The organism is Streptomyces sp. NPDC057697 (genome assembly GCF_042799335.1).
GTDB lineage: Bacteria > Actinomycetota > Actinomycetes > Streptomycetales > Streptomycetaceae > Streptomyces.
In genome coordinates this window covers 10,160-64,571 of record NZ_JBHVJA010000023.1, presented here as the reverse complement: position 1 = coordinate 64,571, position 54,412 = coordinate 10,160, and the positions used below count along the sequence as shown (strand labels likewise).

54 protein-coding genes and 1 pseudogene (1 of these 55 only partly in view) are annotated in these 54,412 nt (G+C 71.5%); 28 read left to right on the top strand and 27 right to left on the bottom strand.

Annotated features, from left to right (window positions below):
* The 6 genes from ACFVFH_RS34920 to ACFVFH_RS34895 all read right to left on the bottom strand — a co-directional run.
* A protein-coding gene (locus tag ACFVFH_RS34920; protein ID WP_383776748.1) for a MerR family transcriptional regulator crosses the window boundary here: on the bottom strand, positions 1-16 show its 5' end (the start). The gene continues 356 nt to the left of window position 1, outside the view; 16 of the gene's 372 nt are visible here — the first part of the coding sequence; its start codon is at positions 14-16; the stop codon falls past the left edge of the window.
* A 26-nt stretch (positions 17-42) separates the two neighbouring features.
* Positions 43-801 carry an SDR family NAD(P)-dependent oxidoreductase gene (locus tag ACFVFH_RS34915; RefSeq protein ID WP_383776745.1) on the bottom strand — a complete coding sequence of 253 codons (759 nt, stop codon included), beginning with the start codon at positions 799-801 and terminating at the stop codon, positions 43-45.
* A 147-nt stretch (positions 802-948) separates the two neighbouring features.
* Positions 949-1,917 (bottom strand): alpha/beta hydrolase, encoded by a 969-nt coding sequence (locus tag ACFVFH_RS34910; RefSeq protein ID WP_383776742.1) that lies wholly within the window; start codon positions 1,915-1,917, stop codon positions 949-951.
* A gap of 27 nt (positions 1,918-1,944) precedes the next feature.
* Entirely contained in the window at positions 1,945-2,535 is a 591-nt protein-coding gene (locus tag ACFVFH_RS34905) for a TetR/AcrR family transcriptional regulator (RefSeq protein ID WP_383776739.1), read from the bottom strand.
* Between the two features lie 149 nt (positions 2,536-2,684).
* Entirely contained in the window at positions 2,685-3,068 is a 384-nt protein-coding gene (locus tag ACFVFH_RS34900; protein ID WP_383776736.1) for a VOC family protein, read from the bottom strand.
* Positions 3,069-3,175: 107 nt separating this feature from the next.
* Positions 3,176-3,775, bottom strand: a complete 600-nt coding sequence (locus ACFVFH_RS34895) for an ArsR/SmtB family transcription factor (RefSeq protein WP_383776733.1) — start codon at positions 3,773-3,775, stop codon at positions 3,176-3,178.
* Positions 3,776-3,893: 118 nt separating this feature from the next.
* Here ACFVFH_RS34895 and ACFVFH_RS34890 point away from each other — a divergent pair, with 118 nt between their 5' ends.
* From ACFVFH_RS34890 to ACFVFH_RS34880, 3 genes are all read left to right on the top strand, one after another.
* Positions 3,894-4,166 (top strand): hypothetical protein, encoded by a 273-nt coding sequence (locus tag ACFVFH_RS34890; protein ID WP_383776730.1) that lies wholly within the window; start codon positions 3,894-3,896, stop codon positions 4,164-4,166.
* Between the two features lie 155 nt (positions 4,167-4,321).
* The gene (locus ACFVFH_RS34885; RefSeq protein WP_383776727.1) at positions 4,322-4,558 is read left to right on the top strand and encodes a hypothetical protein; all 237 of its coding nucleotides are present in this window, start codon (positions 4,322-4,324) and stop codon (positions 4,556-4,558) included.
* The gene (locus ACFVFH_RS34880; protein ID WP_093539287.1) at positions 4,548-4,805 is read left to right on the top strand and encodes a hypothetical protein; all 258 of its coding nucleotides are present in this window, start codon (positions 4,548-4,550) and stop codon (positions 4,803-4,805) included. The genes ACFVFH_RS34885 and ACFVFH_RS34880 overlap by 11 nt, the downstream gene beginning before the upstream one ends.
* Positions 4,806-4,877: 72 nt before the next feature.
* Here ACFVFH_RS34880 and ACFVFH_RS34875 read toward each other — a convergent pair whose 3' ends face one another.
* A complete protein-coding gene (locus ACFVFH_RS34875) occupies positions 4,878-5,252 on the bottom strand; it encodes a winged helix-turn-helix transcriptional regulator (RefSeq protein ID WP_383776724.1) in 375 nt (124 codons plus the stop codon).
* Positions 5,253-5,327: 75 nt separating this feature from the next.
* On the opposite strand from ACFVFH_RS34875, the gene ACFVFH_RS34870 reads away from it, so the two are divergent.
* The gene (locus ACFVFH_RS34870; RefSeq protein ID WP_383776721.1) at positions 5,328-5,738 is read left to right on the top strand and encodes a RidA family protein; all 411 of its coding nucleotides are present in this window, start codon (positions 5,328-5,330) and stop codon (positions 5,736-5,738) included.
* Between the two features lie 118 nt (positions 5,739-5,856).
* Here the strand turns inward: ACFVFH_RS34870 and ACFVFH_RS34865 are convergent, their stop codons facing one another.
* Positions 5,857-7,401, bottom strand: coding sequence for a hypothetical protein (locus ACFVFH_RS34865; RefSeq protein ID WP_383776718.1), 1,545 nt, complete (start codon positions 7,399-7,401; stop codon positions 5,857-5,859).
* Between the two features lie 229 nt (positions 7,402-7,630).
* On the opposite strand from ACFVFH_RS34865, the gene ACFVFH_RS34860 reads away from it, so the two are divergent.
* Positions 7,631-8,335 (top strand): 2-phosphosulfolactate phosphatase, encoded by a 705-nt coding sequence (locus ACFVFH_RS34860; protein ID WP_383776715.1) that lies wholly within the window; start codon positions 7,631-7,633, stop codon positions 8,333-8,335.
* Between the two features lie 141 nt (positions 8,336-8,476).
* Here ACFVFH_RS34860 and ACFVFH_RS34855 read toward each other — a convergent pair whose 3' ends face one another.
* On the bottom strand, positions 8,477-9,184 hold the full coding sequence (locus ACFVFH_RS34855; protein ID WP_383776712.1) for a hypothetical protein: 708 nt from the start codon (positions 9,182-9,184) through the stop codon (positions 8,477-8,479).
* 1,175 nt (positions 9,185-10,359) lie between these two features.
* On the opposite strand from ACFVFH_RS34855, the gene ACFVFH_RS34850 reads away from it, so the two are divergent.
* Together ACFVFH_RS34850 and ACFVFH_RS34845 are read left to right on the top strand one after the other, a co-directional pair.
* Complete coding sequence (locus ACFVFH_RS34850) at positions 10,360-11,178, top strand: GH25 family lysozyme (protein WP_383776709.1); 819 nt, start codon at positions 10,360-10,362, stop codon at positions 11,176-11,178.
* Positions 11,179-11,334: 156 nt separating this feature from the next.
* Positions 11,335-12,480 (top strand): glycoside hydrolase family 3 N-terminal domain-containing protein, encoded by a 1,146-nt coding sequence (locus ACFVFH_RS34845; protein ID WP_383776706.1) that lies wholly within the window; start codon positions 11,335-11,337, stop codon positions 12,478-12,480.
* A 155-nt stretch (positions 12,481-12,635) separates the two neighbouring features.
* Here ACFVFH_RS34845 and ACFVFH_RS34840 read toward each other — a convergent pair whose 3' ends face one another.
* Positions 12,636-13,511: an endo alpha-1,4 polygalactosaminidase gene (locus ACFVFH_RS34840; RefSeq protein ID WP_383776703.1), complete on the bottom strand. Its 876-nt coding sequence runs from the start codon at positions 13,509-13,511 to the stop codon at positions 12,636-12,638.
* Positions 13,512-13,846: 335 nt separating this feature from the next.
* Between ACFVFH_RS34840 and ACFVFH_RS34835 the strand changes: the two genes are divergently transcribed.
* Positions 13,847-14,698 (top strand): hypothetical protein, encoded by an 852-nt coding sequence (locus ACFVFH_RS34835; RefSeq protein ID WP_383776699.1) that lies wholly within the window; start codon positions 13,847-13,849, stop codon positions 14,696-14,698.
* Positions 14,699-14,821: 123 nt separating this feature from the next.
* Here the strand turns inward: ACFVFH_RS34835 and ACFVFH_RS34830 are convergent, their stop codons facing one another.
* Together ACFVFH_RS34830 and ACFVFH_RS34825 are read right to left on the bottom strand one after the other, a co-directional pair.
* Positions 14,822-16,189, bottom strand: a complete 1,368-nt coding sequence (locus ACFVFH_RS34830; RefSeq protein ID WP_383776696.1) for a zeta toxin family protein — start codon at positions 16,187-16,189, stop codon at positions 14,822-14,824.
* A gap of 595 nt (positions 16,190-16,784) precedes the next feature.
* Positions 16,785-17,291 carry a MarR family winged helix-turn-helix transcriptional regulator gene (locus tag ACFVFH_RS34825; RefSeq protein WP_383776693.1) on the bottom strand — a complete coding sequence of 169 codons (507 nt, stop codon included), beginning with the start codon at positions 17,289-17,291 and terminating at the stop codon, positions 16,785-16,787.
* 77 nt (positions 17,292-17,368) lie between these two features.
* Here ACFVFH_RS34825 and ACFVFH_RS34820 point away from each other — a divergent pair, with 77 nt between their 5' ends.
* On the top strand, positions 17,369-19,486 hold the full coding sequence (locus ACFVFH_RS34820; protein WP_383776690.1) for an MMPL family transporter: 2,118 nt from the start codon (positions 17,369-17,371) through the stop codon (positions 19,484-19,486).
* A 42-nt stretch (positions 19,487-19,528) separates the two neighbouring features.
* Here the strand turns inward: ACFVFH_RS34820 and ACFVFH_RS34815 are convergent, their stop codons facing one another.
* From ACFVFH_RS34815 to ACFVFH_RS34800, 4 genes are all read right to left on the bottom strand, one after another.
* Entirely contained in the window at positions 19,529-20,056 is a 528-nt protein-coding gene (locus ACFVFH_RS34815) for a hypothetical protein (RefSeq protein WP_383776687.1), read from the bottom strand.
* Positions 20,057-20,374: 318 nt separating this feature from the next.
* The gene (locus ACFVFH_RS34810) at positions 20,375-22,183 is read right to left on the bottom strand and encodes a glycoside hydrolase family 3 protein (protein ID WP_383776684.1); all 1,809 of its coding nucleotides are present in this window, start codon (positions 22,181-22,183) and stop codon (positions 20,375-20,377) included.
* The gene (locus ACFVFH_RS34805) at positions 22,183-22,974 is read right to left on the bottom strand and encodes a tyrosine-protein phosphatase (RefSeq protein ID WP_383776680.1); all 792 of its coding nucleotides are present in this window, start codon (positions 22,972-22,974) and stop codon (positions 22,183-22,185) included. The genes ACFVFH_RS34810 and ACFVFH_RS34805 overlap by 1 nt, the downstream gene beginning before the upstream one ends.
* 587 nt (positions 22,975-23,561) lie before the next feature.
* Entirely contained in the window at positions 23,562-24,209 is a 648-nt protein-coding gene (locus tag ACFVFH_RS34800; protein WP_383776677.1) for a TetR family transcriptional regulator, read from the bottom strand.
* Positions 24,210-24,466: 257 nt separating this feature from the next.
* On the opposite strand from ACFVFH_RS34800, the gene ACFVFH_RS34795 reads away from it, so the two are divergent.
* The 6 genes and pseudogenes from ACFVFH_RS34795 to ACFVFH_RS34770 all read left to right on the top strand — a co-directional run.
* Positions 24,467-26,023: an ABC transporter substrate-binding protein gene (locus ACFVFH_RS34795; protein WP_383776674.1), complete on the top strand. Its 1,557-nt coding sequence runs from the start codon at positions 24,467-24,469 to the stop codon at positions 26,021-26,023.
* The gene (locus ACFVFH_RS34790; RefSeq protein ID WP_383776671.1) at positions 26,023-26,979 is read left to right on the top strand and encodes an ABC transporter permease; all 957 of its coding nucleotides are present in this window, start codon (positions 26,023-26,025) and stop codon (positions 26,977-26,979) included. The genes ACFVFH_RS34795 and ACFVFH_RS34790 overlap by 1 nt, the downstream gene beginning before the upstream one ends.
* Positions 26,966-27,865, top strand: coding sequence for an ABC transporter permease (locus ACFVFH_RS34785; RefSeq protein WP_383776668.1), 900 nt, complete (start codon positions 26,966-26,968; stop codon positions 27,863-27,865). Before ACFVFH_RS34790 ends, ACFVFH_RS34785 begins: the two co-directional genes overlap by 14 nt.
* Positions 27,862-28,857 (top strand): ABC transporter ATP-binding protein, encoded by a 996-nt coding sequence (locus ACFVFH_RS34780; RefSeq protein WP_383776664.1) that lies wholly within the window; start codon positions 27,862-27,864, stop codon positions 28,855-28,857. The genes ACFVFH_RS34785 and ACFVFH_RS34780 overlap by 4 nt, the downstream gene beginning before the upstream one ends.
* Positions 28,854-29,903 (top strand): ABC transporter ATP-binding protein, encoded by a 1,050-nt coding sequence (locus ACFVFH_RS34775; RefSeq protein ID WP_383776661.1) that lies wholly within the window; start codon positions 28,854-28,856, stop codon positions 29,901-29,903. The genes ACFVFH_RS34780 and ACFVFH_RS34775 overlap by 4 nt, the downstream gene beginning before the upstream one ends.
* Before the next feature lie 203 nt (positions 29,904-30,106).
* Positions 30,107-30,347 (top strand): annotated as a pseudogene (locus ACFVFH_RS34770) (SAM-dependent methyltransferase); the annotation flags it as partial.
* A gap of 383 nt (positions 30,348-30,730) precedes the next feature.
* On the opposite strand, the gene ACFVFH_RS34765 reads toward ACFVFH_RS34770, so the two are convergent.
* Positions 30,731-32,080 (bottom strand): HEAT repeat domain-containing protein, encoded by a 1,350-nt coding sequence (locus ACFVFH_RS34765; protein WP_383776659.1) that lies wholly within the window; start codon positions 32,078-32,080, stop codon positions 30,731-30,733.
* 366 nt (positions 32,081-32,446) lie between these two features.
* The gene (locus ACFVFH_RS34760) at positions 32,447-32,950 is read right to left on the bottom strand and encodes a MarR family winged helix-turn-helix transcriptional regulator (protein ID WP_383776656.1); all 504 of its coding nucleotides are present in this window, start codon (positions 32,948-32,950) and stop codon (positions 32,447-32,449) included.
* 275 nt (positions 32,951-33,225) lie between these two features.
* On the opposite strand from ACFVFH_RS34760, the gene ACFVFH_RS34755 reads away from it, so the two are divergent.
* The 7 genes from ACFVFH_RS34755 to ACFVFH_RS34725 all read left to right on the top strand — a co-directional run bounded on the left by ACFVFH_RS34755 (position 33,226) and on the right by ACFVFH_RS34725 (position 41,115).
* Positions 33,226-34,665 carry an MFS transporter gene (locus ACFVFH_RS34755; RefSeq protein WP_383776653.1) on the top strand — a complete coding sequence of 480 codons (1,440 nt, stop codon included), beginning with the start codon at positions 33,226-33,228 and terminating at the stop codon, positions 34,663-34,665.
* Between the two features lie 106 nt (positions 34,666-34,771).
* Positions 34,772-35,569: an SDR family NAD(P)-dependent oxidoreductase gene (locus ACFVFH_RS34750; protein WP_383776650.1), complete on the top strand. Its 798-nt coding sequence runs from the start codon at positions 34,772-34,774 to the stop codon at positions 35,567-35,569.
* Between the two features lie 127 nt (positions 35,570-35,696).
* Positions 35,697-36,452, top strand: a complete 756-nt coding sequence (locus ACFVFH_RS34745; protein WP_383776647.1) for an SDR family NAD(P)-dependent oxidoreductase — start codon at positions 35,697-35,699, stop codon at positions 36,450-36,452.
* Between the two features lie 128 nt (positions 36,453-36,580).
* The gene (locus tag ACFVFH_RS34740; protein ID WP_383776645.1) at positions 36,581-37,387 is read left to right on the top strand and encodes an SDR family oxidoreductase; all 807 of its coding nucleotides are present in this window, start codon (positions 36,581-36,583) and stop codon (positions 37,385-37,387) included.
* Between the two features lie 359 nt (positions 37,388-37,746).
* A complete protein-coding gene (locus ACFVFH_RS34735; protein WP_383776642.1) occupies positions 37,747-38,289 on the top strand; it encodes a DUF4232 domain-containing protein in 543 nt (180 codons plus the stop codon).
* Positions 38,290-39,008: 719 nt separating this feature from the next.
* Entirely contained in the window at positions 39,009-39,923 is a 915-nt protein-coding gene (locus ACFVFH_RS34730; RefSeq protein WP_383776640.1) for a serine protease, read from the top strand.
* A 403-nt stretch (positions 39,924-40,326) separates the two neighbouring features.
* Entirely contained in the window at positions 40,327-41,115 is a 789-nt protein-coding gene (locus ACFVFH_RS34725) for an SAM-dependent methyltransferase (protein WP_383776637.1), read from the top strand.
* 64 nt (positions 41,116-41,179) lie between these two features.
* Here the strand turns inward: ACFVFH_RS34725 and ACFVFH_RS34720 are convergent, their stop codons facing one another.
* Both ACFVFH_RS34720 and ACFVFH_RS34715 read right to left on the bottom strand, forming a co-directional pair.
* A complete protein-coding gene (locus ACFVFH_RS34720; protein ID WP_383776634.1) occupies positions 41,180-41,689 on the bottom strand; it encodes an NUDIX domain-containing protein in 510 nt (169 codons plus the stop codon).
* Between the two features lie 289 nt (positions 41,690-41,978).
* Positions 41,979-43,430 carry an MFS transporter gene (locus tag ACFVFH_RS34715; RefSeq protein ID WP_383776631.1) on the bottom strand — a complete coding sequence of 484 codons (1,452 nt, stop codon included), beginning with the start codon at positions 43,428-43,430 and terminating at the stop codon, positions 41,979-41,981.
* 404 nt (positions 43,431-43,834) lie between these two features.
* Here ACFVFH_RS34715 and ACFVFH_RS34710 point away from each other — a divergent pair, with 404 nt between their 5' ends.
* Positions 43,835-44,611, top strand: coding sequence for a class I SAM-dependent methyltransferase (locus tag ACFVFH_RS34710; protein ID WP_383776628.1), 777 nt, complete (start codon positions 43,835-43,837; stop codon positions 44,609-44,611).
* 58 nt (positions 44,612-44,669) lie between these two features.
* Here the strand turns inward: ACFVFH_RS34710 and ACFVFH_RS34705 are convergent, their stop codons facing one another.
* Entirely contained in the window at positions 44,670-44,891 is a 222-nt protein-coding gene (locus ACFVFH_RS34705; RefSeq protein WP_383776625.1) for a hypothetical protein, read from the bottom strand.
* Between the two features lie 103 nt (positions 44,892-44,994).
* Positions 44,995-46,293, bottom strand: coding sequence for an amidohydrolase family protein (locus tag ACFVFH_RS34700; protein WP_383776622.1), 1,299 nt, complete (start codon positions 46,291-46,293; stop codon positions 44,995-44,997).
* Positions 46,294-46,431: 138 nt separating this feature from the next.
* On the opposite strand from ACFVFH_RS34700, the gene ACFVFH_RS34695 reads away from it, so the two are divergent.
* The gene (locus ACFVFH_RS34695) at positions 46,432-46,944 is read left to right on the top strand and encodes a MarR family winged helix-turn-helix transcriptional regulator (RefSeq protein WP_383776619.1); all 513 of its coding nucleotides are present in this window, start codon (positions 46,432-46,434) and stop codon (positions 46,942-46,944) included.
* 232 nt (positions 46,945-47,176) lie between these two features.
* On the opposite strand, the gene ACFVFH_RS34690 is transcribed toward ACFVFH_RS34695, so the two are convergent.
* Positions 47,177-47,506 (bottom strand): hypothetical protein, encoded by a 330-nt coding sequence (locus ACFVFH_RS34690; protein WP_383776616.1) that lies wholly within the window; start codon positions 47,504-47,506, stop codon positions 47,177-47,179.
* 731 nt (positions 47,507-48,237) lie between these two features.
* Between ACFVFH_RS34690 and ACFVFH_RS34685 the strand changes: the two genes are divergently transcribed.
* Both ACFVFH_RS34685 and ACFVFH_RS34680 read left to right on the top strand, forming a co-directional pair.
* Positions 48,238-48,714, top strand: coding sequence for a nuclear transport factor 2 family protein (locus tag ACFVFH_RS34685; RefSeq protein WP_383776614.1), 477 nt, complete (start codon positions 48,238-48,240; stop codon positions 48,712-48,714).
* A 166-nt stretch (positions 48,715-48,880) separates the two neighbouring features.
* On the top strand, positions 48,881-49,336 hold the full coding sequence (locus tag ACFVFH_RS34680; protein ID WP_383776611.1) for a MarR family transcriptional regulator: 456 nt from the start codon (positions 48,881-48,883) through the stop codon (positions 49,334-49,336).
* Positions 49,337-49,455: 119 nt separating this feature from the next.
* On the opposite strand, the gene ACFVFH_RS34675 is transcribed toward ACFVFH_RS34680, so the two are convergent.
* The gene (locus tag ACFVFH_RS34675) at positions 49,456-50,052 is read right to left on the bottom strand and encodes an NADPH-dependent F420 reductase (protein WP_383776608.1); all 597 of its coding nucleotides are present in this window, start codon (positions 50,050-50,052) and stop codon (positions 49,456-49,458) included.
* 41 nt (positions 50,053-50,093) lie between these two features.
* Positions 50,094-50,912: a 3'(2'),5'-bisphosphate nucleotidase CysQ gene (locus ACFVFH_RS34670; RefSeq protein WP_383776605.1), complete on the bottom strand. Its 819-nt coding sequence runs from the start codon at positions 50,910-50,912 to the stop codon at positions 50,094-50,096.
* A gap of 136 nt (positions 50,913-51,048) precedes the next feature.
* On the opposite strand from ACFVFH_RS34670, the gene ACFVFH_RS34665 reads away from it, so the two are divergent.
* Both ACFVFH_RS34665 and ACFVFH_RS34660 read left to right on the top strand, forming a co-directional pair.
* The gene (locus ACFVFH_RS34665; protein WP_383776602.1) at positions 51,049-51,960 is read left to right on the top strand and encodes a LysR family transcriptional regulator; all 912 of its coding nucleotides are present in this window, start codon (positions 51,049-51,051) and stop codon (positions 51,958-51,960) included.
* A gap of 347 nt (positions 51,961-52,307) precedes the next feature.
* Positions 52,308-52,676 (top strand): hypothetical protein, encoded by a 369-nt coding sequence (locus tag ACFVFH_RS34660; RefSeq protein WP_383776599.1) that lies wholly within the window; start codon positions 52,308-52,310, stop codon positions 52,674-52,676.
* Between the two features lie 41 nt (positions 52,677-52,717).
* Here ACFVFH_RS34660 and ACFVFH_RS34655 read toward each other — a convergent pair whose 3' ends face one another.
* Positions 52,718-52,930: a hypothetical protein gene (locus ACFVFH_RS34655; RefSeq protein WP_383776597.1), complete on the bottom strand. Its 213-nt coding sequence runs from the start codon at positions 52,928-52,930 to the stop codon at positions 52,718-52,720.
* A 97-nt stretch (positions 52,931-53,027) separates the two neighbouring features.
* Positions 53,028-54,122 (bottom strand): MFS transporter, encoded by a 1,095-nt coding sequence (locus ACFVFH_RS34650; protein WP_383776594.1) that lies wholly within the window; start codon positions 54,120-54,122, stop codon positions 53,028-53,030.
* Positions 54,123-54,412 lie beyond the last annotated feature (290 nt).

Sequence of the window (54,412 nt, the reverse complement as noted above, 5' to 3'; positions counted from 1 at the left end):
GTTCCCCGATACGCACCAAGCCCACCTCCGGCGCCACTTCTATCACGCCACGACCGCCCCTCCGTCGACCGGGAGCACCACCCCGGTGACGAACGACGCGTTCGGCGCGGCGAGTTGGGTGATGGCCCAGGCCACCTCCTCGGGGCGGCCGATCCGGCCCAGCGGGGTGTGCGCGAGCTGCCATGCCCGTACCGAGGCCATCCGTTCCGGCGTCAGGCCCTGGTGCTCGCCGATGGGAGTGTCGATCGCGCCGGGGGCGACCGCCACCACCCGGATCCCGCGGGGAGCAAGCTCGACCGCCCAGCTGCGGGTCAGCAGCTCCAGCGCGGACTTGGTCGCCGCGTAGACCGAGCTGCCGGGCCAGGCCCGCTGGCCCACCGACGTACTGACATTGACGATCACCCCGCCCGATGCCTCCAACAGGGGCAGCGCGGCCTGGGCCAGCAGGACGGGGGCGACGAGGTTGGTGGAGAGCTGATCGGCGATCATTTCCGGTGTCAGGGTGCCGAGGGCGCCGCTGCGCACGATGCCGGCGTTGTTGACCAGTACGTCCAGGCGGCCGTGCGTCGCCCGTACCTCCCGGACGATCCGGTCGGGCTCGCCCTCGGCGGTGATGTCGGCGGCCAGCGGTGTGATCCGGCCGTGTCCCGCGGCGGTCTCCCGGAGCGGCTCGGCCCGCCGCCCGATCGCGACGACATGGGCGCCTTCGGCGGCGAAGGCGCGGGCGGTGGCCCGGCCGATCCCGGTGCCGGCTCCGGTGACGACGACGATTCTGCTGGGCTGCGATGCGGTGGTGTTCATGCCGGTGACCGTCCCACCCTGCCGCCAGTGGCAAGGTCAAGCGGCTGGGGCCGGCGTTTTCTCCGGCTCCGGGCCCGCCACTGCTTCGGCGCGGTGCGTCGCCGAGCGCTTCGAAGCCGGGAGGCGCGTACTCGGCGCGACCGCCGGTCAGGCGGTGTATCGGGTCACGAAGTCCGCGATGGCATCCTGCATCTGTTGCAGGCCGGGTTCTTCGAGCGGGTAGTGACCGGCGTTGTCGAGCATGACGGTCTCGACGGGGACCTCGGTGATGCGTGACAGGAACGGCAGGCTCAGGTGGAGCGGGGTCCAGCGGTCCTCGGCGGGCTGGGTCAGCAGGACCGGGCACGCGTCGAAGTCGGCGGGTTCGACGGCCGGGGCGTAGTTCATGTAGCGGTCCAGGAAGCGGATGGCGACCCAGTTCGCGGCGGAGGTGCGGTCCTTCATGAGGACCTTCAGCGCGGCCGGGTCGTTGACCAGCGCCGACATCTTGGAGGCCAGACTCATCGGGTACTTCATGGACGCGGCCGGGGTCCTGGCGAGCAGGCCCATGAGGGGGCCGCCCATGCGGGCGGTGAGCCGGTCGTGGGCGGTCTCGTCGCGCACCTGTTGGTCGCGCTGGTCGAGGAAGGTCATGCCGACGATGCCGCGCAGTGTGCCGCGCGGGGCCTTGGCGGCGACGTGGTAGGTGAGCATTCCGCCGGCGCTGAGCCCGTAGAGCACGATCGGCCGGTCGTCGCGGGACTGCTCGAAGGCGAGGAAGTCGACGACGAGATCGACCCAGTCGTCGTAGGAGGGCGTCGTGCCCGCCTCGACCTGCGTGAGGCCGTACCCGAGGTTGTCCAGCGCGACGGTCTCGAAGCCGCGCCGAGCCAGTGGGGCGCCCAGGACGAGGGACATCTGGCGGCCGTTGGTGCCCACGCCGTGGTGCAGGACGACCTTGGCCTTCGCCGCGGGGTCGCGGTAGCGGTCGAGGTGGACGCGGTGTCCGCGCCACTCCCAGAACTCCTCCTCGGGCGCGGTGTCCTCGTCCAGGCGGAGCCGGGCGGGCAGGAACTCCTGCAGATCGCGCCATGCCGACTGATCCCGGTAGTACGTGGGGGCGGTGGTGGTACTCATGGTGGGGCCTTCCGGCAGAGGGACCCGCTAGTGAGGTCGAGCGGGTGTGGGGGAGGGGGAGGGGGCGCCGAGTGCCCCGCGGGTGATCATCCGGACGCCGGTCCCGAGGTCCCGGCGGGCGGCTTCGACATCGTGCAGGTCGTCCTCCAGCCCGCGGGTGAAGGTGAGCAGCACTCCGGCGGCCGATTCCGCGACGGTGCCGGGGACGGCCTCGGCCAGGGCGGACTCCAGGAGCCGTGCCAGACGGTCGGTGTAGGCGGTCACCAGGTCGGGGGTGTGGGCGGAGGCGGCGGACAGCAGCTCGTAGGCGTGTACGGGACTGTCGCGCCAGAGCCGGATGGCCACCTCCAGCTTCACCGTGAGCACGCCGAGCACCTTCTCCTCGGGACCGCCCGCGGCCGCCGCGGCTCCATCCGCCGCGGCCGACGCCCGTTCGAGCCTCTCGTGGATGACCTTGGCGAACGCCTCGTCCTTGGTGCCCGCGTACTTGTAGACGGTCGGGCGGGACAGCCGCGACTCCTCGACGATGTCGGAGATCGTCGTACGGCGGAAGCCGTTGCGGCAGAAGCAGCGGTAGGCGCTGTCGAGCACGACCTGGGAAGAGGGAACCTTCGGCATGCTACGAATTTAACACTGGAAGTAAGAAGTGTAAATTCCTCACCCTGGACTTCAGCTTGTGTCTCGACCTGTGCTTGAACCTCAGGGGCTTGTGGGGCATGTCTTGTGGGGCATGTGAGGGCTTGCGCGGCCAGGGGGGTGCATAGCCTTCAGGAGCTCGTGGAGGCCCGGTCGGACTCGCTGCGGAGAACGCAGAATTCATTGCCCTCGGGATCGGCGAGGACGGCCCAGCCGGAGCCATCGGGATTCCGGCGGTCGGCGACCAGGGTGGCGCCGATCCCCAACAGCCGTTCCACCTCTTGCTCGCGCGAGGTCTCGGGGCGCAGGCACAGATGGATCCGGTTCTTGGTCTTCTTGGGCTCCGGCACCTGGTTGAAATACAGCACGGGCCCCTCGGCCGGCAGCACCTGGATCTCCGGATCGCCCGGCCTGTCCTCCGGGTGCAGCGGCCGACCGGTCACCCTGCTCCAGAACCGGGCCAGCCCGTAGGCGTCGGCGCAGTCGATCGCGACGTTCTGTACTACCGAAACCATGTGTGCCGGCCTTCCCGGAATCCGCTACGGACGCTTTCTGAAACCCCGCTCCGGCCGTCGCCGCCCGAGGCCGCCCACGACGGCCGCCCCGACGACCGGCGCCGCCGTCACGGCTCCTCGCTCGGCGGCGGTTCGGGCCTGCCGCCGTCGTCGGGCAGCATGACCAGGCGTACGGCCATCTGCCGTGCGTTCGGCGGGTGTTCGCCGGGCGCACTCGTGTACTTGTGCAGCAGCGCCTGATACTCCTCGGTGAACGAGGCCACTTGCTCCTGTGTCATCCGCAGACCGGCGCGGTAGATCTGGTTCCACCCCGCGGAGGCGTCGTATCCGGCGTACGCCTTCACGACCAGGCTCAGGTCATGGGTCATCTTGAGCGCGCCGAGCTTCACGGCGGCCTCGCGCTCGTCCTCGGTCATCTCCAGGCCGGGCGGGGTGAAGATGTTCGTCATCAGCGACTTCCACCAGCGCTCCCGTCCGGTGGAACGCTCCTCGATCTCCGCGATCAGCTTGAGGTCGGCGAGCTTGCGCAGGTGATAGCTGGTGGTGCCGGTGGATTCGCCGAGGGCCTTGGCGACGCTGGTGGAGTTCGCCTCGCCGTGCTCGCCGAGATAGCTCAGGATGTCGCGGCGCACCGGGTTGGACAGCGCCTTGTAGAAGGCCTTGAGGTCCGGGCCGGTGAGCACTCTCGTCTCGGGACGCTCGACCATGCCCGCCAGCATAGTGCAGAACTTCTCTGCAATCATTGCAGAGAATGTTTGCAGAACTTCTCTGTAGTGCTTACCGTGGTTCGGGAGGCGCCGCCGGGCGCCGGGATTCGGGGGAGCCATGTCTGATTCGCTGGACGCCCGCACACGGGACGAGATCGACGACCAGGTGGCGGAGGCGTTCGACGCCTATCTGTCCGACCGCCTCACGGAGCGCGGGCCCCTGCGCACCGCACTGACCGCGGGGCGCGGTGCCCAGGTCGTGCTGGGCACGGTCGCCCTCGGCGCCCTGGCGACGGCGCTCGCACCGGACGGCGTCGCGGCCGTCCACTGGATCTGGGGCGTGATCGCCGCGGTCGACATCACCTGGCTCCGCGCCGCCCACCGCCGCTGACGGCCGTGGGTTCATCCGCGGCAAGGGAGAGGGAAAGAAGAGGTGTCCCGTGCGGTTCTTCGATGCGCCGGGTGGGATCACCCGTTACGGGGTCCGCGGGCCCGGCCCGGCGATACGGTGGTGACACGACGCCAGATGACAGCCAGGAGCCCCGGATGAGCCAGCAGCCGGCCACCGCGCCCGTGCCCGACCGTCAGCCCCTCGACGAACACGCCGCCGCGTCCGTTCGCGCGTACGTGGCCGACCAGCGCGCGAAGGTCGACGTCCTCGCCTCCGTGCTGGAGGACATCGCGGCGAACGGCTACCCCTCGCCCGAGGCCGGGATGCCGTGGGCGACGGCCCGGGACGAGCACCTCGCCCGTCTCGGGCAAGAGCGGCCCCGTGTCGCCTGAACCCGGCCCGCGCCGCTCGCATGTCATCACGGTGGAGCCCGCGCTCACCCAGCTGTCCAAACTCACCGCGGGCGAGACGCACCGCCTGGACCGTGCGATCGTCGCGATCAGCGTCAACCCCGAACTGGGCACCGAGGTGCCCGGCACCCTGCTGCGCGACTACACGGACGAGATCGACGGCGTACGGGTCATCTACTTCGTGACGGCCCTGAAGACGATCACGATCGTGGCGTACATCGAAGCCTGAGAGCCCCGGCGCCGGGCTCGTTGCCCCTCCTCGTCACCGAGAGGAGGAACGGTAGGCGGATCAGCAGGCGGATCAGCGGCCTGCTTCTTCTTCCCGGGTGTCGAAGGCGTCACGCGCCCGTGTGATGGCGGGCATGTTCCGTGCGGCCCACGCCAGCAGCACGTCGATGGGGGGCCGGAGGGTCTTGCCGAGGGGTGTGATCCGGTACCTGACCGCCACCGGGCGGGTGGAGACGACCTCGCGCTCGACCACACCGTTCCGTTCGAGCCGCCGAAGGGTCGAGGTCAGCGACTTCTGCGTGACCTGCGGGATGGCCCGGCGCAACTCGTTGAAGCGGCACGGGCGTTCGCAGAGTTCGTTGAGGACGCTGAGCGACCACTTGTCGAGGATCTGGTCGAGCAGTTCGCGGTGCGGAGGGTCGATGCGGAACTCGTCGTCGGTATCCATGGCGAAACCTGGTCTCGTTGAAGTGTCCTTCTTGCACTAGGTAGCTTACGGATACCTACCAAGGGAGGAACACCCATGGCTGTTCAGCACTTCACCCCGGAAGGCATGCTGCAACCGGTCCCGTACCACCACGTGGCCGTGGGCACCGGAACCAAGCACATCCACGTCAGCGGACAGATCGCACGCCGGGCCGACGGCACCCCGGTCGCGCCCGGCGATCTGGCCGGGCAGGTCGCCCAGGCGCTGCGCAACACCTCCGTCGGGCTGGCGGGCGCGGGCGCGTCGTTCGCGGACGTGCTGCGCCTGACGTTCTACGTGACCCGGTGGAGCCCGGAGCGGATCGGTGAGTTCATGGCCGGTGTGGAGGCCGTCGCCGAGGAGACCGGGCTCCGGCTCCCCATGCCCCCGGCCTCCCTCATCGGAGTCGAGTACCTCTTCGAGCCGGACGTACTCGTCGAGGTCGAAGCGACCGCGTTGCTCGACTGACCCCTGGCGCGGATGCTGCCCGGCCCCGTCCTGACGCGGCCGCCGCCCCCGAGGGGGAGACGGCGGCCGACCCGCCGGTTCCCGACGTCGCCCGCCCTCCCACCGGCCTCACCGGTGGTCAGTGGACGCAGATGTGGGGCGTCGCGGCGCCCGTCGCCGACGGCTCGCTCGCGGCGGCGGCACGCGCCACATCGGCCAGCAGACGCAGGCGCTCCGCGCCGTCCAGGTACCGGCCGTCGACCAGGACGGAGTGGATCCGCTGCGTGTGCCGGATGTCGGTGCGCGGGTCCGCGTCCAGGACCAGCAGGTCGGCCCGGTCGTCCGGCAGCCCGAGCATCCGGGCGGGCGCGGTGGTCGCCGCCCGGAGCACGTCCCGTGTGGGCAGCCCCGCCTCGGCGAGCAGTTCCAGCTCATGGTGCAGGGAGAAGCCGGGAACCGCGTAGCCGGTGCCGGTGTCGGTGCCCGCGAGCAACTGCACGCCGGCCCGGTGGAGTTCCCCGACGAGGCGCAGCCGGTGTTCGTAGATCCGGTGGATGCGGGCGGTGTCCTGCGCGGTGCGGCCTGCGGTGAGGGAGGACCAGATGGTGGGCCAGTACTCGGTCATCCAGCCGGGCAGGTAGGCGAACTCCGGTGACTCGGTGGGCAATTGGTCGGTGCGCTCCAGCGAGTGGTGAACGGTGAGCGTCGGTACGACGCGGGTGCCGTTGGCGGCGAGCCGGTCGAAGAGGGCGCGGGTGCGGCCGATGTCGTACGTCCGCATCGCCTCCCACTCCACGGCGTGCACCTGCCGGAACCAGCTCGCGTAACGCTCGAAGCTGGTGCCGAGGGCGGGGTCGATACGGACCCTCGCCATGGCCCGCCTGATCTCGGTCTCCCGGGACGAGGTGGCGAGGAGGAGGGCGTGCAGGTGCTCGATGGACTGCTGCCCGCTGTCGCTCGCACGGGCGATGGGAAGGGTGTCGGGGCAGTGGCCCGCGTAACGCAGACCCTGTCTGCGGGACTCGTCGGCGATCGCCTCGTACGCCTCCGGTGCGAGCCGCGAGTACACCTTGATGAAGTCGGCGCCGCTCGCTTTCGCCTCGCGCACCGCGCGGCGCGCGGACGGGGCGTCGGCGACCTCGACGACGAGGTCGCCGGTGTCGTTGGCCCACAGCGAGGGCTGCCCGTCGATGATCGAGCTGGAGATCACCCAGCGCGGGCCGAGGAGCTTGCCCGCGCGGATCTTGTCGCGCCACTCGTGGTGCAGGGGGCTGCCCCACATCTCGCGGACCGCGGTCACGCCGTTGAGCGGGAAGAGGGGCGGCAGCACGGTCTCGGGGCCCTGGTTGTGGACGTGGGACTCGACGAGGCCGCCCATGACGATGTACTTGCCGGTCAGGTCGTACGTCGTCGCCCCGCGCGGAATCGCGACCTCGGCCGAGCGGCCCGTACGGATGATGCGGCCGTCGCGTACGAGGACGGTGCGGTCGGGGCCCGCGCCCGCGCCCAGGACGGTGGCGTGGGTGAGGGCGATGGTGCCGCTGCCGGGGCGCTGACCGGATGCGGCCGTCGTACGGTCCGGGGCCGCGCGGGGGACGGCCGCCGCCGCGGGCGACGTGGTGGACAGAAGGGCGCCGCCGGTGAGGGCGGCCGAGGTGGCGAGGGCTTCGCGTCGAGTGGGCATGGCACCACTCTGGTCCGGGCCGGCTCCGCGGTCACTGGCTCCAGGCAGTGGGTACGGGGTGCTGGTGACACCACCACGAGGAGTGGCACCACCACGCAGACGCCATGAAGAGCGGGCGGGTGGCACGACATGACGTCGTGCCGGCTGTTCTTCGTGTTCGCCCGGTACGTCCGCACCGCCGCTCCGGGCGGGGAGACCCCCGGATGGTCCGGGGCGCCAGAATGGTGCGATGGATCATCACTTCGTAGGCATACCGGAGTTGACCGGCGTTCCCCGTGTCGCTGTCGTCATCGACGTCATGCGCGCCTTCACCGTGGCCGCGTGGGCCTTCTCGCGTGGCGTGGAGAGGATCGTGCTGGCCTCGACCGAGGGTGAGGCCCTCGCCCTGAAGGAGAGCCGTCCGGGGTGGGTGGCCCTGAAGGACGGCGCTCCGGCAGCGGGCTTCGACGCGGTGAACTCACCCGGCCTGCTCGGATCACACGATTTCGCGGGCCGCACGATGGTGCAGAAGACGACGGCGGGGACCGTGGGCGCGCTGGCCGTCGCCGACGCACCGCTGGTCCTGTGCGCGAGCTTCGTGGTGGCCGGCGCGACCGCGAGATTCCTGCGGGCCGGGGATCCCGGCCCGGTGACGTTCGTCGTCACCGGCGAGGGAGGCCGGGCCGACGAGGACCTGGCCTGCGCCGAGTACATCAGTCGTTCCATCACCGGGGACGAGGTCGGGGCGGCCCCGTACCTCGACCGGGCGAGGACTTCCCGGGCCGCGGCCGATCTCGCCAGCGGGCTGCGGAGCGGCTACCACCCGGACGATGTCGACCTCTGCCTGGAGATCGACAGATTCCCCTTCGCGATGGTGGCTCGCCAGGAGGAGTCTCTGATGGTGCTCCGCCCCGTCGCGGTGCCTGACACCCCGTCCAGTCCGCCTACCCACTGAACTGCTGACCCACCGACCTGCTGACTCACTGGCCGACGGCCTCGGTGTGGATCGGATCGGATTGGATCGGATTGGTTTGGTTTGGCTGAGCTCGGCTCGGTTCGGTGTGACTCGGTCGACCTGGTGTGACTTGGTGCCCGGTCAGGCGATGACGGGGACGGTCTCGGCGCGGTTCGTGGCCCAGTTGGTGACGATGGGCTTCTCGACGGCGGCGGGGTCGGGGAGCTTGAGCTCGGCGGGGTTCGGGTCGTCCTCGGTGGTGGAGATGATGACGCTCTCGAACTCCGGGCCGCCGTCGCCGTCGGTGGTCTTGGGGTTGATGCCGGTGTACGCGACGGCGGAGCCGGTGAGCTTGATCGGGTCTTCGCCGCCCTGTCCGACGGGGGAGGCGACGCCGCTGGCGTCGGAGCCGAAGGACACGCTGGGGGTGTTGACCTCCAGGAAGCAGGTGATGCCGGGCTTGGCCTTGGCGGCGACGAGGTAGTAGCCACCGGCCTGGGACTCCGAGGTGACCGTGAAGCTGAGGTCGTTGGTGCCGCAGGACTGTCCGTAGCCGTCCTTCTTGCCGCTGCCGCTGCCGCTGCCGGAGCCGGTCTTGTCGGTCGAGCCTCCGGTGGAGGAACCGTCGGCCCCGGCGCCGTTGGACCCGGAACCGCCGGCGGAGGGCTTGTCGCCGGAGGAGCCGTCGCTCTCGCCGCTGCCCGCGGAGGCGGCGGCCGAGGGAGCCGCGGAACCGGCGGCGTCCGCGGCGTCCTCGGGGTCGCACGCCGTGGTGGTGACGGCGAAGGCCGTGATGGCTGCGGCGGCCAGGACGAGACGGGTGGAACGGGCGGCGAGACGCGAGCGCATCGTGAACTCCAGCGGCTGTCGGTTGCGGTCTTTCCTGCTGACAGCGATGACACTAGGGCCGATTCGATCCCGGAATGATCCTGTGAATGTCCGGGTCCTGTCTCAGTGATCTTCCTGCGGCAGCACCGCTTCCCGCGTCGGTACCGCTCCCCGCGTCGGCACGCGGCCGCACGACGCAGGGGGTGGTGGGTGCACGCCGGAACTGCCACTGCTGGCAGCGGAGTTGAAAGGTTCAGGTGGATACCCGGACATAATTCGCAGGCGTGCGGTCATGGAATGGACCTGTCCCGCCCGTCATGACCGATTGGACAAGCATCGAGGCCGCCGACTGTGCCGTGCCCGCCGACCGGCCCATGGACGACCTCGTCCGCGAGTTGTCCCGTGCCCTCGCGGATCCGATCCGCAGGTCCGGGACGGTGCGCCCCACGCCGTCCTCGCGACCTGGATCGCCCGGATCCTCACCCGCGCGGACCTGCGCGAACGCGACGCCGTCCGCTGGCTGGACCCGATCGTCGACCGATTCGGGGCCGACCGGATCAGCACCCCGGTGCCCGCCCGCCTCGGCAACTGCCTGCGTACCCTGCGCCTGCTGTACACACTTGCCGGCCGGGGTGTACGCCCCGACGGTGAGCTCCCCCCCCGCAGCCCCTCCATCACCGCGACGCGGTCAAGTCCGCGCTCGCCACCGCCCTCGACCGGATCGTCAGGCGCTGACCGACCGCATCCGGTCCGGCCGGACTCTCGATCCGTCGTCACACGGACCCTCGTCACGCGGGCCGTCAAGTCCCCTTCCCGCGCCGTCACTTGAAAAAAGTTTCTTCCGGTGTCGATCTGTTTCCGCAGCTCACTGAAGTATGGATTGGTATAGACCACTAACGAATCGGAAAACTGTTTACCGAACACGTGCTCCTATGGCTCACTGTGTCATGTTCGCGTCATCGGGCGTGCGTCCCTCCCTCTCCGGGAAGCGCGCGGCCGACTCCTCCTGACCGGACGCACGATGACCGCTCCGTTCCGACGCGTCGCTCTCGTACCGGCGTGTCGAGACCCGGCACACCGAAGATCGACTCGGCATCACTGCAACTCCCCCCACCAAGCAGGAGGAAGCCTTGTACCCCCGGAGCCTTTCCCGTAAATCCGTACAGCAAAGACTCATCGCGGCCGGCGTCGTCGGCATGAGTGCCGCACTGACCCTCAGCCTGATGTCCGGCACCGCCTCCTCGGCACCGCTGCCGTCGGGCGGCGCCGTACCGCAGGGCAAGGGCTACATGGGCGTGGGCTACGTCCAGGACAGCAAGGACTTCAAGCCGGACACCCGGCAGCTGCACCTCGAAGCGGGGCCTGACGCGAACCTCCTGGCGAACCCCGTGGGCGTGGACGTCTCCAGCTGGCAGGGCGGCATCAACTGGGGCGCGGTCCGCAGCGCGGGCATCGAGTTCGCCTGGATGAAGGCGACCGAGGGCACCACGTACAAGGACCCCACGTTCAGCGCCAACTACCTGGGTGCCTACAACGCCGGTGTGATCCGGGGCGCGTACCACTTCGCCCGGCCCGACGTGTCCGGGGGAGAGGAGCAGGCGAACTTCTTCGCCAGCAACGGCGGCGCCTGGTCCCGCGACAACCTGACCCTTCCCGGCGTGATGGACATCGAGGGCAGCTGCTACGGCAAGACGCCCGCGGCGATGCAGTCCTGGATCCTCGACTTCTACAACACGTACAAGGCCCGTACCGGCCGTGACGTCGTGATCTACACCAGCGCGAGCTGGTGGAACTCCTGCACCGGCGGCTGGACCGGCATGTCCGCCAGGAGCCCCCTCTGGGTGGCCCACTGGACCTCCGCGGGCAGCCCGAGCATTCCGCAGGGCTTCCCGTTCTGGACCGTCTGGCAGTACACGTCCACCGGCGCGGTGGGCGGCGTCTCCGGGAACGTCGACCGCGACCGCTTCAGCGGCGACCGTTCCCGCCTGCTCGCCCTGGCCAACAACACCCCGTGACAGCGGGCGCGGGCGGCCCGGTGACCACGCCCGGGGGACGGTGACCCCCGGGCGTGGTCCGTGCCAGGGGCCGGAGCAGGCCGAACGAGCTGCTCCGGCCCGGAGCCCGGCCGACGGCCCGGCCGGGCACGACGACAGTTCACGAAGGAGCACGTCATGAGCTCGACAGCACGGCCCCTCAGCAGGCGCGGCGCACTGCTCGCCGGAGCGGCGGCCCTGGCCGGCGGGCTGGGGGCGGCGGGCAGTTCGGACGCGGCCGCGGTCATTCCCCGGAGGACGCCGCACCCGCGCCTGCCCGCCCTGACCCCGGCACAGCGCGCCGGGCAGTGCGTCATCCACTCCTACCCGGGACTCACGCCACCGGACCGGCTGATGCAGGCGATCAAGGAGGGCCGCACGGCAGGGGTGATCTTCTTCGGGGAGAACATCAAGAACCTGAGCCAGATCGAGGGTGTCATCCAGGCGATGAACGAGGCGAACGCCTCCGCCCCCGTGAAGGCCCCACTGCTCCTGATGACCGACCAGGAGGGCGGCATGGTGCGCCGCCTGCCCGGCGAGCCGGTCATGTCCGCGAAGGACGTCGGGGCCTCCGCGGACGCGCGGGCACAGGCGGAGTTCACCGGCACCGGCGCGGGCATGAACCTCGCGGGCGTCGGCATGAACGTCAACCTGGCGCCGGTGCTCGACGTGTACCGCACGGCCGGTGACTTCACCGACCAGTACGAGCGGTCGTACAGCAAGAACCAGGAGGCGGTCGGTACCTGCGGCTCGGCCTTCATCACCGCGCAACAGAACGCCGGGGTGGCGGCCACCGCCAAGCACTTCCCCGGCCTCGGCCCCGCCTCCGCGAGCCAGAACACCGACCTGGGCCCCGTCACCCTCTCCACCTCGGCGGCCACGCTGCGCGGCGTCGACGAGGCGCCGTACCGGGCGGCGATCTCGGCCGGGACCAAGCTGGTCATGCTGTCCTGGGCCGTCTACCGGGCGTTGGACGCGGACCGGCCCGCCGGTCTTTCTCCGACCGTGGTCGGCGAGCTCCGGAACCGGCTCGGCTTCCCGGGCGTGACGGTCACCGACGCCTTGGAGGCCGGTGCCCTCCGGGCCTACGGCGGTACGGCGGAACGCGCCGTGCTGGCCGCCGGAGCAGGCATGGACCTGATCCTGTGCTCGGCCCGCGACACCGCCCAGGGAGAGGAAGCGGTGACCGCACTGAGCGAGGCACTGGCGGCCGGCACTCTCGACGGCGCCGCGTTCGACGCGGGGGCCGCGCGCGTCAACGCCCTGCGCACCGGCCTGTCCTGACCGGCCTTCGGCCGTCCGTACCCGGCCCGGCCCGTCTCCGTACGCCCCCGCCTGCCCAGGCCCGTCCGGACCGGTCGCGCGTCCACGTGCTGCGCACCGGCCCGGCCGCGGGATCGGTCTGTCCGACGGGAGCGGGCCGGCCGGAGCCGTGCCCGTCAGTCGGTTCCGTCGCAGGTCTCGAAGTGGTAGCCGTCGTGGCCGCGGGCCACGAGGTCCAGGTCCCGTCGGACGATGCTGATGTCGTCGCCCCAGCCCTCGCACGCCCGCTTCATGCCCTTGCGGGTGTACTCGATCACGATCATGTGACGGCCGAAGGAGGTCTCGTAGTCACCGCATTCGTCGTACTCGCCGCACTCCTCCACCACCGCGAAGTCGACTCCGACCTCCTTGCGGGCCGGGGCGAGCTCGGCGGTGTTCTTCTGGCCGATGGCCAGGCCCTTCGCGTGCGCGTGGGTGGCGAGCAGGGAGAGGAACGCCTTCGCGTCGTCGGCGGAGAGCAGACCCCGGGGCGCGCGCGTGTACGTGTCGTAGTTGTCCGGGTCGACGGCCTTGTAGCCCTTGGCCGCGCAGTCGTCGATCCAGGTGTTCACCTTGCGCGCGATCCGCTCGCGCTTGGCGTCGGTGTGGACGTCCAGCATCGCCTCCCCCCACTCTTCGTCCATGACGACCTTGCCCGCCTTGTCGCGGAGCAGCAGATCGGCGTCCCAGTCCTTCTCCGCGCCGGGCTGGGCCTGGAAGGCGTTGATGTAACAGATGTTGTAGACCCCGGGCGCGGGCGGCTCCGTGTGGTCCCGCGCGACGACGGTCACCCCGGCCGGCAGGGCGTACGGCTCACCGAGCTGGTAGTCGAAGCCCGCGTGCGCCGGAGGGGGCGTCACCTCCGCCGATGCCCTGGCCGATTCCTTACGGCCCGCCGACGAAGGCGTCCCGTGCGGCTCCCCGTCGTCCGAGCAGGCCGTGGCGAGGAGGGAGAGGACGGCGGATACGGCGAGGGCCGCCGAGGACCGGCGGAGAGAACCCCTGGTACGCATTGCTGGCAGGCTCCGGAAAGGAAGGGGGTGAATGGGCCGGATGTCAGCGGTGGGGCGGGCCCGGGAGCGCCGCCGTGCGGCCCGGCCTCTCGTGGTGCCGGAACATCCGCCGCCCGATTTTAGCCCGTACGTACCAGGGAGTGATCGGCAGGTCGGCGGTCCCGCGCGGACGCGCGAGCGGATCTGTTTCAAGTCCCTTTCGGATTAAGGGAGTTCATGTCATTGACGCGGGGTGACCGGCACTGTTGTAGTCCTCTCGCTCATGGAGAGCACAGTCGATGCGATGCCGAACGAAGGGCAGGATTCAGATGAAGCCGGGCAGGGTTGCGGCAACCGTGGCGATCGCGATCGCGCTGACCGCCGCGAGCGCGGGATCTCCCGCGATGGCCGCGGGCTGGACGCGGACGGCGGACTACTACCGGTGGACCGGGTTCAACGCGTTGGAACGCGGGCAGGGCGTGGCGACGGACGGGACGTACTTCTACTACGCCGGACCGGGCGGAATGGTGAAGGCCACCGTCGCGAACGACTCGGAGGTCGCCTCGTCGCTGGTCCCGATCCCGCCCCTGCTGAGCGGTACGTACGGCGGTGACCACATCGGCGATCCGGAGTACCACGACGGCTATGTCATCGCACCGATCGAGGACGGCCGCAACGGCTACCAGCACCCGCTGCTGGCGCTGTACAACGCGAGCGACCTGAGCTACACGGGCCGTTATGTGCAACTGCCTCTCGACCAGATGCCGGGCGGTGTGCCGTGGGTCGCGGTGGACGCCGCTGCCGGACTGGTCTACACGGCGCCCTGGACCCAGGACGCCGCGCAGGGGACGAACAAACTGGTCGCCTACCGCCTCGACGACCTGTTGACCCTTCCTGCGGGCTCCACGCTCCCGGTGGCGAGCACGGTGACCCTCTCGCAGCCGCTGAGCAGGATCCAGGGGGCGGCGATGTGGCAGGGCAAGCTGTACGCGTCGGTGGACGACTCGGCCAAGTCGGTCCACACCGTCGACCCGGTCTCCGGTCAGGTCTCCTACGCCTTCCACCAGGACGTGGAGTCCGGCGACGAAGTCGAGGGGATCGCCGCCTGGGACTTCGGCCCCTCGGGCGGCCAACTGCACATCGTGAACGTGGGGTCCGGCTGGAAGTCGATCTTCCTCTACCTCCAGCACTACTCGTCGGCCGGCTGACCCACCGACGAGGGCCGGGGCCCCGGCCGGGACGCCGTCGCCGTGTCCGCGACCGTCCGGGCCGGGGACGTCGAGCAGCTCGGCCCGGTCGAACGCGGCGAAGCGAGCGGCCGCAGCGGATCTCTATCGGGGGTCACGCCGCCCGAGGAATTTGTGGATCTTGTCCGGGAACTCGATGTTCAGCTGGTAGGAGTAGATCTCCGCGGCGAAGGCGTCCCGCTCGGACGGGCCGAGGTCCAGGCCGGAGCGGACCCCCATGGCATCCCTGGTCACCCTGGAGAGGTCGGGCGCCGTCGAGCGGTTGACCTGGTCAGCGGAGATGTACCCGCGCATCGTTTCGTCGAACGCCTTCAGATGTCCGTGCGCCTTCTCCGGCGTCATGGGGGCCGTACGTATCTCGCGCAGGCGCTCACCGAACTCGGCGGAACCGGGGGCGAACTCCTCCGGCCCGCCGGTGCTCTCCATGACGCGCTCACTGCGCGTGGACAGCGTGATCCGGTGGAAGAGCCCGCTTCCGAACGCCTCGCGGACAGTGGTGGGATTGTTGGCGAACGCCTCGTCGTGTGCGGCGGCGGGTGTGGAGCGGCCCTCGCTCAGGGTTCGGCTCACGGTGCCCAGGCGACTCACCTCCTCGGGCTCCGCGACGACGTGCACCTCCCGTTTCCAGCCCGGGGCGAACCGTGCCGCGGTGCTCAGCAGGGTGTCCGGGTTGCGGAAGGTGCCCTCGATGATGACGTTCTGTCCTCGCTCATGGGCTTCTCCGATGGCCATCTCGGTCCACCGGGCAATGGCCTGGGCCGTGACGTGAGGCATGTCGCGGGGGGAGCTCGCCATCACGTCGGTGTAGTCCGGATGGTGCCGGCGCAGGGTGTCGGCGTCGATCACCAGAGGGTCGCTGCCGTACTCGTCGCGGATGTCGCCCTTCACCTTCTTGCTTGCTTCGCTCTTTCCGACTCCGGGCGGGCCGCCGATGAACGCGACCACATGCGGCTCGCTGTCCTTGGCGCCGGCCTCGTCCGGCTCCCGTGCCGGTGTGTCCTGCCGTTGGCCGTCCCCGTACAGCATGGGGCGGACCTTCTTCGCGTAGAGCTGCTCGATCTCCTCCGCCGGGAGCTCCGACCTCCACCGTGAATCGACGTCGGGGGCCGGACCGTCCTCTTTCGGCTGCTCGCCGGGAGAACGGTTGGGCGTCGTGTCCGACTGCTGCCGGTCGAAGGGGGCGCCGGTCGCATCCGCCTCGGTGTCGGAGTACGTCTTCGCGTCGAGTTCTCCGCCGGGCTCCGGGCCCGGCTGAGGGCCGTCCTTCTGCGTACTCTCTTCCCCGGCCCCGGCCCCGGCCCAGTCCCCATCGGCCTCATCGGTTCCCGTGACGTCCGAGGGGCGGTCGGCCGTGAGTTCCTCGGCGGTCTCAGGGTGGCGGGCATCGGAGGACGGGCCGGCGGTGACCTCGGCCTCGGTGATCGAGACCTGCTCGGGGGCGTCGTCGGCCACGGGCGCCGCCCCGGGCTCCGCGCGCTCCGGTTGGAACGGTTCGGCATGCGACCGGGACGGTTCGGCGTCCGGTCGGGGAGGCTCGGCGTCCGGTCGGGGCGGCTCGGTCACGGTCTCCGTCCGAGCGGCCGGGTCGGTCGGACCGGCGGCGCCGTGCGCCGCCGGTGACGGCGCTGCGGGCTCCTCCGCCTCCGGCTCCTCCGCCTCCGGCTCGTCGGGGACGGCGTCGCCGTCGTCCCAAGGGTGCGAATCGGACGAGGGCGGCGCTTCCGCTCCGTTCCGCGGAGCGGGGGAGCCGTGGTCGCCCTCCTCGGCTGACGGCCGCTCACCGAGGCCGGACCGATCCGCTCCGTCCTCGGGCTCGCTCGGAATGTCCCCGTCTTCGTAGGCGTCCTCGGCCTCCGAGGGAGGCGGGGGAGGTGAAGGAATGGATGATTCGTCGGAAGCGCTGCCGAGTTCGCCCATGTTCGGCCCCTGTCCCCCTGGCGCACGCGTGCGCCGTTCCTGCCGTGGTCTCCAGCGTCATTCACTCAGCTGCGGCTCGTCCGCACAAGCGGTCCGGAAGCCTTGTCCGGCACCGTGGCGTCCTGTGCGTTCAAGTCCGTGGCGAGCTGCTGCGCAGCAGGGCCAGTTCACGGTTGAACTCGGTGAGGAAACGGGCGACCACCGTCAGTTCGGCGGGGTCGAAGCCCGCGCGGGCGGCTTCGGTGCTGCGGGCCAGGGGCTGGAAGTAATCCCGCGCGATGCTCTTCGCCGCCTCCTCGTAGTACAGGTGCACGACGCGGCGGTCGTCCTCGGCCCGGACGCGGCGGATGTGTCCGGCCTTTTCCAGCCGGTCGATGCACGCGGTGACCGCCCCCGAGGTGAGGTCCAGCTGCCGGCGCAGCCGTCCGGGCGTCATGGGTCCCTCGTCGGGGTCGGCGTCCAGCAGTGCGATGAGGGCCTGCATGTCGGTCAGGTGCAGGCCCTGGGACTGGGCGAACTCGTGGGCGATGCGGTTGAACTGGCTGTTCATCCGGCGCAGCTGAACCGCGAAGGACTGCAACCCCGCGGGGTCGTTCCCGGGATGAGGAGCGGGTGTGGGGGTGTGGGTCCCGTGCATGGCTCAAGTATAAGGTCACTCAATCATTGAGATACTTTGTGATCGACTTGTTTGGCCATGAAGCTTTGGGGATATCCATGAGAACCACAGCGCGCCGCGTCCGGTGGCTCGTTCCGCTCGTCCTCCTCGTCGTATGGCTGGGAGTCGGTGGCGCACTCGGACCGTACGCGGGCAAGCTCGGCGAGGTCGCCACCAACGACCAGGCCGCGTTCCTGCCGCAGAGCGCGGAGTCCACCAAGGTGCTCAAGGCCCGCGAGGCGTTCGACCCGACGGAAACCCTTCCCGTGATCGTCGTATGGACCGCGAACGGTGGCCGGACCACCGACGCGCAGCGGTCCGCGGCCACCCGCTCCGTCGAAGGACTCGTCGGGCGTCCCGGGGTGGTCGGAACTCCGTCGTCGGCCCTTCGCTCCGAGGACGGGCAGGCGCTCCAGGCCGTCGTCCAGCTGGATTCCGGCCTCGGCGACTCACTGCCGGACGTCCTGGACGAGGTCCGTGACGCCGCTCGAAGCGTCCCGGACACCGTGGCGCGGATCGCGGGACCGGCGGCGAGCCGGGCCGATCTGGCGGACGCCTTCTCAGGCATCGACGGACTGCTGCTCGGAGTGGCGCTGGCCGCCGTGCTGCTGATCCTGCTGCTGGTCTACCGGAGCGTGCTGCTGCCGTTCCTGATCATCCTCGGCTCCGTCTTCGCGCTGGGCCTCGCATGCGGGATCGTCTACGCCCTGGCCGACCATGACGTGGTCCGGGTGGACGGTCAGGTGCAGGGCATTCTCTCCATCCTCGTCATCGGCGCCACGACGGACTACGCGCTGCTGCTGGCCGCGCGGTTCCGCGAGGAACTCGTCCAGCGGGAAGACAGGGCGTCGGCCGCGCTGGCCGCCGTACGCCGGTCGTTCGGCGCGATCACCGCGAGCGCGGCCACCGTGGCCCTCGCGCTGCTGGCGCTGCTGGCGAGCGACCTCACCAACAACCGTGCGCTCGGACCGGTCGGCGCCATCGGGATCGTGTGCGCGGTCCTCTCCAGCCTGACCTTCCTTCCCGCCGTGCTCGCACTGCTGGGCAGGACCGCGTACTGGCCGTCCCGGCCCAGGACACCGGACTCGTCCGGCACGGGCGGTGGAGTATGGCGCCGTGTGGCGGCCGTCGTGGGTGCCCGGCCGCGCCGCGTCTGGGTGCTGACGGCGATCGTGCTCGGCGTCTTCGCCGCCTTCTCCCCTTCCCTGTCGGCGAAGGGCGTCCCCCTCGACGAGATCTTCGTGAACGACGCGCCCTCGGTCTCCGCCCAGAAGACGCTCGGGGAGCACTTCCCCGGCGGCTCCGGCAACCCCGCGGTCATCATCGCCGACGCCGGCAGCGCGGCGCGGGTCACCGCGGTGGCGCGGGCGACCGAGGGCGTGGCATCGGCCGACGCGGTCTCCGCGTCCGGGCGCCCGGGGGCCGGTGAGCCCCTGGTCGTCGGCGGGCGGGTCCGCATCGACGCCACCCTTGAGGCCGCGGCGGACAGCGACGCCGCGAAGCAGACCGTGGCGCGGCTGCGCGCAAACGCGCACGCGGTGCCGGGAGGCGACGCCCTGGTGGGCGGATACACGGCGCAGCAGTACGACACCCAGCAGACGGCCGCCCGCGACCGCACGCTCATCGTGCCCGTCGTCCTCGGCATCATCCTGCTCATCCTGGTCCTGCTGCTGCGCTCGCTGCTCGTCCCGGTCCTGCTCGTGGCGACCGTCGCGCTGAACTTCCTGGCGACGCTGGGGGTGTCGGCCGTCGTCTTCGAGCATCTGCTCGGCTTCAGCGGAACGGACGCCTCGGTGCCGCTGTACGGGTTCGTGTTCCTGGTGGCACTCGGCGTGGACTACAACATCTTCCTCATGTCCCGGGTACGGGAGGAGGCGCTGGCGCACGGCAACCGGCAAGGGGTGCTGCGCGGTCTCACCACGACCGGAGGCGTGATCACCTCGGCCGGTGTGGTGCTCGCCGCCACCTTCGCGGCTCTGATGGTGATCCCGTTGGCGTTCATGGCGCAGATCGCCTTCATCGTGGCCTTCGGCGTTCTGCTCGACACCCTTGTGGTCCGGTCGCTCCTCGTCCCTGCGCTGGTGCTCGACATCGGTGCGCGGGCCTGGTGGCCCAGCACCCTGGCGCGCGAGGACCAGGACACCGGGCCTGCCCGGAAGCCGCATCCGTCGGTATGACGGCCGGTCACCTCCCGCCCCGCCGGTCGTCCGAGGCGGCGGTCAGACGGCCGGTGTGCTGCGGGCGTACGGCGCGAACAGCAGCGACCAGTTGCCGACCGTGGTCCGTACCGGGGGCGTTCCCGGCTCCCGCGATCCGGCCCCGGGGTGGGCGGGGTCGCTGTCGTCGGGGTCCTCCGTCGCCGCGTCGAGGAGGTAGAGCAGATGCCCGTGGGCGGGGCCGGCGTCTCCTGCCTCCAGGGACCGCGTGGTGAAGGTGCGCTGCTCGTCGTACCGCACCAGATCCGAGTTCTCCACGGCGGCCTCGACGAGCCGGGCCCAGTAGGTCTCGTCGTGGGCACCCGTGCGCTGGCGCAGGTGCCGCGCGGCGTACCGCGCCATCGCGTCCGCGTCGTCGATCAGGGGGGAGAGCACCTGGTCGGAGGTGAAGTCGAAGCCGAACCACAGACGGCGGCCGTCGAGGGTCAACGACTCGATGCCCCCGACGACGCCGGTGCGGCCGGTCAGCCCGGGTGCCGGATCCGCCGTGCCCGCCCCCGGCGTGGCGTCCGAGATCGCGTTCTCTGCCATGGTGCGTTCCCTTTCCGCAGTCGCGCTCACGCTGCTGCCGCAATGTCTACCGCAGAGCACTGACATCGAGTGCGCGGTCCGTCGGCCGGACCCCCGCGACCCGCTACGGGTCCGGTCCGGCCGGGGCCCGCCGCGTCGGTCCGCGCGCCTCCGCACGCGCCAGGACGGCGGCGGCCGCCTCCTCGCTGGACGCTCGCTGGGAGCGGGCATCCAGCGACCGTCCGGAGCCGTCCGGTCCGGTCGCCCGTTTCCCCAACCGCCGCCCGGTACACCCCCGTTACGCGCACGCCGCCCACGGAGAGGCGACAGCGCGTGCGGTCATGCGCGGGCTTCCCCCGTCCGGGGGCGGGGCGCACGCGGGTGTCCGCAGCGGAAGAGCGGGGCGGCGGTGTCGAAGGGCACGTCCTCGCGCGCGTCCTCCACGGCTGCCATGGACGAGGGCAGGTCGAACGGGAGGACGCCCTCCATCGCGGTGCGGCCGAGGGCCGCGTCCAGCACCACGTCGTCCCGCGCGCCGAACTCGCCGATCAGCAGCGCGGCCCGGTCCGCGAGCGGGGTGAGCACGGCGGGCCGGTCCAGGTACACGGCGAACGCGGTGGGGACGGTCGCCGCCAGCGCGCGCAGGCGCCGCACCTCCTCCTCCGGGAACTCCAACGAGCCGCTGTGGAAGTGGCGTTCGAGCAGGCCCTCGCGCTGCTCGTACGGCGCCTGGAGCCGTACGACGGCGGCGTCGGCCTCCTCCGGGCTCTCCACGACGGTGCCGTACCGGGCGGCTACGGCCGGGTCGATCCCCTCGACGTACAACCGGCGCCCGGCCACCGGCCGGCCGGCGACGTGGACCAGCGAGCGTCGCTGGACGGCCCGGCCCAGCTCACGGCCGGCCGGGGCGCCGACGACGCCGGCGGCCTCGTCCGGGTCGACATAGGGGTCGTCGAAGAGGCCGAGGCGGAACTTGTCGCGCAGGATGCGGCGTGCGGAGGCGTCGATGCGCTCCTCGGTCACCGCGCCGGAGCGGACGGCGGTCAGGATCAGCCCGGGATCGGTCTCGCCGCCGAGTTGGTCGGCACCGGCGTCCAGGGTCAGTACCACCTGCTCGGCGACGGACAGTTCCTCCACGCCCCAGTGGCGCGGCGGGAAGGTGGTGACGCCGGGGATCTCCGTCCCGGTGATGGCGTTGAAGTCGGTGCAGATCACCCCGTCGAAGCCGTACCGCTCCCGCAGCAGACCGGTGATGACGTCCCGGTTGAAGTTGGCGCCGACCTCGGTGAGCCCGCTGCCGGAGGGGATCGCGTAGGCGGGCATGATCTGGGCGGTGCCGGTCGCGAAGGCGGCCTCGAAGGGGATCAGGTGCTGCTCGAAGGCGCCGCCGGGGTAGACCAGCCGACGTCCGGCGGCGAAGTGCGAGTCCTCGCCCCGGTACTGGGGGCCGCCGCCCGGGAAGTGCTTGGTCATGCAGGCGACGCTGTTCCTGCCGATGCTCTCGCCCTGGAGCCCGCGGATGTAGGCGGCGATCATCCGTGCGGCGCGCTGCGGGTCCTCGCCGAAGGTGCCGCTGATCCGGGCCCAGCGCGGTTCGGTGGCGAGGTCGGCCATCGGGTGGATGGCGACGCGGATGCCGACGGCGCACAGCTCCCGGCCGATCAGCCGGGCGTACTCCTCGACCAGCTCCGGGTCGTCGGTGGCGGCCAGGCCGACCGGCTCGGGGCCGGTGCTGAAGCCGCCGCCCGCGTGGGCGGTGGCGGGGTTGGAGGCGAAGCCGTGCCGGGGGTCGGAGGAGAGGGTGACCGGGATGCCGAGGCGCCCGGCCGCGGCGAGGTCCTGGACGTGGTTGTTCCACTCGGCCATCGTGCGGGCGTCGGGCACGGCCATCATCGCGAAGTGGGTGACGCCGCGTCCGGTGATCAGCTCGGCGCCGGTGGGCATCGGTATCGGCATCCGCGGATCGGGGCCGGTGACCATGCGGCCGTGGCACATCAGGGCGGCCTTCTCGGCGAGCGTCATCCGGCCGAGCAGGTCCTCGACGCGGTCCTCGACGGGCAGCCGGGGGTCCTCGTAGGGCTCCATGGTGCCGTTGTGGTTGAGGTCGCGGAACGGGGTTCCGTCGCTGTGGCGCAGTTCCTTCGGCATCAGACCGTCACCTCGGCGGTGGCCGTGGCGGCGGGCGCGGGCGCGGCGGCGGGCGCCGCCTTCGCCACGAAGGCGCCGATGGCCTCCGGGGCGACCCCGCAGCCCAGCAGGAAGCGGCGGGCACCGCCGTGCCGGGTGCGGATGACGTCGAGGAAGACGGCCATCGCCTCGGCGGGCGCCTCCAGCAGCGGGGCGGGAACGGACAGCGCGTGGTTCTCGATGTCGTTGAGGGCCTTGCGGTGGCGCCCGGCGAGCCCGGCCCAGATCTGTTCCAGCGCCTCGCCGGTGCGGGCGTAGTCCTCGACGATGCGCTCGGCGGAGACCCCGAGCAGTTCCAGCAGCAGGGCCGTGACGAAGCCGGTGCGGTCCTTGCCCGCGGCGCAGTGCAGCAGCACGCCGCCGGGGCGGGCGGCGGCCCGGACGGCGTCCGCGACGCCCTCGGGGGCGGTCTCGGCCATCAGCACGTAGAAGGCGCCGAGGTCGGCGGCGGTCGTCATGGTGGCCATCCGCGCCTCCAGGACGGGCGAGGTGGGGGCGATCGAGGCCGGGACGACGGTGATGCCCGCGGCCTCGACGGCGGCCCAGTCCTCGGGCTCGCGCTCGGAGCCGCCGCGCAGGTCGACGACGGTGCGGATGCCGGCGGCGCGCAACTGGTCGACGGTGGCTTCGTCGGCGGCGGGGAAGGGCTGGGCGGAGCGGTACAGGGCGCCGGGGCTCAGGAGGGCGCCCTCGGGGTCGGTCAGGACCGACGGGTCACGGAAGTTGACCAGGGACATGCGGGGGCCTTTCACGTAGTCAGGATGGTCCGCGGGGGATCGCGGGACGCGCTTCGGGGCAGCGGCGGGTCGCGGGCTGCGGCGCGGTGGGCGGCTGTCCGCGGGGCGCGGCGTGGACGCGGCGCGGACGCGGTGCCGGGGTGGAGCCGGAATGCCGGGTGCGTGGAGCAGCACCTCGGGAGCAAGGCATCTATATCTCTAGATGTCAGGATTCCTGGATGCTCAGATATCTACCTTCTTCCGGATGCGTTCGGCAAGCGAAGCCGAGGTGAACTTCCGGCCGACTCGTCACCGCGCGCGCGACACGTGCGCGGTGAGTGTTCGGCTCGGAAGGGGTCGGTGCAGGGGCACAACTCACCTACGGGTGAAGGGAGTTAGACGTAACCGCGCCGAGCTGTCCGACGTCGTACCGTACGGCGTCGCACCGTACGATGCCGGGCTCTCCGGCGTCGTACGGCACGGCGCCCCGGCGCCCCGTCGTCCGGCACTGTGCCGGGTGCTGCGGCACTCCGCGTACGGCGCGGGCCACATGGCAGCGGCGCCCGGCTCCTCGCGTGCTGCCGCGAGCGCGAGGACGGTCCTCGCACCCGCAGCAGCCGGCGTCAGCGCGCGGCCGCGCCGCCGGAGGGCGGCATCACCGCGTCGAAGGCGTCCCACCAAACCTCCAGCCGTCCTTCCTCCTCCACACCGTCCACGACATGGCGCCGGGTCATCGCCCCGAGCACCGCGCCGAGCGCGTGCGGCCGCAGGTCCTGGCGCGGATCGACGCCCAGCCGGACGGCGGCCACGTCGGTGGCACGCCGCACGAGGTTGTCGATCTGGAGCACCGCGTAGTCGTGCACCGTGCGGATGTCCATGAACCGGCGGCGCAGGGCCCGTCGCCGCACGGTGTGTTCGGTGGGCTCCTCCAGCGTTCCGTCGGTGACGTCCAGGGCGTGCAGGAAGGCGTCCCAGAGGTCGAGTCCGGCCGGCGCGGCGGCGAACTCGTCGAGGATGCCGTTCCCGAAGCCGAGGCCGAAGAGCAGTGACTCCTTGCTGGCGTAGTAGCGGAAGAACGTCCGGTGGGCGACGTCCGCGCGTCGGCAGATCTGGTCGACCGTGGTGCGTTCGAAGCCCTGCTCCTCGTACAGGTCGAGTCCCGCCGCCCGGATCGTCTGGCGCGTGCGCGCCTTCTTGCGGTCGCGCAGTCCCGCCTCTCCCCGCGTCCCGGTCTCCGCCGTGACGTCGGGTTCGGTCGCCTGCCCCTGCATGTGGTGTCCCGTTCGTGGTCGGTGCCCGGCGTCTCCCGCCCGGCCTTCCGGTTGCCTTCGCCCCTACGGAATCACGCGCGATACGGGCAGCTCAAGGCAAGCACCGACTCGTCGGCAACCCGCCACATGAAGTTTGCACAACTGCCTTTTGGCAGTCCTGTCACTTCCTGAGGGTGAGACCGAAGGCAGTGGTCCGGTACCGCCACCGCCTCCACGACGGACTTCTTTCCACGTATCGAGGAACGCGAGGAACCCCCATGAAGCGACCCAGGCATGTTGTTGCGGCAGCGGTCTCCGCTGCCGTCATCGGGCTGGGCACCGGCGCGTGTTCGGTGTCCGACGACGCGTTGTCGGGTGCTCCGGCCCGGACCACGCCGGGCGGTGACGGGCCCGCCGTGGACGGCGGCACCTTGAAGGTCGGCCTGGACCGCCCCTTCACGAAGATCGATCCGGCGGACACCACCCTGACGTCGATGCCGGTGATGATCCTCGCGAACGCCCTGTTCGACCCGCTGATGGTCAACGACGACAACGGCGCGGTGAAGCCCTTCCTGGCCCGGTCGTTCACCCCCGACACGGACGGAAAGGTGTGGAAGCTGGAACTGCGCGAAGGAGTGCGGTTCAGCGACGGGAAGCCGTTGGACGGCCAGGCGGTGGTGGACCACGTGACCCGGCTGTCCAAGCCGGAGAGCAAGTGCGCGTGCGCCGTGGACGCGGCGACGATCAAGAACATGAAGGTGACCGGCCCCACCGGCGTCACCTTCACCCTGACCTCCCCGAACGCGACCTTCCCGAGCCTGTTCACCCGCTCCCTCGGCTATGTGTCCGAGGCCCCCGTCGGCGACGGCCCGGCCATCGGGTCGGGTCCCTACACGGTGGAGAGCGTCCAGCCCGGCGTCTCGTTGACCGCGGTCCGCAACCCCTCCTACTGGGGCGCCAAGGCCCATGCAGACAAGGTGGTCTACCGGGTCCTGCCCGACGCCGACAGCCGGTACCAGTCGGTGCGCTCGGGGGACGCGGACATCGTGTGGACCGAGACCCCGGCGCAGCTGAAGCAGGCGTCCGGGGACGGACTGCGCACCGCCACCGGCCCCAGCTCCACCTCCACCATGCTGTTCAACACCCAGGTCGCTCCGTTCGACGACCCACGGGTACGCCGGGCGGTGCAGTACGCGATCGACCGGGAGAGCGTGGAGAAGGTCGCCTACCTGGGACAGGGCAAGGTGTCCGACGGGCCGATCGGCTCGGCCTCCGCCTACCGGCGCGCGAGCACCTACCCCGCCCGCGACGTGGCCAAGGCCCGCGAACTGCTCGCGGAGGCCGGCCACCCGGACCTCTCGTTCGAGTACATCGCCGACAGCCGGCCCGAGGGCCAGCAACGCGCCACGGCGATCCAGCAGATGCTCGGCGAAGCGGGGATCACGATGACCATCAAGCCGGTGGACCCCGCCGCCAACGGAACGGCCCTGATGCAGCGCAAGTTCCAGGTCCTGGACTTCGTCACCAGCATGTTCGGCGACACCGACACCGCCCTGTCCAGCCTGTTCCCCACGAAGGCCCCGTACAACTTCACCGGCTACGCCGACTCCGAAGTCGACGAGGCGATCGCGCGCGGCCGCGCGAGCATGGACCCCGCCCGGCGCGCCGCGGCCTACAACGAGGCGTCGAAGACGATCGTCGAGGACGCCCCGGTCCTGTTCCTCACCGAGAACCCGGCCGGCTTCGTCGCCTCCTCCCGGGTCGGCGGCCTGCCGGACCTGTCGAAGCGCTCCATCATCAACGTCTCCCCGGCCGGGCTGTGGGTGAAGCGCTGATGCCCCCGCTCCTCGGCCTCGCCGCGCGGACCGGACGCGCCGCGGCGGTCCTGCTGCTGGTCACCGTGGCCGCGCTCGCCCTGCCCCATCTGATGCCGGGTTCGCCCGCCGTCGCCGCCCTCGGTGTGACCGCCACGCCGGAGCAGATCGCCGCGTTCGAGGCCGGACTCGGCCTGGACGAGAACGTACTGACCGCCACCGTCCACTGGATCGGCGCGGCCCTCCACGGCGACCTCGGGCATTCGCTCACCAACGGGTCCGCCGTCACCACCGAACTGGCCCAGCGGATCCCCGTCACGCTCGAACTCTTCGTCGCCGCCCAGGTGGTGGCCCTCGCGCTGGCCGTGCCGGTCGCACTGGTCTCCGCCTGGCGGCCGGACGGCGTGGTGGACCGGATCGCCACCGCCGGGGCCTTCGTGTGGCTCGCGGTGCCCGGCTTCGTACTCGGTCTGCTCCTCATCTACGTCACCGCCGTGCAGCTGCGGATCCTCCCGGCCACCGGCTGGGTGCCGTTCGGCGAGGACCCGGTCGAGAACCTGCGCCACCTCGTCCTGCCCGCGCTCACCCTGGGCCTCACCGAGGCCGCCGTGTTCACCCGCGTGCTGCGCGGACAACTGCTGGACACCCTCGACCAGACGTACATCGCCGCCGCCCGCAGCCGCGGCATGGGCACCGTGCGACTGATGCTGCGCCGGGCCCTGCGGCCGTCGTCGCTGCCGCTGGTCACGCTGATCGGCATCGGCATCGGCACCTCGCTGGGCGGCTCCGTACTGGTCGAGTCGCTGTTCGCGGTGCCGGGCGTCGGCAGCCTCGCCTCCGGGGCCATCGCCGGCCGCGACTTTCCCGTCATCCAGGCGGTCATGGTGGTCTGCGCCGTCGCCGTCGTGCTCGCCACGCTCGGAGTGGACCTGCTGTACCGCACGCTCGATCCGAGGATCGCCCATGACCACCGCTGAACGTGCCCCCGCCGCGCCCTCCGCCCCTTTGGCCCCCCGCACCCCCGGGGCCTCCCGCACCCGCGCGGCCCGTCGGCGCCCGCCGGCCGGTGTGCTGGCCGCCGGGATCTGGCTGGCCGTCATCCTGCTCGCAGCCCTGCTGCTGCCGCTGCTGCCCGGCTTCGACCCGCTGCACGGCGACTTCTCCGCCCCGTCCGCCCCGCCCGGCCCCGGGCACTGGCTGGGCACCGACGCGGGCGGGCGCGACGTACTGCAACGCACCGTCGCCGGGGCCCGCGCCTCCTTCGGCGTCGCCGGACTCACCATCGCCGTCGGCCTGCTGGGCGGAGGCGCCCTGGGACTGGCCTCGGGCTGGTTCCGCGGCCCGGTGGACAAGATCATCGGGTTCGCCACCGATCTGCTGATGTCGGTGCCCACACTGATCCTGGTGATGATCGTGGTCTCGCTGCGCGGCCCCAGCCTGCCCGTGATCGGCGCGCTCGTCGGCCTGTTCACCATCCCCGCCTTCACCCGCGTGGTGCGCGCCGTGGTCCTCGCTCTCAGCGAGCGCGGCTTCGTCCAGGCCGCCCGCATGATCGGTACGGCTCCGATGCGCATCCTGTGCCGCGAGATCGTCCCGCACGTCGCGCCCGCCGCGCTGACCTTCGCGTTCACCGCGACCACCGTCGCCATCGTCGCCGAGGGCTCGCTCAGCTTCCTCGGCTTCGGCCTGCGCCCACCGCAGCCCTCCTGGGGCGGCATCATCGCGGAGGGCCGCACCACGCTCGGCAGCGCGCCATGGATCTCGCTCGCCCCGGCAGCCGTCCTGTGCCTGACCGTCCTCGCCCTCAACTACCTCGGCGAGCACCTGCGTTCGCCCGCACGGAAGGGACCGAAGAACCGATGACCACCCCGGTCCTGGACATCCGCTCGCTCGACACCACCCTCCACACACCCGACGACCGGCGCCTGCACATCCTGCACGGCATCACCCTCACTGTCGGCGCCGGGGAATGCCTCGGCGTCGTCGGTGAATCCGGCTCCGGCAAGTCCGTACTCGCCCGCACCGTCCTCTGCGTGCACGCCCGTACCACCCGGGCCGAAACCACCGGGCAGATCCTGCTGAACGGCGAGAACTTGCTCACCGCCGCCCCGGCCCGCCGGGCCGCCCTCCTCGGCACCGGCATCGCGATGGTCCACCAGGACCCGATGACCTCCCTCAACCCGGTCGTACGGATCGCCGACCAGGTCACCGAATCACTCACCAACCGCAAGCGGCTCACCCGGCGGGAGCGGCTGCACACCGCCACCGAACTGCTCGCCGCCGTCGACGTCCCCGACCCCGCCCGCCGGGCCCGCGCCTACCCCCACGAACTCTCCGGCGGCCTGCGCCAGCGCGTCGGCATCGCCGCGGCGCTGGCCGGCGACCCCGTCCTGCTGCTCGCCGACGAACCCACCACCGCCCTGGACGTCACCGTCCAGCGCACCGTGCTCGACCTGCTCGACCGCCACCGGGCCACCCGCGGACTGGCCACCCTCCTGATCACCCACGACATCGGCCTGCTCTACGGACGCGCCCGCCGCATCGCCGTGATGTACGGCGGACGGGTGGTCGAGAGCGGTCCCACCGAGGACGTCACCGACCGCCCCGCCCACCCCTACACGGCGGCCCTGCTGCGCTCCGTACCACGCGTCACCGGCCCCCTGCGCCGAACGCTTCCGGCCATCCCCGGCTCCCCGCCGGACCTCTCCCGCCCGGCGGCGGGCTGCCCCTTCGCCCCGAGGTGCGAACGGGCCGAGTCCCTCTGCACCACCACCGCCCTGCCCGTCCACCGGGCCGGCCCGGCGCACACGGCCTCCTGCCACTTCCCCCTCACCCCCCTGGAGCGCACCCCATGAGCGCCACCCCGCCCGCCGACGCCCCGCCGTCCGCCCCGCGCGCCGCTCCGGGCCCGGTGCCCCCGGACACCACCGTGCTGCGGGCGACCGGGCTGGAAGTCGTCCACCGCACCCGATCCGGACCGCTGCACGCCGTCAGCGGCGTCGACCTGGCCCTGGAGGAACGCCGCACCCTGGCACTGGTCGGGGAATCCGGCTCCGGGAAGAGCAGCATCGCCAGGGCACTGCTCCGCCTGCCCCCGCCCACCTCGGGCACGGTCACGCTCGACGGCACCGATCTCGCCGCCCTCCCGGCCCGCCGACTGCGGGCGCTGCGGCCCCGGATGCAGATGGTCTTCCAGGACCCGCTCTCCTCGCTCAACCCGCGACGCACCGTCCGCGGCCTCGTCGCCGAACCGCTCGACGCCCATCCCGGGCAGAACCGGGGCCGGGACCGGGCGACCGTCGTCGACGAGCAGCTGAACGCGGTCGGACTGGACCCGGAGCTGTTCGGCGACCGCAGACCCGACCAGCTCTCCGGAGGGCAGGCCCAGCGTGTCGCCATCGCGCGCGCACTCGCCGCCGGACCACGGGTGCTGATCGCCGACGAGGCCGTCTCCGCGCTCGACGTCTCCGCCCAGGCCACCGTCCTCAACCTGCTGCGCGGACTGACCGAGGAACGCGGCCTGGCCGGCCTGTTCATCACCCACGACCTGGGAGTCGTACGGGCCGTCAGCGACGACATCGCGGTGCTCCAGCTCGGCCGGATCTGCGAACGCGGCCCGACACAGGCGGTGCTGGCCGCCCCCGCGCACCCGTACACGGCCGCGCTGCTGGCCGCGGTGCCCGAGCCGGGCCGTCCCCTGGGCGACACCGGACTGCTGCCGGCGGATCCGCCCTCGCCCCTGGACCCGCCGTCCGGCTGCCGCTTCCGCACCCGCTGCCCGCTGGCCCACGAACGCTGCGCCGCCGAGGCACCCGCCATGCGCCCCGTCGGCCCCGGCCGTACCGTCGCCTGCCACCGCCCGCTGCTGCCCGTCCTTCCGGAGGCCGCCACCGGCCTGTGACGCCGGACGGGCGGGCGGGGACGGCGGTGAGGCGTACGGGAAAGCAGTGGAGAGCCGGGCGCGGCACCGCATACCTTCGGCCGCACGGCTGACGAGCGCTCCGGTCGTCCGCGGCTCGCCGCGCTCTACGACCCCTCGATCCCGATCGCGGCGGCCTCGACGCGTACCTCCGCATGGCGGAGGAGTTCGGAGCACGCCGAGTGCCGGACGTCGGCGAGGTCGAGAGCTGGGTCGAGGTGACCGACGTGAGCCGCCCGCCGGTGACCTTCCGGTGGACGTACGTCTTCGCCGCGGACGGCCAGGTGCTGACGTCCGATTCGGCGTTGCGCTTCCGTGAGCGAGGAAGTCGCGTCGGACCCGCTCGCGCGGGGATACGTGGTCGACGGGGTGCGGGGAGCACCGGACCGGCCGGGCCGGGAGTTCGTCTTCCTCGCGCGGCGCCCGGAGGCGCGCCGAGCCCGGCCCTCGCCGCTCCCGGGCCTCCGCGGCGGCCACGAGGGCCTTCGCCCCGCCCGTGTGCCGCCCGCCGTGCTTCGGAACGGCCGGGCATACGCTATAGTTGATCTTGAAGGTTCACCGCGAACAGCGCGGTGGCCGACGCGCGTTGGTGGTCCAAGGAAAGACGCCCCGCTTCCCGCGGGGAAATGCAGGTGCAAGGCCTGCCCAGCGCTCGCTCACGAAGCCCTTCCCCGACCGGGAAGGGCTTCGTCGTTTCCCCGGCGCCACGCGGGGACCCGCCGACCCGGGCGCGGCCACCGCCCGACCCCGCCGGAGCACGGTCCGTACCTCCGTGAGAGGTACGGCGGCCGCCGGGGCCGGAGCGGCCGTCATCCGACGGCCGGGCCCTCCCGCCGCCATTTCCACCGCCACAGCTCGTCGGCCCGGTGGTCGTGCTCGAAGCCGGTGCCGAGGGGCCCCACCCGCTCGATCGCCTCGGCGGTGCGGGGGTCGTCCCGCAGCGCGAGCCCGTACGCGGCCTCCAGCCGTACGGGTTGGCGGTCGTCGTCGAGCAACGCCGCCAGGGCGTCGGCGACACCGGGCGTCCGGACCGGGGAACCGGCCAGCGCCGCCGCGGCAGCGCCTCGCACATCGGGGTCCGCCGCCCCGGTCAGCGACACCAGCGTCCGGGTGGTCTCCGGGAGGAGACCCTCGGCCCACATGCCCGCCGTGCAGGCCCTGAGCCGCACCTCGGCGTCCGGGTCGCCCATGAGGGCGAGCAGGGCGTCCCCGGCCTCCTGCGTGCGGGGGCCGTCGTCCGAGGAGAGGGCGCCGGGCACCTCGCGGCGTACGTGCGGATCGGGATGGCCCGCGTGGCGGAGGCCGATGGCCTCCTGGTCCGGATGGTCGTGCTCGGTGAAGGCGCCGAGCACCTTCGCGAGCAACTCGTCGTCCGTCTCCTCGACGGCCCAGACGGCCAGGAGATCGCTCTCCTTCTTCTCGTAGAAGGGGCTGGTGTCGAGGAGCCCCCGCGTCCGCAGGTAGTCCAGCACGAACCGGCGACTGGCACGGTCCGGGTCGTGCCGATGGGCCACCACCGCCGACCAGGTCTCGAAGCTCCGGCGCCGGGTGAGGATCCAGCAGGCCGCGAACCAGTCCACATGCTCCTCATCCGGGTGCCGGACCGCGCGGGCGATCAGCTCGTCGACAGGGGGCAGCACGCGGAAGGCCCACTCCAGCAGGGTCAGGATGGCGCCGTGCCCGGCCCGTACGACGAAGCCGCCGGCCGAGACCTGCTCGACCCACTGGTACGCCCCGTCCTGGACACGGACCGTCGTGGCCGCGACCGGCGCGCCCGCCCTGCGGCGCAGTTCCCCGGCAGCGCCCGTCTCGTACCGGCTCCGGGCCAGGGCGAGCAGCCGTTCACGGGCGGACTCCGTGAGCCGCAGCCGGGACTCCTCTCCCAGCACCGCCGAGAAGACCGCCGGAGAGCCGCCGTCGGTGGCGCGCCACAGCGGCGTGGTCCCGTCCGGCAGTACCCGGTCGGGGTCCGCGCCCCCCTCCACCAGCGCCTCGGCGACCGGCTCGTCGTACGCGGCCACCGCCGCGCACAGCAGCGGCAGTCCGTTCTCGTCCACGGTGTCCGGACGCGCGCCCCTGCTCAGCAGATCGCGCACCGCGTCGGCGTCCCCGGCCCGGACCGCCGACCCGAGCCGACCGTCGAGTCCGTCCTCGCTCATGTTCCCGCCCCCTGTTCTCTTCTCCATGACCCCGCCGCCCCACCGGCCACACGCGGCAGGGCCACCGTCACCGGGACCGCGGTCTGCCGCCTGCGGCGGGAGGGGGAGCGGCCGACGGTCCGCGGCACCGCCCGGCACCGGCGGACGGCTCCCGGCCCATGAGCCGGTCCGGCCCGGTTCATGACGGGGCGCCGCCGGTCCTGTGCCCGGCGCGGCCCGGACCTCCCTCGCGCGAGGGACATCGTAGGCGCCGGGTGAACCGACGCGCCGACCGGCAAGAAGCCCGGCACCCGTCCCGCGCCCCCGGAACGCCTGTCGCGCGGGCTCGTTCGTCCTCGATTCCGGCTCTCGGACCGGGCAGGACGGTCATCCGGTGGCGGAAGGGCCCTCCGCCCGCTGCGGCCGGTCCCGGGCCAGTCCCTCCAACTGCTCGATGCCGTGATTGAACTCGATCATGAGCGTGAGGAACTGCCTGGTCCGTTCCTCGTCCCAGCCGGCCGCCTCGATCAGCCGCGCGGCCCCCGCCCTGCTGATGGCCCGGTCGGCCTCCAGCCGCTCCAGACCCAGCGGGGTGGGCCGGAAGGTACGGGCGCCCCCCTTGGTGGCGGCATCGATCCGCTCGACGAGGCCGTGTCCGAGCATGGTGCTCATCTGCCGGTTGATCGTGGAGACATCGGCCTGGAAGGTGTGCGCCAGCTCCTTGAGCGTGAGGGGCTCGCCCGTTTCCAGCCGGGTGAGCAGGACGTAGGCCGAGCGGTCGAGGCTCTGACCGATGCGGGGGCCGCGCGACGCGATGAAATGCCTCGAAAGCAGGGTCAGTTCCCGTTCCAGGTCGTTCAGGTGGCGGTCCTGCTCGGCCGGCTCCGTCATGTGTCTCGTACTCCCATCGTCTGGATCCGCTTCACCAGTGTCCACGGCCGTCCCGGCCCCCCGGCGCTCGACCCCGGAGCATTGCACCCCGGATGATGTGTATGTAACATGCACATCCTACTGCCGGGGGCCTTCGAGTGCCGTGAGGAACCCGCGGCCCCGGGGCCGCGACACCGCCGGCACGGAGCAGGAGGGCGGCCCCTGCCGAGTCGCCCGTGCCGCGTGCAGCCCGGCCCACACACAGGTGGGCCTCCCGTCTCTCAAGGAAGTGCCTCGTGCCGACCAGAACCGTCCGTACCGTGGGGCCGGCGGCGGTCACCACCGTGATCACCCTGAGCTGCGTCGTGATCTCGCTGATGCAGACCTTCATCGTGCCGATCATCCCGAAGCTCCCCCATCTGCTGGACACGGACGCGTCCAACGCCTCCTGGGCGATCACCGCCACGCTCCTGGCCGCCGCCGTGGTCACCCCGATCGCCGGGCGCCTCGGCGACATGTACGGCAAACGCAGGGTCATCGTCGCGAGCCTGGTCCTGGTCGTCGTCGGATCGGTGCTGTGCGCCGTGTCCGACAGCCTGATCCCGGTGATCACCGGCAGGACGTTGCAGGGCCTGGCCACCGGAGTCATCCCGGTGGGCATCAGCTTCCTGCGCGACGTACTGCCCGCCGAACGCGTCGGCGGCGCCATCGCCCTGGTCAGCGCCGCCCTCGGCGTCGGTGGTGCCGTCGGCCTGCCCGTGTCCGCCGCCATCGTCCAGTACGCCGACTGGCACGTGCTGTTCTGGGTCGCCGCCGTGCTCGGCGTGATCTGCCTCGGGCTCGTGGCGGCACTCCTGCGGGAATCCCCGAACCAGTCCCCGGGACGCTTCGACGTGCTCGGCGCGATCGGACTCGCCGCGGGACTGGTGTGCCTGCTCCTTGCGGCGACCAAGGGCGGCGGCTGGGGCTGGACCAGCGGCCCCGTCCTCGGACTCTTCGCCGGCGGTGTCGTGGTCCTCGCGCTCTGGGGCGTGTACGAACTGCGCGTCGCACAGCCGCTGGTGGACCTGAGGGTCACCGCCCGCCGCCCCGTGCTCTTCACCAACCTGGCGTCCCTCATGGTCGGCTTCTCCATGTACGCGACGTCGCTGGTGCTGCCGCAGCTGCTCCAGTCCCCCTCCGCCACCGGGTACGGCCTGGGCCAGTCCGTGCTCGCCGCGGGCCTCGCCCTGGCGCCGAGCGGCCTGGTCATGATGGCCTTCGCGCCGCTCTCGGCCCGCATCACCGCCCGGCACGGCGCCCGGGTGACGCTGCTGACCGGTCTCTGCGTCATCGGCGTCGGGTACGGGGTCGGCCTGGGGCTCATGGCGGAGGTCTGGCAGATCATCGTCATGTCGATGATCGTCAGTGCCGGTGTGGGCATCGCCTACGCCGCCAGCCCCGCCCTGATCATGGGCGCCGTTCCCGTGACCGAGACGGCGTCCGCCAACGGCATCAACTCCCTGATGCGCTCGGTCGGCACGTCCTCGTCCAGCGCGGTGATGGCGGCGATGCTCGCCGGCATGTCGACCCAACTCGGCCCGGTCTCCGTACCGACCGAGAACGGCTTCCGCATGACCTATGTCGTGGCGCTGCTGGCCGCGCTCGCCGGCATCGTCCTCACCCTCTTCATTCCCCGGGTCCGGCGCGCCGCCGCGCCGGAATCCGCCCCGGCCGCGGCCGCCGTCTCCCGCTGACCCGCCGCGCCCCGGACACAGCAACTGAGAACAGCAACTGAGAACAACAACCGAGAACAACAACCGAGAACAACAACCGAGAACAGCAACGACGAAGGAGACACCCATGGAACGCCTGAAGGACAAGGTCGCCGTCATCACCGGTGCGGGCAGTGGCATCGGCCGGGCCGCCGCCCAGCTCATGAGCCGGGAGGGCGCGCGGGTCGTCGTCGCCGACTTCCACACCGAGGCCGCCGAGGAGACGGCCGCGCTGATCGAGAAGGCCGGCGGCCGGGCCCTGCCCGTGACCGTGGACGTCACCGACGAGGGCTCGATCGTGGACATGATCGCCGCCACCGTCGGCGAGTTCCAGGGCCTGCACGTGCTCTGCAACCACGTGGGCGGCACCGACCCGCGTACCGACCTGGACGTCCTCCGCATGGACATGGGCGAGTTCCACAGGGCGGTGGAGCGCAACGTGACCAGCACCCTCCTCGGCACCCGGCACGCGATCCCGCACATGATCCGTGCCGGCGGCGGTTCGATCATCAACACCGCCTCGGTCGCCGCACTCGTCGGTGATGTCCTGCAGACGTCCTACGGGGCGGTCAAGGCGGCCGTGGTCAGCATCACCAAGTCCACCGCCGTCCAGTACGGGCCCCAGAACGTGCGCTGCAACGCCGTCGCCCCCGGCGCCGTCCTGACCCCCGCCCTGGAGAACAACCTTCCGGACAGCGTCATCGAGAGCCTCAAGAAGGGCAACGCGCTGCCCCGGCTCGGCTCGCCCGAGGACATCGGCCACACCATGGTGTTCCTCGCCTCCGAGGAGTCCCGCTACCTCACCGGCCAGCTGCTGGTCGTCGACGGCGGAATGACCATGCAGTCGTCCGCCGCTCCGGGGCGGCGCGCCCAGCTCCCCGACTGAAACGTGTGACCAGGGCATCACGCCCCGGAGTCCGGGGGCCGGGCGGGCGAGCAGGCCCGCGGGCCCCCGACTTCCCCCGCGCCGCGGGTCGGCCCGCGGCGCGGACAGCCACGAAAGGAATCGCACCATGAACTCCGACGCACTGCGGGGCAGGACGGCCATCGTCACCGGAGGCGCCTCCGGTATCGGTGGCGCCATCACCAGGGTGTTCGTCGCGCGCGGCGCCCGGGTCGTCGTCGTCGACCTCCAGGAGGAGGCCGGACAGCGCATCGCCGAAGAACTCGGCGACGCCGTGGTCTTCCTGCGGGGCGACGTCTCCGACCGGAAGGTCGCCGGCACGGCCGTCGCCACCGCCGTCGACCGTTTCGGCGCCCTGGACGTGCTGGTGAACAACGCGAGCGTGTCGCGGCAGAAGCCGTTCGAGGAGCAGACGGACGACGACTGGAACCTCGCGATGGACACCGGTCCGTACGCGACCCGCAACTTCATGCTCGCCGCACTGCCCGAACTGAAGAGGTCCGGCTCCGCCAGTGTCATCAACTTCGGCTCCGGAGCCGGTCTGAACGGCCAGCCGAACCAGGCCTCCTACGCGGCGGCGAAGGAAGCGATCCGTGGCCTGAGCCGGGTGGCCGCCAACGAATGGGCCCCGTACGGCATCAGGGTCAACGTGGTCTGCCCGATGGCCCTGACCGCCGGTGTGGCCCAGTGGGCCGAGGCCCGTCCCGAGCAGTACGCGCAGTCCGCCGCCTCGGTGCCGCTGGGCAGGTTCGGCGACCCCGAGCGCGACGTCGCCCCCGTCGTCGCCTTCCTGGCCGGCGACGACGCCCAGTACATGACCGGGCAGACCCTGATGGCCGACGGCGGGGCCGTGAAGCTCCGCTGATACGCGTGCCCGGTTCCGGCGGCCGCGCAGAGAGCCGGCCGCAGAGAGAACCGGCCGCAGAGAGAACCGGCCACCGGGGCACCCGCACCTCAACACCCCCCACCGCGCAACACGAGGAGAAGATTTTCATGGGAACCATCGCGGTCACCGGAGCCGCATCCGGCATGGGCGCCTCGATCGCGGCCCTGCTCACGGCAGAAGGACACCGTGTCATCGGTGTGGATCTGCGCGGCACCGATGTGGAGGCCGACCTCGGAACACCGCAGGGGCGGGCCGACGCGGCGGCCGCGATCACCCGCCTGTGCGACGGACGGCTGGACGGCTTCGTGCCCTTCGCCGGGATCTCCGGCGGCGCGGGCCGCCCCGCGAGCCTCCTGGTCTCCGTCAACTACTTCGGTGCCGTCGGACTGCTGGAGGAGCTGAGGCCGGCGCTGGCCGCGGCGGAGAAGTCCTCCGTGGTGCTCGCCTCGTCCAACTCCGTCAGCACACAGCCTGGCTGGAGCCCCGAGCTGGCCGAAGCGTGCCTGGCAGGTGACGAGGGCGCGGCCAGGGCACTCGCGGACGCGCGGGCCGACGAGGGCGGCGTCCTGACCTACCCGGCCACCAAGGCCGCGATCGCCTACTACACCCGCACCCGTGCCGCCGAATACATCGCGGACGGCATCCGCCTCAACGCCATCGCACCCGGCTTCATCGACACCCCGATGACCAGGGCGGGCCGCCAGGACCCGCAGATCGCCGCCGGGATCGAGGCATTCCTCAAGTCCGTCCCCGCGGGCCGGGCGGGCAGTGCCGAGGAGGTCGCGGAACTGGTTCACTTCCTGCTCTCCGCCAAGTCGGGATACTGCGTGGGCACCCTGATGTACTGCGACGGCGGCCTGGACGCCGAACTGCGCGGCCTGGACTGGCCGAAGGTGCGGACACCCGGGGCCTGACGGGGATGACACCGGTCGCCCGGCGGATACGGCGGACCGGGGGCCCGGCGGCCCGGAGGCTTGGCGGCCCGGCGGATACGGCGGATCGGGTGACGGCGACCTCGCCCGCGCGGTCGCCGCCGGAGCCTCCGAGGCCGGGCGCGGACAAGCGAGGCCGGGCGTGGACGGCGGCCGGTGCGCGGGTGGGCCCGGGTGCCGGTGGGCGCCGCGTCCCCAGCGTTCGTACACCTGACCGCAGTTGCGGGCCGGATGCCCGTAAAAGGTCCTCCGGCCCACCGAACCTCCCCCGGACATTGCGCATCTTCCGGTGCGGACGCGCACTGACTCCGCGCGCCGATCCGTATCCGAGGGGAAACTTCATGAAGAGCAAGCTGACCGCCGTGGCCCTCGCGGCCGTCGTCGCCGCCGGTACCGCCGCTGCCGCCGTCCCGGCCTCGGCCGCTTCCGCCAAGGCCGGGCCGACCCGCTGCCACACCGCCGACCTGAAGGCCGGCTTCGCTCTGGGGGGCGACGCGGCACCGGAGATGGGACAGACCAAGAAGCAGACCCAGGCGTACGTCTGGTTCACCAACCGGAGCAAGCGCACCTGCACCCTCTCCGGCTTCGCCGGCGTGGACATGGTCGGTGCCCAGAAGACCGACGGCACCTGGTCGCTGGCGCGTTCCTCCAAGAAGCCCGTGAAGATGGTCCTGGAACAGGGGGCCACGGTGGACTTCGGCATCACCCTGCTTCCGGTGGCCAAGTCCACACCGCAGAAGGAGAAGTTCGTTCCGGCGAAGTTCCTGGTCACCCCGCCGAACGAGACGAAGCACTTCACCCTGAAGTGGCCGTTCGGCGGCCAGATCCTCAAGCAGGACGGCGCCACCCACCCGGCCACCTACCTCGACCCGGTAGGGCTCTGACCGACCGGACGGCCCCCTGAACCCGCCTTCGGCGCCGCCGGTGGCCACCGCAGGACCCCTGGAACGGGCCGACGCCTCCGGGACACCGCGGTGGCCGCAGCCGACATGCGACAGGCCCCGGCCGTCCTGACGCACCCTGCCGGGGCGCCGCCCGCATCCGGAGCGTGCCCGGTCCGAACGGCGCTCCCCGGACGGGGCGGATCTGTTGCCCGTTGCCGTCCGGGCGGGCGTGGGCGGTCGGGGCCCTCGGGATCCTCGTAGAGGTCGGGGGTGGGGGTGGGTGAGGCAGGGGCTGTAGGCGAGGCTGGTCCCGGGCGGGGAGCGGGTGCCCGTCCATGCGGGTGTCGTGCGTCGTGACCCTGCGGGTGAGGAACCACGCCTGGGGGTACGGCCGGAGGGTCTCGGTGACGACCCCGAGCTTCGCCTCGGCCCGGAAGCCGACTACACGCCGTCGGCCTCTACGCACCCCGGCCTCTACGCACCCCGGCCTCTACGCACCCCGGCCTCTACGCACCCCGGCCACTGCGCACCCCGGTCTCTGCGCGCCTCCCGCCCCGGTGGCGAAACCACCGGGGCGGTGGCCGTCAAGAGGGGCAAAAGAGCCAGGAAGAAGCTGCGGGGTAGCGAAGGACTTGGCTGTACGCCGACAATGCGGTCACCCTTCGCTGTCCAGGGGCCACCGGGCTCCTCGGACCGGACCGAGAGGACCGACCATCACCATGCGCAAGCCTCTCCTCGCCACCCTCACCGCCGTTGTCCTCGGCGCAGCCGCCCTCACGGCCACCACGGGTACGGCGGTCGCAGCACCCGACCACGTGAGCGGGGCGACCCCCACCGCCGCGGCGGCCGCGGTGCACCCCGGCGGTACGCCCGCGCCGGTGACGGCCTCCTCCTTCGCCGGCACCGTGGCGCTCAGCAACTGTTCGGGCTCCCTGATCCGCATGCCGAACTCGCAGGCGACGGACCCGGCGCTGGTCATGACGAACGGCCACTGCCTCGAAACGGGCCTCCCGAGCGCGGGCCAGGTCATCACCAACCAGTCCTCCACCCGCAGCTTCACGCTGCTCAACGCCTCGGCCGGCACCGCGGGAACGCTCAAGGCGAACAAGGTCGTCTACGCGACGATGACCGACACGGACGTCACGATCTACCAACTGACCAAGACCTACGCCCAGATACAGCAGTCCACGGGCATTGCGCCGCTGACGCTGTCCGCGACCCACCCGGTGCAGGGGCATGCGATCGACGTGGTCTCCGCCTACTGGAAGCGGGTCTACTCCTGCTCCATCGACGGATTCGCGTACCGCCTGAAGGAGAGCCAGTGGACATGGAAGGACGCGGTCCGCTACACCCCGGAATGCCAGGTCATCGGCGGCACCTCGGGTTCCCCGGTCATCGACACGACGACCGGACAGGTCACGGCGATCAACAACACCATCAACGAGAACGGCGAAAGCTGCACCCTTGACAACCCCTGCGAGGTCAGCGAGCAGGGAGCCGTCACCATCCACGAGGGCACCGGATACGCCGAGGAGACCTACGGCATCCCCGCCTGCTTCACGACGGGCAACAAGCTCGACCTGTCGGCCACGGGCTGCACCCTCGCGAAGCCGGCAACGGCAGCGGGGCGCTGAGCCGACCCCGGGGGTCGACACCAGCAGCGGCAGGCTGGGTCGGCCCCCGGGGACTCGACCACGTGGGCAGCGCGTTGAGTCGACGCCCGGGGACTCCGAGCCGAACCCGCCCACGGCCGGGGCCGCCGGCCCACCCCGCTGAGCGATGACACGTGTCAGTACACGCGCGCGAGTCGTCAGGAGCTCGTCAGGAGCTCGTCAGGAGCTCGTCAGGAGCTGGGCAGGAACTCGTCGGGAGTTCGTCGGGAGCTCGATTCGACCGTGCGGAAAGTGAGTTGGGAGCCTTCCGGGGCAGTTACGGTTACGAGGACGCCACGTGGACCGGCCTGCCCGTATCCGACGCGACCAGCGACCCCACTGGTCAGCCGGCTGACCAGGCCCACAACAAGAAGCAAGGTTGCACATGAACAACAGCCCCGAACTCGAAGCCCGGATCAAGAGCGGCATACCCCACTCGGCCCGGGTCTGGAACTACTGGATCGGGGGCAAGGACCACTACCCGGTGGACCAGGCCCTGGGCGACCAGGTCATCGCGAGCTACCCCCAGACGCGCGACCTCGCCCTGGCCTCACGCGCCTTCCAGGCCCGAGCCGTCCAGTACCTGGCGGGCGAAGCGGGCATCACCCAGTTCCTCGACATCGGGACCGGGCTGCCCGTCCAGAACAGCACCCACGAGGTCGCGCAGGGCATCGAACCGAAGGCGCGCATCGTCTACGTCGACAACGACCCCCTGGTCCTGGCCCACGCCCGCGCCCTCCTGACGAGCGCGCCGGACGGCATGACGAACTACGTGCACGCGGACATGCTCGACGCCGAACGGGTGCTCCAGGAAGCCGCGGAGACCCTGGACATGACGCAGCCGGTGGCCGTCATGGTGCTCTCCACGCTGGGACACGTCGATCCCCAGGCCGGCATCGACCTCATGCGCCGGTACATGGCCGGTGTCGCCGAGGGCAGCCATCTGGTCCTCTGCGACACGGTCGCCACGAAAGCGACGCTGGCCGCACAGGAGGCCTACGCCTCCGGGGACACCCCGCCCTATCTGGTGCGCCGGCCCGAGGAGATCCTCGCGAGCGCGGAGGGGATGGAACTGGTCTCTCCGGGCTTCGGATCCATCTCCCTGTGGCGCCCGAATCCGGACGAGGCGAGCGCCGAGCCCGTCGACCAGTGGGGGTTCGTCGCACGCAAGTGAGGTACGGCCCTCGCGGTCGGGGGCGCCGGGGGACGCCCCGGGCCGGGGGAGGAGCGGTGGGAGATCAGGTGTGGTGCCGGATGGGATCGAACCCGTGGTGCAGGTAGAGGGTGGTGTCGTGGGTGAGGGCGCGGGCACAGGCGTGGAGGCGGCGGGCCATATGCGGCGGGAGGAGGGCGTCCCACTCCTCGGGTGACGCCAGCGTCCACTCGGTCAGTTCGCCGGAGTCGAGACGGACCTGCCGCCGCGCCTCGTCCTTCGTGGTCAGGCCGCAGTCGAAGACGAAGTTGCACAGCGGGGGGTGGCCGTCGGGCTGTTCGGGCACCCAGTCGACGGCCAGCAGCCTCCCGGGGGTGAGGTTGAGCCCCAACTCCTCCTTGATCTCGCGCCGCACCGCTCGCCTCGGGTCCTCGCCCGGCGCCAGCCCGCCTCCCGGGACCTCCCAGTGGTCGCGGTAGGACGGTTTCACCAGAAGGAACCGGCCGGTGGTGTCGCGGATGACCGCTCCCGCCCCACCGACGATCTTGGGGAGGGTGGCGTAGTACTCGGCAGGAGGCAGATGCACAGTGCTCATGGAGCGGGACGCTATCCACACCATCTGCGAGAACCGGTGCGCATTCCCCGATCTGGTACAGAATGGTGACAAACCGGTGTGATTCTCACTCCAGATATGGGTACTACGGCACTCGCTCCGACTCCGGACGCCGCGGCCGCAAGCCATCCGCACTCCGGCCATCCGCACTCCGGCCGTCCTGCGGAGGCCCGTCCTGCGGAGGCCCGTCCTGCGGAAGCGAGCCATGGCGCCGACCGCACGTATTGGTGCGGATCGTCGGCTCGGGCCGGGGCGGCCACCGCCGCCACCCTCACGGTTCTTCCCGGGAGTTGTGGCCGAATGCCGTACCGGCGGAGCCCGCCCACGCGGTGACGACGGTCAGCGCCGCCACCAGCAGCAGGACGAGAACGGCCCGGCGCGGTCCCGCCGCCCCGCCGTTCAGCGCGAGCGTGACCAGCGCGACCCCCAGCGCGGTACCCAGCCCCCGGGCCATGTTGACCAGACCGCCTCCGGTGCCGGAGGCGCGAACCGGGACGGCCCCCATGATCACCGCGTTGTTGGCCGGGGTGAACACTCCGAGCCCCACCCCCAGCAGTCCCAGCACCGGGGCGAGCCAGGCCACGGCGAACGGCACGGCCAGCAGCGCGGCCAGTGCCACCACGCACAGCCCGGACCCGGCCAGACAGCGGTCACGATCGGTCAGCGCGCGAGGAACCACCCGGTCGCCGGCCGTCGCGGCGAGCGCGAATCCCGCCGGCAGCGCCGTCAGCACGGCGCCCGTGACCAGCCCCGAGGTCCCTCGGCCGGTGAGGACGAGCGGCACCAGCACCAGGGGACCGAACAGGACGAGGTAGCCGCACAACGCGCCCGCCAGACCCAGGGACACCGCGCGGCTCCGCAGCAGCTCCAGGTCCACCAGCGGAGCGGCGGCCCGCCGCTGCCGGACGAAGAAGGCCGCCCCCGTTCCCACGGCCACGGCGAACAGGACAGCCACCGACCACCCGGGCAGCGCCAGACCGGAGAGCGCCGAGATTCCGAGCAGCCCACTGGTGGTGGCCGTCACCAGAAGGAGCAGACCCAGCCAGTCGAACACGGCCATCGGGGTACGGGCGCGGGTGCGCGGCAGCACGTAGTAGCCCAGGACCACCGCCACGATCCCGACCGGGACGTTGATACCGAACACCCACCTCCAGCCGACGGTCGCCACCAGCAGACCGCCCAGGGTCGGCCCCAGGGCCAGACCCAGCGCCTGCGCTGCGGCCTGCACCCCCAGCGCCGCGCGCATCTGCTGCCGGGGCGCGCTGGTGGTCACCAGGGCGACACTGTTGGCCTGGAGCATCGCCGCGCCGACCGCCTGTACCACCCGGAAGGCCACCAGCGCACCGAGCGTCGGCGCCAGCCCGCAAGCAGCCGAGGCCGCGGTGAACACGACGAACCCGTAGAGATAGAACTGCTTACGGCCATGGGCGTCGGCGAACCGCCCGGCCGGCACCAGCAGCGCGACCAGCGCGAGGAGATAGGCCAGCGACACCCACTCCACCGCGGCGACCGGCGCATCGAACTCCGCCCGCAGGCTCGTGTAGGTGAGGGTGACGATACTGGCGTCCAACTGGCCCATGAACGCCCCGAAACACACCGCCGCCACGGCCGCCCGCCAGGCCCCGGGCCGTTCCCGGAGCGCACGGGGCCGCGGACGCTCCCGCAGCAGAAACGCCAGCCACCCCCGGTGCGCGGAGGAGGAGGACTGGCCGGGACCGTGCATAGCGCTACCGTCACACGCCCGCCCCGGCTCCCCGCGACCACCCGCCGCCGCACCGCTCCCTTCGCCACGGTTGCAGTACCCCGCGACGTGTCCGCGACGGGTCCCGGACGTCACACCGGGGCCCTCGCCGGTCCGCAGGGCCGCGTTCAGGGAGACCATCGAGCGGGCAGACACGGGGAATCAGCGGCCAGGCGGCGCGGCCCACACGAAATGCCCGCTCGAACCCGAGCACCAGCGGCAGTTGACGTCACCACACACGCGGTTGCGCACGGGACGGGACGGCCCGACGGCCCGCACGGCGCTCCACACGCCGCCACGCACGGTGGCCCGCACGGCCGCCCGTGCTGACCGGCCAGGAGAACGACCGGCGCTTCCGGGAAAAGGCGACGCGGTAGCCTCCGGCCATGCCCGAGATATCTGTGACCCGCTTCTACGACGAGCTGGCCGACGACTACCACCTGATCTACCCGGACTGGGACGCGAGCATCCGGCGGCAGGGCGCTGCCCTGGACGCCCTGATCGGCCGGGACGGTGCGTCGGTGCTCGACTGTTCCTGCGGCATCGGCACGCAGGCCATCGGCCTGGCACAGCGCGGGCATCACGTCACCGGGACCGACATCAGCCCGCGCGCCGCCGCTCGCGCCGCCCGTGAGGCCGCCCGCCGGAGCCTGGACCTGCGTACGGCCGCCGCCGACATGCGACGCCTGCCGTTTCCTGACGGCCGCTTCGACACCGTCGTCTGTGCCGACAACTCGCTGCCGCATCTGCTGACCGATCAGGATGTACGCACCGCCCTGGCCGAGATGCGCCGCGTGCTGCGTCCTTCCGGCCTGCTGCTGGTCAGCACACGTCCCTACGACGATCTGCTGCGCGACCGCCCGGCGTCGACGCCTCCGCAGATCCACCGGATTGCCGAGGGCACCGACGACGGCGGACGCACCGTCACTTTTCAGCTCTGGCATTGGCACGACGACGGCGAGCACTACGACCTGGAGCACTTCCAACTCGTTCCGGCGGGCGGAGAATGGGGCGTCCAGGTCCGCCGGACCACTTACTGGGCACTCGGCCAGGACCGGCTGGCCGGCCTCGCGGCGGAGGCCGGGTTCGTCGACCTCGTATGGCGGACACCTGCGGAGACCGGCTTCTTCCAGCCGGTCCTCATGGCCCGCGGCGGTCAGTAGTCGATGACTCCACCGTTTCTCCCCCGGGGCCCCGGTGCCGGGACCGGGCCCCGGGGGACTACAGCGGCGCCAACTCCACCCTGCCCGTGAACCGGCCGCCCACCCGATCGGCGAGCCAGTGGACGCGGGCGGTCTGGTCGCCGTTCCGGTTCCGGACATGCACTTCGAAGCCGACCTCGATGTGATCGGTGTCGGCCACGCGCGGCAAGGTGCGCACCGCATGCAGTGCTTCGGGGAGGCCGTCGGTGGTGAGGACGGCTGCCGCAGCGGAGTTGCTCATCCCGGAACCATAGGACAGCACGTACGAACCGGCCGGAGGAGTCCCCGCGACAACCGGTACCGGGACAACCGGTCCCGCTCGGCCGCCGGGGGGGGGCCGGTCTCTACGAGTCCGCAAGCGTGGTGCGGAAGCCGCGACGCCATACGTCACGCAGGTTGAGGGTGTCGCCGATCGTGGTCGTGGGGTCGCCGTCCACGAGCAACAGGTCGGCCCGCAGGCCCTCGGCGATGCGGCCACGGTCCTCCAGACCGAAGCGGCGTGCCGGAGTGAGGGTCGCCGCGCGGAGGGCCTGGACCGGTGTGAGGCCGGCCCGGACGAGGTACTGGAGTTCCTGATGGACGCTGGCCCCGTGGACCACACCTCCCAGGAATGGCAGGGGCAGGGGCGCCGCGTCGGTGCCCGCCATGAGGTCGACACCGGCGTCGTGCAGGGCCTTGACCGAGGCCAGTACGTCATCCAGCCTGCCCTGCGGGTAACGGTTGTAACTGCTGGTCAGCGTGTTCGTCCAGGGTCCGTCCAGGCGTGATCCGACGCGTGGGTCCTCGGCGAGGGACGAGCCGGTGATACCCATCATGGAGGCGTTCAGGACGACACAGGGGATGACGAACGCGCCGGAGGCGGCGATGAGACCGATGATCTCGTCGGTGTGCGGCTGGTCCATGAACAGGTGGGCGAAGCCGTCGATGCCGGCCTCGATCGCCATCCGTGTCGCGTCGACGGTCAGGGTGTGGGCGATGGTGAGCACCCCGTTCCGGTGGGCCTCGGCAACACCCGCGGTCAGGGTCGCCTGATCGAGCATCGGCAGACCGGGGTGGCCCTCGACGGTGCCGTCGTCGACCATGAACTTGATGTAGTCCGAGCCCGCCGCGACGAGCCGGGGGACGAAGGCCACCGCTTCTTCCGGAGTGGTGGAGAACGGCATCAGCGGCATCTCCCGCGGCCTCGAACGATCGGGTTCCTCGCCGGGCCCTCCGCCGGGCCCCTTCTCCTCGCCGGGCCCTCCGCCGGTTTCTCCGCCGTGCCCCGTGAACGAGAAGTCCTTCGGCATGAGTTCGCTGGGATGGCCGCCGGGAGGAGTGATACCGAACCCCGCCGAGCGGACATCGGCGAGGGAGTCGTTCTCCGTGATGTGCGCGCGACCGGCCTTGGTGTTCATGCCCTGCATCTCCAGTTCGGTCGTGATCCCGAACCGGAGCGCCAGGGCGAGTGCCTCGTCGGAGGTGTGGACATGGGCGTCGAACAGGCCGGGCAGCAACGTCCCGCCCCGGGCATCGACGACCTCCGCCCCGGCGGGCGGCTCACCTCCGACGGAGATGATCCGCGTGCCCTCCAGTACGACGGTGGTCTCCTCCCGCACCTGCTCACCGTCGAACACCCGACCGTTGGTGATGGCTGTGATCATGACTCTCTCCTCCGGGCAGGCACATCGCTCGACTGGCACCGAGTTCCCCCGCCGCGATCACCACATTAATGCAATGAGCAATTCCATGCAGCTTTGCATGTATCTGCTGACTGCAGATGTATGCGATACGCTGAGGAGATGACCGATACGGACGCCTACACGCCGCAGGAGCAGGCCCTTCTCGACGCCGTCGGCACGGCCTTCGCCCGGCTGAGGCCCCGCACCAGGCAGGCCCCGGTCGATCCCCCGGCGAGCCCCAAGGACCTCAAGCGCAACCTCGTCCTCAACCTCGTCGACGAGGCAAGGGCGACGGACACGGAGATGACGGTCGGCGGGCTTGCCGACCACCTCTCGGTGGACCCGTCGGTGGCCAGCCGCATGGTGAGCGACTGCATCTCCCACGGCTACCTGATCCGCGCGGCCTCGCAGCGGGACGGGCGCCGGACCGTGCTCCACCTCACCGAGGAAGGGGCCGCCCTCCTCGCCCTCTTCCGCCGCCAGCAGCGGCAGGCATTCGAATACATCACCCGTGACTGGCCCGACGCCGAACGGCTTGAACTCGCCCGCCTCCTCCTCAAGTACGCGGACTCCACCGCCCGACTGCCCGCCCCGGACGCCGTCAACGAACCCCAGCCGCCACCGGCCGCGTAGACCCGCCGCGCCGCGCGCGCCGTCCCGCCCCGGACCTTCCCTCCGGCCCACGGCCCGCCCCGGCGACGATCCGTACGCCGTACGCCCGTCCGCCCTCCGCCTATGCCCGTGCGCCGCCGTCCGCCTGTCCGTCCCACACCGCGAACACGACAAGGCCGGCCCGATTCACGGGCCGGCCTGTCACGCTTCATACGGCTGTCATCGCCTCACCGCTACCAGCGGCGGGCACGTCCTAGTCGATGCGGTCCACCCAGACGTTCGCGACGTACCCCGCCCCCCACGGGTTGGAGGCGACCGACGTCTGGCCGACCGGGGCCCAGTTACCGAGGATGATGCGCTGCGGAAGTCTGGGATCGAGCGGGTTGAGCACCGCGTGGACCCGGTGCTGCCCGGTGCCGCTGGTGCAGACACTGGAGAGGCTGCTGCTCCCGGACGAGACGGTGCAGTCGCCGGGCGCTGCCTGGGCTGCGGGAGCCGTGGCCAGCAGCATGCCCGCCGTGGCCGCCGCGACGGCCACGGCGCCGACGGCGCCGTGCTTCCTGGAAAGGGACTTCGTGAACATGGGAACTCCTTCGTCCGATGGCGATGCGTGAGGGGAGGAGGCGCATGTGCAGGTGGAACGTGGAGCGGAACGATCCGGCTTCGGCGGGTGCGTCCCATGGGGTGCCACGGACGCCGCGGATGCCAAAGCGCGACATGGGATGAGAAAGCAAGTGATTACCTGCTTGATCGCGAGTCAAATCCTGCCCAGGTGAGCGGTTTCTGGCAAGAGCTTCGCCAGATCTGGTACAGACCAATTCTTGGCCCCCGGCGCACGCCCGACGTAAGCGGAGCCTCCGCCCGGCGATCCAACACCACGAACGGTCCGCCGAGTTGGCTGCTGCCCGTCGTGGCTGGTGGGGCGGGGCGCCCCGGCCGGGTCCTCCCGGAGCGAGGCTGCGCCACTCGGAGCTCTGGGCGCGGTCCGGAACGAGAACGAAGCCGCCTGACGGGGTTGCCCGGCCGCCGTCGAGCCGGTCAGGGACCACATCGAATCCGGCCACGACCCGGTCTGGCCGCGCCGAGAAACGGTGATCGGTGATAAGGAGTCCGGCTGCCGCCGGGGCCGCGTGCCCGGGACGAGGAAGGGATCGGGACCGACGGCGAGCGCGGTGTGACCGACCCATGGCCGTACGAATGGAACGTGGTGATCCGCTCGCCTTACTCCGGAGGTAATCGTCTCGGAGTGCCCGTGCCGACAGGATTGGTGATCTCTTCGCGTCGGAGGACGCGGACCTGGAGGAGAGGCCGGCCATGTCCATTGCCCCGCCCGCGAACACGCGCGCCGTGGTTGAGGAGTTGCTGCGCAGAATCGGCGCGGGGAACCCCGAGCACATCGCCGAGATGTATGCCGAGCAGGGCGACTGGAAGCTCGACTGGCCGGAGGCCGAGCACGGTCGTCCCGCCACGCCATGGATCCGTCACCGGTCCACCCGGGCGGACGCGGCCGCCCACTACCGCGAGCTCGCCGAGTACCACGTGCCGGAGCAGGTGGCGACCGAGATCGAGCGCATCCTTGTCGACGGAAGCGACGCGGTCGTACTGGGCGAGATCCGCCAGACCGCCCGCCCCACCGGACGCGCCTACCGAGCGCGGTTCGCTCTCCACCTCACCGTCGCGGACGGCCTCGTCACCCGGCACCACGTCTACGAGGACAGCCTGGCCGTCGCCCAGGCATTCGAAGCGGCGGACGTGGTCGGCGGCGCGGACGACACCGTCGGCGGCCCCTGACCCGAGCGGCACGGACGTGTTCGAGATCCGGAGACAGGACCCCTGGCCAGAGGGGGCGCGGGGCGAGCCGCATCCGTGGGAGATGCGCGAGCACCACCGCCGTCGTGGTCAGGATCGGATGCCGACCATTGACCTCAACCCTGCTTGAGCTTTTAGGCTCCCGGTTATGACGATCACCGAGTACTCACAGGACCGGCTGGCCGCCCAGCCCATCGGCTACTGGAGCGGGGCCGCAAACGAGATCATCGTCGGCAGCATCCGTGGTGCCCTTGCCGAGGAAGGGCTCACCCAACCGCACTGGTGGATCCTCAACCACGTCGCCGGCGCCCCCGAGCAGTGGACCCGCGCCCCCCTCACCGCCAAGCTCTCCCCCTTCGACCGCCAGGACACCGACTTCGAGGCTGTCTACGACGACCTCGCCTCCCGTGGCTGGATCGCGGAGCCGGGCGGCCGCCTCACCCTCACCGAGGCCGGCGAAGAGGGACGGCAGCGCGCAAGGGCCCGCACCCTCGAAGTCCACGAGCGGACGCACAACGGCGTGGAGACCGCCGACTACGTCACCACTTTGAATGTGCTCCGGCGGATGATCGCCAACCTAGGAGGCGACAGCGACCTTCCTTGAGCCTTGCGAACTCGCGCTGACTCGCGGTCCGTCAGAGCACCCGGAGGCGGAACTTGCGAGCCCGGGACGGCCCGGCCCGCACCACGCTGTGGACGAAGCCCGGCCGTGGCCGGCCCGGATCAGCGGGCGATCGAGACCGCGAAGGGCGCGAATCCGCTGGACCGGATCACATGCGGTACGAAAAGTATCGCGGCCTCCGTGGCGCGGGCGGTCCGGATCCCGCCGAGATCGGTGATCCACTCCTCCCGCCAGCCGAGGTCCACGAGCAGTTCACGAACGGTCTGCTTGGCCTGCGGGTCGTCGCCGGAGAGGAAGGCGTCGGGTGCCTGGGCCAGTGCGGCGGGTGCGGTCATCACCGGGAAGAGCATGGTGTTGAGCGTCTTGACGACACGCGTTTCGGGGAGCGCTTCCTGAAGCTGCTCGGCGAGGCTGGAACCGGGGTGGATCAGGTCGGCGGGCAGACCGTCGGGCCCATCGGTGGTGGCGTTGGAGACATCGATGAGGACCTTGCCGCGCAGTTCCTCGCGCAGCGCGGTCAGCCGTTCCGGCGAGCCGGCGCCCGGGGTGGCGTTGATGACGATCCGGGCGGTCCGCGCTGCCGACGCGGCGGCGCCCGGAGTGCGGTCCACCGCGGTCACCTCATGCCCTGCCCGGGTGAGGGCGGTGGCCAGGTTCCCGCCGACGCGGCCGTTTCCGAGAATGGCGATCGTGGTCATGTTGATCTGGTCCTTCCGTGCGTGCAGCCGGCGTTGTGTGGTCAGAGGGAGAGCGTGTTGACGGCTTCGGCGTGCACGCCGGGCGCGGCGGCCAGGAAGCTCTCGCTCTGCGGAGTCCAGGGACGGCCCTCGGCGTCGGAGATCCGGCCGCCGGCCTCGGCGACGAGCAGCGCCCCGGGCAGCAGATCCGCGCGGGCGCCGGCGAACTGCCAGAAGACGTCGATCCGGCCGGCGGCCACGTTCAGCAGATGCAAGGTCGCGGGTACGGCAGTACGAACGACGAGTGCGTCGAAGAGCATCGCGGTGATCGAGGAGCCGATGTGCCGCACCACCTTCTCGTCCTCGTCCGGACGGGCCTGGCTGGTGGCCACGAGGCCGAGACCGAGGTCCGTGGTCGGAGAGACGTGCAGCGGGCGGCCGTCGAGATGGGCGCCCCCACCGGCGAGTGCCGTGTAGGTCTCGCCGGTCAGCGGCAGATGGACCACGGTGAGCACCGGCTGGTTCTCCCGTACGAGGGTGGCGGTCACCGCCCACTCCGGCAGGGCGTGCAGGTGGTTGACGTTGCCCTCGGCCGGGTCCACGACCCACCACTCGCCGGGCGGCAGCGCCCCGCCGTCGAGTTCGTCCTCCACCCAGCCGGCGTCCGGGCGCAGACGCGTGAGGACGGGGCGCAGGATGCCGAGGGCCGTGTCGTCGTTGTCGGCGAGCGCGCGCATGAGCTCTTCTCGGCTCCGGTACGGGACCACGTCACCGAAACGCTCGCGCAGCGCCGAACCGGCCGTGCGCACGGCGATCGCGGTCCGGTCGAGCAGCTCGGCGTCGGAGGTGGCGATGTGGGTGGTCTGAAGCGTTTCGGACATGGCTGTACTCCCGTATGCAGAGGGTGAGTTGAGGAATTCGGGACGAATTGTGCGTTCTGTCCCGCGCTCTGCTTCGAAGGTATACAGGCCCATGATTAACTTCAAATGCATGTCAGGCACGAATAGAATTACTCGCATGCAATTGGATCTGAATCTGCTTTCCGCCTTCGACGCGCTGCTCGAAGAGGGAAGCGTGGCGGGAGCGGCCGCCCGCCTGCACGTCACCGCCCCCGCGATGAGCCGGAGCCTGGGGCGGATCAGGCGCACGACCGGCGACCAGATCCTGGTGCGCACGGGCCGGACGATGACCCCGACGCCGTACGCGATCGCCGTACGGGAGCAGGTGCACGAGCTGCTGCACCAGGTCCAGGGCGTACTGGCGCCGAGCCGCGAACTCGATCTGGCCACGCTGGAGCGTACGTTCACCCTCCGCTGGCACGACTCCCTGGTCGCTCTGTGCGGCCCCGCACTGCTCTCTGCCGTGCGCGGACAGGCACCGGGCGTACGCCTGCGTTTCCTCGCGGAAGCGAGCATCGACACCCCCGAGCTACGAAGAGGCGAGGTCGACCTGGAGGCGAACGCCACCCGGCCGAGCGCGCCGGACATCCGCGCCGAGAGCGTCGGCGAGACCCGCCTCGTCGTCGTCATGCGGCAGGGGCACCCCCTTGCCCGCGGCCGGACCGTCACCGCAGAGCAGTACGCCGCCGCCGAACACGTCACTGTCTCGCGGCGCGGAAACCTCAGCGACGCCGTCGACGACGCCCTCGCGCAACTCGGCCTCACGCGCCGAGTGGTGGCGGCCGCACCCACGGAAGCGGCCGCACTGGAGTTCTTGCGCGGCTCCGATCTCCTGATCTGCGTCCCCGAAGCCACCACACGGTCAGCGGTCACCGACCTCGCCCTGGCCGTGCTTCCCGTTCCCCTCGAACTGCCCTCGGCCCCGGTGTACCTGTCATGGCATCAGCGCTATGACACCGACCAGGCGCACGTCTGGCTACGCGGGCTGGCCCGAACAGTGCTGGCCGAATGCACAGCCTCGTCGTCGTAACCGGCACCGACGACCCCACCGTGTGCAGGACAAACACCGGGCACCCTCGGAGTGGTGAACCAGAGAGGCGGCCGCACCCGCGCAGAAGCCACTGACGCCGGGAGCTCCTGTCGCGTGACCCCTCGCCAGAGGCCATTGCCGCGCGTGCCGACGGCCGCTGGCACGGCGGCCCAGAAGCCCGCCGCGCTGCGCGGGGAGGCTCCCCGCTGGTAGACGCCGTGATTCGAACGAATCCCCACTCCCGGGTGAATGGCCCGTCAGAACTTGCGGACATGGCCCGGGGAACGGACCGTTCTGCTGGAATTACGCCGAATCATTCACACCAGCTCGGCCCTTGGGGAGCAATCATGAAGCTTGCCGGCACCAGACGCATGGGACTCGCGGCCGCCGGCATGGCCGCGGTGCCGGCCCTCGCCTTTATCGTGCCCGCCGCACTCACCACCGCCCAGCCCTCGGCCGCCGCTCAGGCGGCGCACCAGCCCGTGGCCGCCAAGTCCCCCGCTGCGGCCGCCGCGAAGCCGAAGCCGCGGCCAACCGTCACGGTCACTCGTACGGCGAAGCCGAAGCCGCAGCCGACGGTCACGGTCACTCGTACAGCGAAGCCGCAGCCGACGGTCACGGTCACTCGTACAGCGAAGCCGAAGCCGAAGCCGACCGTCACGGTCACCCGCACCGCAGAACCTCGGATCAGCGCCGACATGAGCATGTCGCAGTGACAAAGGGGCGGACAGGATCACCCTGCCCGCCCCACTGCTGCTCACCGGCTGAGACGGATGCGCGGCTTCCATGCGAATTCGAGCTCGTCCAGGAAGCCGAAGCCGTCTGTCTGGAGGGCACCGAGAATCTCGGTGCCCAGCCCAGCCCTGGCGCCGCAGCCGCCAAGGACGCGCTCAAGCTCCCGCATCGACATGCCGCCACGGTGGCCACACTGGATCGCCGCGTACAGCTCGATCTTCGACATCCGCGGCATGACCAACACCTTTCACCAGAAGCATGCCGATGCTGCCCTGGCAAGGCCCCCGTGTCTCCCACACTCGCCGACACGGCTGTGTCCTGGTGCCCAGCGATCACCTGGGCGATGTACGGGGAGAAGGCCGTCGCCGAAGGCGTCGTCGTGATGACGATACGGCGGCGTGGGCGAGGGCGAGCAGTGCGACGGCCGCCAGCAGCACCGGCGTCGGCGAGACGTGGCCGAGGAGCGTGAGGACGTACGGAGTGAACATGCCGAGGTACGCCGCCGTCCAGAACCGGGCCGTCCAGCGGGCGAGTCGGTGGGGCGGGGCGAGAGCTGCGGTGCGGGTGAGGCCGTAGGTGAGGGCCAGTCCGTAGCCCGCGCCGAGCACGATCGCGGCAAGGAGGGCGAGGAGCCGGCTCTCCGACGCGGCCGCGACGGCGGCGGTCGCCGTTCCGACCGCGACGACCAGCAGGCCCGTGGTGGGCGTGGACCCGGCCCGCCGTGCGGTGAGCAGACCGGTGCCGGGGACGACGGCCGTCGCGACGCCCGTGAAGATCAGGCCGGTGTGAAGGGTGCTCGGCAGTGTGACGAAGCCGATGGTGGGGGCCGCGAAGACCCAGGGCGCCAGGGGCAGGACCGTGCGCCGGAAGAGGCGGCCGTGCCCGTGGGCGGATTCGGGGCTGGATACCGGGAGCGGACTGTACGTCTCCGGCGCGGCCAGGGCGAACCACCCCGCCGCCGCTCCGAGGACGACGTGCGGAACGTACGCCGTCACCATCGGCCAGGGCGCCCACTGCGCGATGAGCGCCGCCACGAGGCCGCCCGTCGCGAATCCGGCCGAGACGAACAGCCCGGGGCGGCGCGGCGAGCCGGACAGCTCCTTGATCCAGGCACTGCCCGCAGCCAGCAGCGCGCCCGCGCTGACACCGGTCAGGAAGCGGCCGGGCAGCAGCAGCCAGGTACCGCCCCAGGCGCCGCCCGCCATCAGGAGCAGGGTCGACAGGACGTTGAGGACGAGAGCCACGAGCGCCACCCGGCGCCGCCCCCTGCGGTCCGCGAGTGGCCCCGCGATCAGCAGCGCCGGGACCAGACCGACGACGTACACCGCGAACAGGCCGGTCACCGTGGACTCGGCCAGCCCGAGGTGGCTGCGGTAGGCGCCGAGCAGTGCCGAGAACTGGTTGGCGCTCCAACCGGAAGCCAGCATGATCCATGCGGCACGGGCGCCCCGGGAGCCGGTCGCCGCAGGGACGGGCGTGGCGGGGACGGGTATGGCGGACACGGGCACGGCAGGGGCGGTGACAGGGAGTGCGGTGGCAGGGGATGGGGTGGCAGGGGGTGGGGTCATGCCTCATTCGTACGTCCACGGCCGTTCGGTCCGCGCGGGCCGTTCACGAAACCGGCAACGCCCCCCGGGTGCAAACAGGGCCCCGGATACACTTGTAGTATTGCGGGGTGCCAGACAATGGTGACCTCGTACCAGGCGGGACGGGCGGA

What these genes read in the sequence shown, in the direction of transcription:
- ACFVFH_RS34915 (WP_383776745.1), bottom strand. Translation starts at nt 801, where the DNA reads ATGAACACCACCGCATCGCAGCCCAGCAGAATCGTCGTCGTCACCGGA.
- ACFVFH_RS34910 (WP_383776742.1), bottom strand. Translation starts at nt 1,917, where the DNA reads ATGAGTACCACCACCGCCCCCACGTACTACCGGGATCAGTCGGCATGG.
- ACFVFH_RS34905 (WP_383776739.1), bottom strand. Translation starts at nt 2,535, where the DNA reads ATGCCGAAGGTTCCCTCTTCCCAGGTCGTGCTCGACAGCGCCTACCGC.
- ACFVFH_RS34900 (WP_383776736.1), bottom strand. Translation starts at nt 3,068, where the DNA reads ATGGTTTCGGTAGTACAGAACGTCGCGATCGACTGCGCCGACGCCTAC.
- ACFVFH_RS34895 (WP_383776733.1), bottom strand. Translation starts at nt 3,775, where the DNA reads ATGGTCGAGCGTCCCGAGACGAGAGTGCTCACCGGCCCGGACCTCAAG.
- ACFVFH_RS34890 (WP_383776730.1), top strand. Translation starts at nt 3,894, where the DNA reads ATGTCTGATTCGCTGGACGCCCGCACACGGGACGAGATCGACGACCAG.
- ACFVFH_RS34885 (WP_383776727.1), top strand. Translation starts at nt 4,322, where the DNA reads ATGAGCCAGCAGCCGGCCACCGCGCCCGTGCCCGACCGTCAGCCCCTC.
- ACFVFH_RS34875 (WP_383776724.1), bottom strand. Translation starts at nt 5,252, where the DNA reads ATGGATACCGACGACGAGTTCCGCATCGACCCTCCGCACCGCGAACTG.
- ACFVFH_RS34870 (WP_383776721.1), top strand. Translation starts at nt 5,328, where the DNA reads ATGGCTGTTCAGCACTTCACCCCGGAAGGCATGCTGCAACCGGTCCCG.
- ACFVFH_RS34865 (WP_383776718.1), bottom strand. Translation starts at nt 7,401, where the DNA reads ATGCCCACTCGACGCGAAGCCCTCGCCACCTCGGCCGCCCTCACCGGC.
- ACFVFH_RS34860 (WP_383776715.1), top strand. Translation starts at nt 7,631, where the DNA reads ATGGATCATCACTTCGTAGGCATACCGGAGTTGACCGGCGTTCCCCGT.
- ACFVFH_RS34855 (WP_383776712.1), bottom strand. Translation starts at nt 9,184, where the DNA reads ATGCGCTCGCGTCTCGCCGCCCGTTCCACCCGTCTCGTCCTGGCCGCC.
- ACFVFH_RS34850 (WP_383776709.1), top strand. Translation starts at nt 10,360, where the DNA reads ATGAGTGCCGCACTGACCCTCAGCCTGATGTCCGGCACCGCCTCCTCG.
- ACFVFH_RS34845 (WP_383776706.1), top strand. Translation starts at nt 11,335, where the DNA reads ATGAGCTCGACAGCACGGCCCCTCAGCAGGCGCGGCGCACTGCTCGCC.
- ACFVFH_RS34840 (WP_383776703.1), bottom strand. Translation starts at nt 13,511, where the DNA reads ATGCGTACCAGGGGTTCTCTCCGCCGGTCCTCGGCGGCCCTCGCCGTA.
- ACFVFH_RS34825 (WP_383776693.1), bottom strand. Translation starts at nt 17,291, where the DNA reads ATGCACGGGACCCACACCCCCACACCCGCTCCTCATCCCGGGAACGAC.
- ACFVFH_RS34820 (WP_383776690.1), top strand. Translation starts at nt 17,369, where the DNA reads ATGAGAACCACAGCGCGCCGCGTCCGGTGGCTCGTTCCGCTCGTCCTC.
- ACFVFH_RS34815 (WP_383776687.1), bottom strand. Translation starts at nt 20,056, where the DNA reads ATGGCAGAGAACGCGATCTCGGACGCCACGCCGGGGGCGGGCACGGCG.
- ACFVFH_RS34810 (WP_383776684.1), bottom strand. Translation starts at nt 22,183, where the DNA reads ATGCCGAAGGAACTGCGCCACAGCGACGGAACCCCGTTCCGCGACCTC.
- ACFVFH_RS34800 (WP_383776677.1), bottom strand. Translation starts at nt 24,209, where the DNA reads ATGCAGGGGCAGGCGACCGAACCCGACGTCACGGCGGAGACCGGGACG.
- ACFVFH_RS34795 (WP_383776674.1), top strand. Translation starts at nt 24,467, where the DNA reads ATGAAGCGACCCAGGCATGTTGTTGCGGCAGCGGTCTCCGCTGCCGTC.
- ACFVFH_RS34790 (WP_383776671.1), top strand. Translation starts at nt 26,023, where the DNA reads ATGCCCCCGCTCCTCGGCCTCGCCGCGCGGACCGGACGCGCCGCGGCG.
- ACFVFH_RS34785 (WP_383776668.1), top strand. Translation starts at nt 26,966, where the DNA reads ATGACCACCGCTGAACGTGCCCCCGCCGCGCCCTCCGCCCCTTTGGCC.
- ACFVFH_RS34780 (WP_383776664.1), top strand. Translation starts at nt 27,862, where the DNA reads ATGACCACCCCGGTCCTGGACATCCGCTCGCTCGACACCACCCTCCAC.
- ACFVFH_RS34775 (WP_383776661.1), top strand. Translation starts at nt 28,854, where the DNA reads ATGAGCGCCACCCCGCCCGCCGACGCCCCGCCGTCCGCCCCGCGCGCC.
- ACFVFH_RS34765 (WP_383776659.1), bottom strand. Translation starts at nt 32,080, where the DNA reads ATGAGCGAGGACGGACTCGACGGTCGGCTCGGGTCGGCGGTCCGGGCC.
- ACFVFH_RS34760 (WP_383776656.1), bottom strand. Translation starts at nt 32,950, where the DNA reads ATGACGGAGCCGGCCGAGCAGGACCGCCACCTGAACGACCTGGAACGG.
- ACFVFH_RS34750 (WP_383776650.1), top strand. Translation starts at nt 34,772, where the DNA reads ATGGAACGCCTGAAGGACAAGGTCGCCGTCATCACCGGTGCGGGCAGT.
- ACFVFH_RS34745 (WP_383776647.1), top strand. Translation starts at nt 35,697, where the DNA reads ATGAACTCCGACGCACTGCGGGGCAGGACGGCCATCGTCACCGGAGGC.
- ACFVFH_RS34740 (WP_383776645.1), top strand. Translation starts at nt 36,581, where the DNA reads ATGGGAACCATCGCGGTCACCGGAGCCGCATCCGGCATGGGCGCCTCG.
- ACFVFH_RS34735 (WP_383776642.1), top strand. Translation starts at nt 37,747, where the DNA reads ATGAAGAGCAAGCTGACCGCCGTGGCCCTCGCGGCCGTCGTCGCCGCC.
- ACFVFH_RS34730 (WP_383776640.1), top strand. Translation starts at nt 39,009, where the DNA reads ATGCGCAAGCCTCTCCTCGCCACCCTCACCGCCGTTGTCCTCGGCGCA.
- ACFVFH_RS34725 (WP_383776637.1), top strand. Translation starts at nt 40,327, where the DNA reads ATGAACAACAGCCCCGAACTCGAAGCCCGGATCAAGAGCGGCATACCC.
- ACFVFH_RS34720 (WP_383776634.1), bottom strand. Translation starts at nt 41,689, where the DNA reads ATGAGCACTGTGCATCTGCCTCCTGCCGAGTACTACGCCACCCTCCCC.
- ACFVFH_RS34715 (WP_383776631.1), bottom strand. Translation starts at nt 43,430, where the DNA reads ATGCACGGTCCCGGCCAGTCCTCCTCCTCCGCGCACCGGGGGTGGCTG.
- ACFVFH_RS34710 (WP_383776628.1), top strand. Translation starts at nt 43,835, where the DNA reads ATGCCCGAGATATCTGTGACCCGCTTCTACGACGAGCTGGCCGACGAC.
- ACFVFH_RS34705 (WP_383776625.1), bottom strand. Translation starts at nt 44,891, where the DNA reads ATGAGCAACTCCGCTGCGGCAGCCGTCCTCACCACCGACGGCCTCCCC.
- ACFVFH_RS34700 (WP_383776622.1), bottom strand. Translation starts at nt 46,293, where the DNA reads ATGATCACAGCCATCACCAACGGTCGGGTGTTCGACGGTGAGCAGGTG.
- ACFVFH_RS34695 (WP_383776619.1), top strand. Translation starts at nt 46,432, where the DNA reads ATGACCGATACGGACGCCTACACGCCGCAGGAGCAGGCCCTTCTCGAC.
- ACFVFH_RS34690 (WP_383776616.1), bottom strand. Translation starts at nt 47,506, where the DNA reads ATGTTCACGAAGTCCCTTTCCAGGAAGCACGGCGCCGTCGGCGCCGTG.
- ACFVFH_RS34685 (WP_383776614.1), top strand. Translation starts at nt 48,238, where the DNA reads ATGTCCATTGCCCCGCCCGCGAACACGCGCGCCGTGGTTGAGGAGTTG.
- ACFVFH_RS34680 (WP_383776611.1), top strand. Translation starts at nt 48,881, where the DNA reads ATGACGATCACCGAGTACTCACAGGACCGGCTGGCCGCCCAGCCCATC.
- ACFVFH_RS34675 (WP_383776608.1), bottom strand. Translation starts at nt 50,052, where the DNA reads ATGACCACGATCGCCATTCTCGGAAACGGCCGCGTCGGCGGGAACCTG.
- ACFVFH_RS34670 (WP_383776605.1), bottom strand. Translation starts at nt 50,912, where the DNA reads ATGTCCGAAACGCTTCAGACCACCCACATCGCCACCTCCGACGCCGAG.
- ACFVFH_RS34665 (WP_383776602.1), top strand. Translation starts at nt 51,049, where the DNA reads ATGCAATTGGATCTGAATCTGCTTTCCGCCTTCGACGCGCTGCTCGAA.
- ACFVFH_RS34660 (WP_383776599.1), top strand. Translation starts at nt 52,308, where the DNA reads ATGAAGCTTGCCGGCACCAGACGCATGGGACTCGCGGCCGCCGGCATG.
- ACFVFH_RS34655 (WP_383776597.1), bottom strand. Translation starts at nt 52,930, where the DNA reads ATGCCGCGGATGTCGAAGATCGAGCTGTACGCGGCGATCCAGTGTGGC.
- ACFVFH_RS34650 (WP_383776594.1), bottom strand. Translation starts at nt 54,122, where the DNA reads ATGCTGGCTTCCGGTTGGAGCGCCAACCAGTTCTCGGCACTGCTCGGC.